General features: G+C 64.3%; 64 protein-coding genes and 5 pseudogenes (1 of these 69 cut by a window edge). 11 read left to right on the forward strand and 58 right to left on the reverse strand.

Annotated elements, in window-relative coordinates:
- On the reverse strand, positions 1 to 277 hold a 277-nt coding region (locus F572_RS0102345), incomplete at its 3' end, for a transposase (RefSeq protein WP_196800609.1).
- A 655-nt stretch (positions 278 to 932) separates the two neighbouring features.
- On the opposite strand from F572_RS0102345, the pseudogene F572_RS14695 reads away from it, so the two are divergent.
- From F572_RS14695 to F572_RS14955, 4 genes and pseudogenes are all read left to right on the forward strand, one after another.
- Positions 933 to 1166, forward strand: a pseudogene (locus F572_RS14695) (hypothetical protein); the annotation flags it as partial.
- 244 nt (positions 1167 to 1410) lie between these two features.
- Positions 1411 to 2103: a hypothetical protein gene (locus F572_RS0102355; RefSeq protein WP_018158340.1), complete on the forward strand. Its 693-nt coding sequence runs from the start codon at positions 1411 to 1413 to the stop codon at positions 2101 to 2103.
- Positions 2104 to 2193: 90 nt separating this feature from the next.
- Positions 2194 to 3036: a DUF2971 domain-containing protein gene (locus tag F572_RS15605; RefSeq protein ID WP_196800610.1), complete on the forward strand. Its 843-nt coding sequence runs from the start codon at positions 2194 to 2196 to the stop codon at positions 3034 to 3036.
- A 141-nt stretch (positions 3037 to 3177) separates the two neighbouring features.
- Positions 3178 to 5067, forward strand: a complete 1890-nt coding sequence (locus F572_RS14955; protein WP_018158341.1) for an ATP-dependent endonuclease — start codon at positions 3178 to 3180, stop codon at positions 5065 to 5067.
- Positions 5068 to 5293: 226 nt separating this feature from the next.
- Here F572_RS14955 and F572_RS15880 read toward each other — a convergent pair.
- Together F572_RS15880 and F572_RS0102365 are read right to left on the reverse strand one after the other, a co-directional pair.
- Positions 5294 to 5413, reverse strand: a pseudogene (locus F572_RS15880) (WGR domain-containing protein); the annotation flags it as partial.
- A 79-nt stretch (positions 5414 to 5492) separates the two neighbouring features.
- On the reverse strand, positions 5493 to 6074 hold the full coding sequence (locus F572_RS0102365; RefSeq protein ID WP_018158342.1) for a recombinase family protein: 582 nt from the start codon (positions 6072 to 6074) through the stop codon (positions 5493 to 5495).
- Between the two features lie 151 nt (positions 6075 to 6225).
- Between F572_RS0102365 and F572_RS14705 the strand changes: the two are divergent.
- Positions 6226 to 6507, forward strand: a pseudogene (locus tag F572_RS14705) (IS5/IS1182 family transposase); the annotation flags it as partial.
- Positions 6508 to 6653: 146 nt separating this feature from the next.
- Here F572_RS14705 and F572_RS15610 read toward each other — a convergent pair.
- From F572_RS15610 to F572_RS0102500, 25 genes are all read right to left on the reverse strand, one after another.
- Positions 6654 to 7130 carry a hypothetical protein gene (locus F572_RS15610; RefSeq protein ID WP_155984566.1) on the reverse strand — a complete coding sequence of 159 codons (477 nt, stop codon included), beginning with the start codon at positions 7128 to 7130 and terminating at the stop codon, positions 6654 to 6656.
- A 128-nt stretch (positions 7131 to 7258) separates the two neighbouring features.
- Positions 7259 to 8032, reverse strand: coding sequence for an AcaB family transcriptional regulator (locus F572_RS0102375; RefSeq protein WP_018158344.1), 774 nt, complete (start codon positions 8030 to 8032; stop codon positions 7259 to 7261).
- An 897-nt stretch (positions 8033 to 8929) separates the two neighbouring features.
- Positions 8930 to 10456, reverse strand: a complete 1527-nt coding sequence (locus F572_RS0102390) for a conjugal transfer protein TraG N-terminal domain-containing protein (RefSeq protein WP_018158346.1) — start codon at positions 10454 to 10456, stop codon at positions 8930 to 8932.
- Entirely contained in the window at positions 10453 to 10791 is a 339-nt protein-coding gene (locus F572_RS0102395) for a hypothetical protein (RefSeq protein ID WP_018158347.1), read from the reverse strand. The genes F572_RS0102390 and F572_RS0102395 overlap by 4 nt, the downstream gene beginning before the upstream one ends.
- A complete protein-coding gene (locus F572_RS0102400; RefSeq protein ID WP_231410885.1) occupies positions 10788 to 12131 on the reverse strand; it encodes an integrating conjugative element protein in 1344 nt (447 codons plus the stop codon). Before F572_RS0102400 ends, F572_RS0102395 begins: the two co-directional genes overlap by 4 nt.
- 10 nt (positions 12132 to 12141) lie before the next feature.
- Positions 12142 to 13164, reverse strand: a complete 1023-nt coding sequence (locus tag F572_RS0102405; RefSeq protein ID WP_018158349.1) for a TIGR03756 family integrating conjugative element protein — start codon at positions 13162 to 13164, stop codon at positions 12142 to 12144.
- 11 nt (positions 13165 to 13175) lie between these two features.
- Positions 13176 to 13571: a TIGR03757 family integrating conjugative element protein gene (locus F572_RS0102410; RefSeq protein WP_018158350.1), complete on the reverse strand. Its 396-nt coding sequence runs from the start codon at positions 13569 to 13571 to the stop codon at positions 13176 to 13178.
- Positions 13568 to 13993: a hypothetical protein gene (locus F572_RS0102415; protein WP_018158351.1), complete on the reverse strand. Its 426-nt coding sequence runs from the start codon at positions 13991 to 13993 to the stop codon at positions 13568 to 13570. The genes F572_RS0102410 and F572_RS0102415 overlap by 4 nt, the downstream gene beginning before the upstream one ends.
- Complete coding sequence (locus tag F572_RS0102420) at positions 13990 to 16755, reverse strand: conjugative transfer ATPase (RefSeq protein WP_018158352.1); 2766 nt, start codon at positions 16753 to 16755, stop codon at positions 13990 to 13992. The genes F572_RS0102415 and F572_RS0102420 overlap by 4 nt, the downstream gene beginning before the upstream one ends.
- Positions 16755 to 17138, reverse strand: coding sequence for a TIGR03751 family conjugal transfer lipoprotein (locus F572_RS0102425; RefSeq protein ID WP_017941432.1), 384 nt, complete (start codon positions 17136 to 17138; stop codon positions 16755 to 16757). The genes F572_RS0102420 and F572_RS0102425 overlap by 1 nt, the downstream gene beginning before the upstream one ends.
- Positions 17131 to 18537: a TIGR03752 family integrating conjugative element protein gene (locus F572_RS0102430; RefSeq protein ID WP_018158354.1), complete on the reverse strand. Its 1407-nt coding sequence runs from the start codon at positions 18535 to 18537 to the stop codon at positions 17131 to 17133. Before F572_RS0102430 ends, F572_RS0102425 begins: the two co-directional genes overlap by 8 nt.
- A complete protein-coding gene (locus tag F572_RS0102435; protein ID WP_018158355.1) occupies positions 18522 to 19304 on the reverse strand; it encodes a TIGR03749 family integrating conjugative element protein in 783 nt (260 codons plus the stop codon). The genes F572_RS0102430 and F572_RS0102435 overlap by 16 nt, the downstream gene beginning before the upstream one ends.
- Positions 19304 to 19930: a PFL_4703 family integrating conjugative element protein gene (locus tag F572_RS0102440; protein WP_018158356.1), complete on the reverse strand. Its 627-nt coding sequence runs from the start codon at positions 19928 to 19930 to the stop codon at positions 19304 to 19306. Before F572_RS0102440 ends, F572_RS0102435 begins: the two co-directional genes overlap by 1 nt.
- The gene (locus F572_RS0102445; RefSeq protein ID WP_018158357.1) at positions 19927 to 20259 is read right to left on the reverse strand and encodes a TIGR03750 family conjugal transfer protein; all 333 of its coding nucleotides are present in this window, start codon (positions 20257 to 20259) and stop codon (positions 19927 to 19929) included. Before F572_RS0102445 ends, F572_RS0102440 begins: the two co-directional genes overlap by 4 nt.
- Before the next feature lie 38 nt (positions 20260 to 20297).
- A complete protein-coding gene (locus F572_RS0102450) occupies positions 20298 to 20672 on the reverse strand; it encodes a TIGR03745 family integrating conjugative element membrane protein (protein ID WP_018879198.1) in 375 nt (124 codons plus the stop codon).
- A gap of 12 nt (positions 20673 to 20684) precedes the next feature.
- Complete coding sequence (locus tag F572_RS0102455; RefSeq protein ID WP_018158359.1) at positions 20685 to 20918, reverse strand: DUF3262 family protein; 234 nt, start codon at positions 20916 to 20918, stop codon at positions 20685 to 20687.
- Entirely contained in the window at positions 20915 to 21217 is a 303-nt protein-coding gene (locus F572_RS0102460) for an RAQPRD family integrative conjugative element protein (RefSeq protein ID WP_038033978.1), read from the reverse strand. Before F572_RS0102460 ends, F572_RS0102455 begins: the two co-directional genes overlap by 4 nt.
- Before the next feature lie 309 nt (positions 21218 to 21526).
- A complete protein-coding gene (locus F572_RS0102465; protein ID WP_018158361.1) occupies positions 21527 to 22270 on the reverse strand; it encodes a TIGR03747 family integrating conjugative element membrane protein in 744 nt (247 codons plus the stop codon).
- Entirely contained in the window at positions 22270 to 24351 is a 2082-nt protein-coding gene (gene traD / locus F572_RS0102470) for a type IV conjugative transfer system coupling protein TraD (RefSeq protein ID WP_018158362.1), read from the reverse strand. Before traD ends, F572_RS0102465 begins: the two co-directional genes overlap by 1 nt.
- Entirely contained in the window at positions 24348 to 24878 is a 531-nt protein-coding gene (locus F572_RS0102475; RefSeq protein WP_018158363.1) for a PFL_4695 family integrating conjugative element protein, read from the reverse strand. Before F572_RS0102475 ends, traD begins: the two co-directional genes overlap by 4 nt.
- Complete coding sequence (locus F572_RS14965) at positions 24875 to 25375, reverse strand: transglycosylase SLT domain-containing protein (protein WP_081611938.1); 501 nt, start codon at positions 25373 to 25375, stop codon at positions 24875 to 24877. Before F572_RS14965 ends, F572_RS0102475 begins: the two co-directional genes overlap by 4 nt.
- Entirely contained in the window at positions 25354 to 26124 is a 771-nt protein-coding gene (locus F572_RS0102485; protein WP_018158365.1) for a TIGR03759 family integrating conjugative element protein, read from the reverse strand. Before F572_RS0102485 ends, F572_RS14965 begins: the two co-directional genes overlap by 22 nt.
- Positions 26121 to 26360, reverse strand: a complete 240-nt coding sequence (locus F572_RS0102490) for a hypothetical protein (RefSeq protein WP_018158366.1) — start codon at positions 26358 to 26360, stop codon at positions 26121 to 26123. Before F572_RS0102490 ends, F572_RS0102485 begins: the two co-directional genes overlap by 4 nt.
- Before the next feature lie 15 nt (positions 26361 to 26375).
- Positions 26376 to 27083 carry a hypothetical protein gene (locus F572_RS0102495; RefSeq protein ID WP_018158367.1) on the reverse strand — a complete coding sequence of 236 codons (708 nt, stop codon included), beginning with the start codon at positions 27081 to 27083 and terminating at the stop codon, positions 26376 to 26378.
- Positions 27080 to 27784, reverse strand: coding sequence for a hypothetical protein (locus F572_RS0102500; protein WP_018158368.1), 705 nt, complete (start codon positions 27782 to 27784; stop codon positions 27080 to 27082). The genes F572_RS0102495 and F572_RS0102500 overlap by 4 nt, the downstream gene beginning before the upstream one ends.
- A 1309-nt stretch (positions 27785 to 29093) precedes the next feature.
- Here F572_RS0102500 and F572_RS0102505 point away from each other — a divergent pair.
- Positions 29094 to 29438 (forward strand): annotated as a pseudogene (locus F572_RS0102505) (integrase core domain-containing protein); the annotation flags it as partial.
- A 180-nt stretch (positions 29439 to 29618) separates the two neighbouring features.
- On the opposite strand, the gene F572_RS0102510 reads toward F572_RS0102505, so the two are convergent.
- A complete protein-coding gene (locus tag F572_RS0102510; RefSeq protein ID WP_018158370.1) occupies positions 29619 to 30062 on the reverse strand; it encodes a prepilin-type N-terminal cleavage/methylation domain-containing protein in 444 nt (147 codons plus the stop codon).
- A gap of 263 nt (positions 30063 to 30325) precedes the next feature.
- On the opposite strand from F572_RS0102510, the gene F572_RS0102515 reads away from it, so the two are divergent.
- Entirely contained in the window at positions 30326 to 30787 is a 462-nt protein-coding gene (locus F572_RS0102515) for a tetratricopeptide repeat protein (protein ID WP_018158371.1), read from the forward strand.
- 56 nt (positions 30788 to 30843) lie between these two features.
- Here the strand turns inward: F572_RS0102515 and F572_RS16045 are convergent.
- The 24 genes and pseudogenes from F572_RS16045 to F572_RS0102640 form a co-directional block, all read right to left on the reverse strand.
- Positions 30844 to 31068, reverse strand: a pseudogene (locus F572_RS16045) (DNA cytosine methyltransferase); the annotation flags it as partial.
- Between the two features lie 71 nt (positions 31069 to 31139).
- The gene (locus F572_RS0102520) at positions 31140 to 31400 is read right to left on the reverse strand and encodes a hypothetical protein (RefSeq protein ID WP_018158372.1); all 261 of its coding nucleotides are present in this window, start codon (positions 31398 to 31400) and stop codon (positions 31140 to 31142) included.
- 74 nt (positions 31401 to 31474) lie between these two features.
- Positions 31475 to 31897 (reverse strand): antirestriction protein, encoded by a 423-nt coding sequence (locus tag F572_RS0102525; protein WP_018158373.1) that lies wholly within the window; start codon positions 31895 to 31897, stop codon positions 31475 to 31477.
- Between the two features lie 223 nt (positions 31898 to 32120).
- Positions 32121 to 33062, reverse strand: coding sequence for an ArdC family protein (locus tag F572_RS0102530; RefSeq protein WP_018158374.1), 942 nt, complete (start codon positions 33060 to 33062; stop codon positions 32121 to 32123).
- A gap of 215 nt (positions 33063 to 33277) precedes the next feature.
- Positions 33278 to 33493, reverse strand: a complete 216-nt coding sequence (locus F572_RS0102535; protein WP_018158375.1) for a hypothetical protein — start codon at positions 33491 to 33493, stop codon at positions 33278 to 33280.
- A 629-nt stretch (positions 33494 to 34122) separates the two neighbouring features.
- Entirely contained in the window at positions 34123 to 34296 is a 174-nt protein-coding gene (locus F572_RS15750) for a hypothetical protein (RefSeq protein ID WP_018158376.1), read from the reverse strand.
- Positions 34297 to 34424: 128 nt separating this feature from the next.
- Positions 34425 to 34844, reverse strand: coding sequence for an STY4534 family ICE replication protein (locus F572_RS0102545; RefSeq protein ID WP_018158377.1), 420 nt, complete (start codon positions 34842 to 34844; stop codon positions 34425 to 34427).
- Positions 34845 to 35029: 185 nt separating this feature from the next.
- A complete protein-coding gene (locus F572_RS15615; RefSeq protein WP_026181389.1) occupies positions 35030 to 35221 on the reverse strand; it encodes a hypothetical protein in 192 nt (63 codons plus the stop codon).
- A 187-nt stretch (positions 35222 to 35408) separates the two neighbouring features.
- Positions 35409 to 35645, reverse strand: a complete 237-nt coding sequence (locus tag F572_RS0102560; RefSeq protein ID WP_018158380.1) for a hypothetical protein — start codon at positions 35643 to 35645, stop codon at positions 35409 to 35411.
- Positions 35646 to 35669: 24 nt separating this feature from the next.
- Complete coding sequence (locus F572_RS0102565; protein WP_081611937.1) at positions 35670 to 37904, reverse strand: DNA topoisomerase III; 2235 nt, start codon at positions 37902 to 37904, stop codon at positions 35670 to 35672.
- A gap of 8 nt (positions 37905 to 37912) precedes the next feature.
- Complete coding sequence (locus F572_RS0102570) at positions 37913 to 38425, reverse strand: hypothetical protein (protein ID WP_018158382.1); 513 nt, start codon at positions 38423 to 38425, stop codon at positions 37913 to 37915.
- Positions 38422 to 38646: a hypothetical protein gene (locus F572_RS0102575; RefSeq protein WP_018158383.1), complete on the reverse strand. Its 225-nt coding sequence runs from the start codon at positions 38644 to 38646 to the stop codon at positions 38422 to 38424. The genes F572_RS0102570 and F572_RS0102575 overlap by 4 nt, the downstream gene beginning before the upstream one ends.
- Positions 38647 to 38649: 3 nt before the next feature.
- Positions 38650 to 38844: a hypothetical protein gene (locus tag F572_RS0102580; protein WP_018158384.1), complete on the reverse strand. Its 195-nt coding sequence runs from the start codon at positions 38842 to 38844 to the stop codon at positions 38650 to 38652.
- Positions 38837 to 39232 (reverse strand): single-stranded DNA-binding protein, encoded by a 396-nt coding sequence (ssb, locus tag F572_RS0102585; protein WP_018158385.1) that lies wholly within the window; start codon positions 39230 to 39232, stop codon positions 38837 to 38839. Before ssb ends, F572_RS0102580 begins: the two co-directional genes overlap by 8 nt.
- Positions 39233 to 39418: 186 nt before the next feature.
- Positions 39419 to 39769, reverse strand: a complete 351-nt coding sequence (locus tag F572_RS0102590) for a hypothetical protein (RefSeq protein ID WP_018158386.1) — start codon at positions 39767 to 39769, stop codon at positions 39419 to 39421.
- Complete coding sequence (locus tag F572_RS0102595; RefSeq protein ID WP_026148254.1) at positions 39759 to 40166, reverse strand: hypothetical protein; 408 nt, start codon at positions 40164 to 40166, stop codon at positions 39759 to 39761. Before F572_RS0102595 ends, F572_RS0102590 begins: the two co-directional genes overlap by 11 nt.
- 153 nt (positions 40167 to 40319) lie before the next feature.
- Positions 40320 to 41147, reverse strand: coding sequence for a PFL_4669 family integrating conjugative element protein (locus F572_RS0102600; protein ID WP_018158387.1), 828 nt, complete (start codon positions 41145 to 41147; stop codon positions 40320 to 40322).
- A 51-nt stretch (positions 41148 to 41198) separates the two neighbouring features.
- Positions 41199 to 41492: a hypothetical protein gene (locus F572_RS14715; protein ID WP_018158388.1), complete on the reverse strand. Its 294-nt coding sequence runs from the start codon at positions 41490 to 41492 to the stop codon at positions 41199 to 41201.
- Positions 41493 to 41552: 60 nt separating this feature from the next.
- Positions 41553 to 42371: a PH domain-containing protein gene (locus tag F572_RS0102610; RefSeq protein ID WP_018158389.1), complete on the reverse strand. Its 819-nt coding sequence runs from the start codon at positions 42369 to 42371 to the stop codon at positions 41553 to 41555.
- Positions 42368 to 43660, reverse strand: coding sequence for an STY4528 family pathogenicity island replication protein (locus F572_RS0102615; protein WP_018158390.1), 1293 nt, complete (start codon positions 43658 to 43660; stop codon positions 42368 to 42370). The genes F572_RS0102610 and F572_RS0102615 overlap by 4 nt, the downstream gene beginning before the upstream one ends.
- Complete coding sequence (locus F572_RS0102620) at positions 43657 to 44295, reverse strand: DUF2857 domain-containing protein (RefSeq protein WP_018158391.1); 639 nt, start codon at positions 44293 to 44295, stop codon at positions 43657 to 43659. The genes F572_RS0102615 and F572_RS0102620 overlap by 4 nt, the downstream gene beginning before the upstream one ends.
- 3 nt (positions 44296 to 44298) lie before the next feature.
- Positions 44299 to 45882: a ParB family protein gene (locus F572_RS0102625; RefSeq protein WP_026181390.1), complete on the reverse strand. Its 1584-nt coding sequence runs from the start codon at positions 45880 to 45882 to the stop codon at positions 44299 to 44301.
- Positions 45875 to 46720 carry a ParA family protein gene (locus F572_RS0102630; protein ID WP_018158392.1) on the reverse strand — a complete coding sequence of 282 codons (846 nt, stop codon included), beginning with the start codon at positions 46718 to 46720 and terminating at the stop codon, positions 45875 to 45877. The genes F572_RS0102625 and F572_RS0102630 overlap by 8 nt, the downstream gene beginning before the upstream one ends.
- Positions 46721 to 46872: 152 nt before the next feature.
- Positions 46873 to 48180 (reverse strand): DEAD/DEAH box helicase, encoded by a 1308-nt coding sequence (locus F572_RS0102640; RefSeq protein WP_017941467.1) that lies wholly within the window; start codon positions 48178 to 48180, stop codon positions 46873 to 46875.
- A 115-nt stretch (positions 48181 to 48295) separates the two neighbouring features.
- Between F572_RS0102640 and trxA the strand changes: the two genes are divergently transcribed.
- Together trxA and rho are read left to right on the forward strand one after the other, a co-directional pair.
- Entirely contained in the window at positions 48296 to 48622 is a 327-nt protein-coding gene (gene trxA / locus F572_RS0102645; protein WP_017941468.1) for a thioredoxin TrxA, read from the forward strand.
- 189 nt (positions 48623 to 48811) lie between these two features.
- Positions 48812 to 50071, forward strand: a complete 1260-nt coding sequence (gene rho, locus F572_RS0102650; RefSeq protein WP_017941469.1) for a transcription termination factor Rho — start codon at positions 48812 to 48814, stop codon at positions 50069 to 50071.
- Between the two features lie 194 nt (positions 50072 to 50265).
- Here rho and F572_RS0102655 read toward each other — a convergent pair whose 3' ends face one another.
- From F572_RS0102655 to rph, 5 genes are all read right to left on the reverse strand, one after another.
- Positions 50266 to 50514: a transcriptional antiterminator, Rof gene (locus tag F572_RS0102655; protein ID WP_017941470.1), complete on the reverse strand. Its 249-nt coding sequence runs from the start codon at positions 50512 to 50514 to the stop codon at positions 50266 to 50268.
- Positions 50511 to 50705 carry a CPXCG motif-containing cysteine-rich protein gene (locus tag F572_RS0102660; RefSeq protein WP_026142959.1) on the reverse strand — a complete coding sequence of 65 codons (195 nt, stop codon included), beginning with the start codon at positions 50703 to 50705 and terminating at the stop codon, positions 50511 to 50513. The genes F572_RS0102655 and F572_RS0102660 overlap by 4 nt, the downstream gene beginning before the upstream one ends.
- On the reverse strand, positions 50705 to 51973 hold the full coding sequence (gene hemW, locus F572_RS0102665; protein ID WP_026142960.1) for a radical SAM family heme chaperone HemW: 1269 nt from the start codon (positions 51971 to 51973) through the stop codon (positions 50705 to 50707). Before hemW ends, F572_RS0102660 begins: the two co-directional genes overlap by 1 nt.
- A 147-nt stretch (positions 51974 to 52120) precedes the next feature.
- Complete coding sequence (gene rdgB, locus F572_RS0102670; RefSeq protein ID WP_017941473.1) at positions 52121 to 52741, reverse strand: RdgB/HAM1 family non-canonical purine NTP pyrophosphatase; 621 nt, start codon at positions 52739 to 52741, stop codon at positions 52121 to 52123.
- 3 nt (positions 52742 to 52744) lie between these two features.
- Positions 52745 to 53464 carry a ribonuclease PH gene (gene rph / locus F572_RS0102675; protein ID WP_017941474.1) on the reverse strand — a complete coding sequence of 240 codons (720 nt, stop codon included), beginning with the start codon at positions 53462 to 53464 and terminating at the stop codon, positions 52745 to 52747.
- An 84-nt stretch (positions 53465 to 53548) separates the two neighbouring features.
- Here rph and F572_RS0102680 point away from each other — a divergent pair, with 84 nt between their 5' ends.
- Positions 53549 to 54412 (forward strand): YicC/YloC family endoribonuclease, encoded by an 864-nt coding sequence (locus F572_RS0102680; protein ID WP_026142961.1) that lies wholly within the window; start codon positions 53549 to 53551, stop codon positions 54410 to 54412.
- A gap of 3 nt (positions 54413 to 54415) precedes the next feature.
- Positions 54416 to 54502 carry the 5' portion of a DUF2835 family protein gene (locus F572_RS0102685; RefSeq protein ID WP_017941476.1) on the forward strand. It continues 135 nt past the right edge of the window, so only the first 87 of its 222 coding nucleotides appear in the window; its start codon is at positions 54416 to 54418; its stop codon lies off the right edge, out of view.

Raw genomic sequence — 54502 nt, forward strand, 5'->3', positions numbered from 1 at the left:
CGGAGGTGAAGTGCCGGCCGCCGCCGGACCGATCCCGGGTCTTCGGCACCTGAACCGGCACATCGCCGATGCCGGTCTGGACCCGGCGCTCCGGCTGATAGCCATTGCGCACCACTGCCCGGCGCCCGTCCGGCAAGCGGTCCTCCGCGTAGCGCTCCATGAACGTCTGCAACTCGGCCTCCACCGCTTGCTTGATCAGATCCCGCGCCCCGCGGCGCAGCAGATCGGTCAACGGGTCCTCTGGTCCGTTCGGGATGTCTGTCGTATCGTGAGCCATGGTGGCGTATCTCCTCTGGCTGGCTGGTTGGTCGCACTTCCATTCCAGCCGGATACGCCGCCTTCCTCAATCCCCCCGTACACCACTTTCGACAGTAACTCTGTGGAAGCTCCTATGGATAACACTTTTTCTATGGCCACTGAGCGGTGCCGCTTCTAATGTGGATAAAGCGACCATGGTGAGCCAGTTGTCTCAAGAGCAATTGGATCGGATAAACAGAGGGGCGATGGCCCGACCCCGCTCCGAAGAAACTCCGCGCACATACATATCCAACGATCTTTGGAAGTGCTATCTAGATAGGCTACCGGGCGCAGCCAATGACACCGTAGCTAGGCAACTACAACGCCGATGCGATTTGGAGAATCCAAGGGTCGAAGAACGCCAGGAGCCTATTCGCGGTGGCATATTTCGTCAGATGACCCCGGATCGTTGTTTGGAGAAAAACGCAAAAAGAACTGTGAGTGATGTTGCGGTACGCCAAATACGGATTGCTTGCCGGAACCTTTACGAAGACGGGTAGTCGTCCGCTTGGGCGGACAGTTTCCAGCAAAGCGACCAGTCCATAAGTTCCAATACCGGAACCAACGGACGGTCTGGCTGGGTTGGTGAGCACAAAAAACCCCGACGGCGCCTGGTAAACACTACCGGGGTCTGGCCCGAGGCCGCCGCCGACACCCCGACCGAACCGACCAAAAAGCCCAACTGGCCCAAATCCATGCCCGACCAGGTCGAAGCCGTCCGCCGCCTCCTCGCCATCGGCCCCCAAACCCCGGAAGCCCTGGCCAGCCACTTCAAGCGCAAACCAACGAAGTCCATCACCCAGGTCCTCGCCGCCCTCCAAATCCTCGGCCAGGCCACCACCGACAACGACCACTGGCGCCTGACATGACAAACGACCAGAAGCCCAAAGGGTTCACGGCCCGACAATGGCCTTCAACCGCATCCACCCTCGCGCGAGATAACACGGTGCTCAAAACCGCCCCCGCGAAACATCTGATTGATTCACAGCCGCTTTCTGATCCCACGCGCCCGGCTCAATATCCAGTTGAACACGCGCGCACGTTCATCCGATATCCGCGCGCGCTATCCAATCACTGTTAGACGCTACCGATGACAAAATCTGAGGTGAACTCGTGAAACATAAGCTCTCGTTTCTTGTAGACCAAGTGTTCCCTGGTTTTTTTGCGGACGTTCAGAGGGTGCAATCCTCAGAAGCCAACTATGCCGCTCTGCTGTATCACCACTTGATGATCAACAAGTACTTGCCAACCCAGGTGTGCACCGAGATGTACACCGCTAACCTCTTGAAGGACGGCATCCGGCCGGACTTGGTTATATTTGATGAAGAGATAGAAGGTCGCTTTAACTACTTTAAGGATTGCGACCGGTCTCAAAGCAATACTCCGGTAAAGCAGGCGCACCTTCGCTGCGTCATTGAAATTAAGGGAGGCTCTCAGCAGACAGAGAGCGGGCTTGCTAAATACTTCAAGCATGACCCGCTGTGCGAGGACCTCAAGAGCGAACCTGAAAAACGGAAGAAGACACAGAACTGCGCGCTGGCGATAGATATAGAAAAACTCGCCATGTGGGCGGATGTGTTCGGGACTGTTGAGACTGGGCGCGACCACATATTCCTCGCACTCGACATGAAGAGTCCAAAAGGGCCGTGGCCAAAGCATATCCGTGATGCTTTTGGCCAGTACTGTGCGGAGCACAGGGTGAACATGGTTTATTTTGCGCAAGGTGAGGACGCCCTCTGGCATTATGCGCCCGGTCGAAAACCGAGAATCATTGAGGTAGCGCGGCGTCAGAAAGCCCGCGTCTAACCAGGAGCTCGAGCCGACCGGGTAAAGCCGCCTCGCGGCGCCTTCACCCGGCGGCTCAGCTCTCGCGTTATGCATTCGGAGGTTAGGTCCGTGTCCGTTCAGGATGAAATCGCTCAATTTCACAGAAACCACCCGCATCCGGACGCGGCTGGACAGGACTCCCTGTTTCGATTTGGACGCGCTACGCAGCCCGAGGAATTTCTTAGAACTCTCTTTGTCGACGCTAAGTTGTACCATTCTCTTCCTGATCAATTTAATGACCCCTTCGAAGCCAAGCCTCATTTCCGCTGGCCTGATAGCGGTAAAGAAGTGCGACAGATCCGCAAGCACTTAGTCAGGGTAGCTCAGGAATCCGGCGCGTCGAGAAGAGAAGCTGAGGCTAGAATCTCGAGAGCTTTCTCGAAGCCAGGGTTAGTTAAGAGAGCGATACGTAGTGCTGTTCTGAGAACACTAGGGAAAGCTAGGGTTTGTAGTTTTACGAATTCTAAAGACAATCTACTGTTTTGGGCACATTACGCCGATTCACACCGAGGGTTCTGCGTTGAGTACGACGCAACTTTTTTGCCAATTTCATATGCCTTTAAGGTTCAATACACGCGAAAGTATCCGGAAGTGCAATATCCTGCTCCGGAAGATGCCAGAAACTTAGAGTGGCTGTTAATAAAATCTAAGGAATGGGAATACGAACAAGAATTCCGGACACTGTTTGTGCCCTCGGCGCAAAAGCAACCCAAGAATGATGGCGAATCCCTCCTGCTTTCAGGTGAGGAAATAAAAAGTGTCTACTTTGGTGCACTAATGGATGACGACCATAAGAACCAGATAAAAGAGCTGGTGCAAAAGGGCCCCTTCAATCCGTCATTTTGGCAAGCTAGTTTATCTGAATCGGAATTCAAACTAAATTTCGAGCGCCTCGAAGCGGACGATGCATAACAAGGCGCTCAAGTTCGTTCCGGGCCTGTCGGCCCTCCACCGGACGCAGCAAAGCTGCGCCGCTTAGCTCAGACGTTAGGCTCTCAGCCCGTGCTGTGGCACCCTCGATCAAGTCCTTCCAAATACTAACCTTGGTGGCTAATGAAAATAACCGGGTTCGACATCAAGAACTTCAAGGGAGTGAACGCGGCTACCGTCAAGTTCCGCGACAGTGATGCCGCGCGCGTGCACACCCTGGTTGGCTTAAACGAGAGTGGCAAGACGACGCTCCTTGAAGCCATGCACAGTTTCTCCCCCGATGGTGAAACCGAACTGGTCGTCAAAAGTGCGGGGAACCTCGAGGAGCAGCGGGAACAGTGGGTGCCGCGCGACAAGATCTCTATCTTCACCGGAGAAGTGAGCGTTGCCGCTCACGTCGCCGCGACGGCGCAGGACTGGCTGGAATTCGAAGAACAGTTTAAAGCAGCCAGTGGTCTCGATTGTGACCCCGAAGGATTTAGAAGCGAGTTTACGGTCCGCCTCGTCCATAAGTACCGGAACGGAGACTACCGAGAGACCGTGACCAACGTTAACCTCCCGGAGTTCAGAGTCAAGACGCCCCGAGCAAGGAAGTTCCGCACGCCGGCCAGTGACGAGACAAAGACCATTGGCCGAACGCTCCGTTCAATGTTGCCGACCGTTGCCTACTATCCCACGTTCGTGTTCGACTTCCCGAAGAAGATTTATCTGACCGGGAGAGACACTTCCGCGCGAAACCGATTCTACCGCCAACTGTTCCAAGACATCCTCGACTACGACCAAAGCGGGTATACAATCGAAGAAAGCATTCTTGCAAGGCTCCACAAGAAAGAAACCCAAGGTGTCTGGGAGAACTGGTTCAGCAGCTTCGTCGGGACAACTGAGGAAGACAAGGTAAAGCAGGTTATAGCACGCGCGGAACAAGCCGTCACGAGACTTGTGTTTTCCAAGTGGAACGAAGTTTTTGGCGAAAAGGTTGGCGCCAAGGAAATCGCTATCGACCTGCAATACGAAAAGGGGCGGCCGGTAGAAACCCCGGAAGGCGGCGAGGAAGAGCCGACCGTGCATGATGCATATATCCGCTTCAGGGTGAAAGACGGCGCCAGTTTGTTCTCTGTGGAAGACCGTTCTCTCGGTTTTCGGTGGTTTTTCTCTTTCTTGCTGTTTACTCAATTCCGCATTCATAGGGACGCAAAGCGGCCGACACTATTTCTTTTCGATGAGCCTGCATCGAATCTTCATGCCGCTGCGCAGAAGAAGTTACTGGAGAGCTTTCCTGCGATTGCGCGTCCGCCACATCGCCTTATCTACTCTACACACAGCCACTATATGGTAGAGCCTCGGTGGCTGGAACAGGCCTACATTGTCTTCGACAAGAACTCTGTCCCTGACCACGAGATAATTGACGACAGTGTCAGGGCGGACTCGAGCGTAGACATCCAGGCAGTTCCGTACCGGAAATTCGTAAATGAGAGGCCTCAGCAAACGAGCTATTTTCAGCCGATCCTGGATACCCTAGAAGTTCAGCCCTCTCACTTTGACTATCGCACTGGTGGTCTAATCGTAGAAGGGAAGTCTGACTACTACGTCCTTCGGCTATGTTGCATTGTGTTAGGCGAAGATATTGGCCCAATTTTTCCGGCAAACGGTTCCGGAGCAATGGGAGCGCTTGTAGCGCTGCATCGGGGTTGGGCGCTACCCGTTCGTGTGCTGTTCGATGGCGATCAAGGCGGAAAGGATGGGAAGCGGAAGCTGGCACAGGACTTCGCTGTTGCGGAGGAAGAATCGATAACCCTAAGCGACCTAGACCCTCGGCTGATGGCGATCGAGAGTATTTTTTCAGAGAATGATAAAGACCAGATGGTCGCTGGTGCAACGGGTAATCCGAAAACTGTGATGCTCCGGCGCGTGCAGGGGATGATCGCATCGGGTGAGGTGCCGGCCTTTACAGAAGAAACACGCGGCAGAATGCGAGCTGCGGTTGACGGGCTAAAGCAATTTATTGCGGAGTAGGAACATCGTTTTTAGTGGCGCCTAAAAAGGCCTTCGATCCGACCGTCTAAAAGCCGCTCTTCGGCTTTTAGACGGTCGGATCGAAGCAGGCTTGGGGATGGTCGGAACCTATACCGTTTGTGCCTATTGGCTCGACTTATCGAAATCCCTTTTCGGGTAAGCCCCTTGCCCTTCTTCGTGCCATTCCCTTCCCGAGCCTTTCCCTTTTGCCCTACGCGTCGTTCGGTCAGCCCGTGTAGCTGCGGCGGCCTTTGGCTGCGGCCCTTTGGGTGAGCATCACCTTCGCCTGGTCCAGGGTGCTGCACCAGTCTTCGCGAGTGGTTCCTGGGCGCCCGATACGACCCCATTCGCGACAGACGGCTTACCCACCGCAAAGGCCTCGCTGAATGAACATCCAGCGGACATCGATGCTGACAGAGGGGGCCTCATTCATCGCTATTGTCACGGAGCGCGGCTCGACCGCCGGGAAAGTGGCGATAGAGCGTGGCGGGCGAAACATCCAGTTGCTTGGCGAGTTCGCGCACGGGAGCATCGGAGTGGGAGAGGACGGTCCACGCAAAGGCCAGCTGTTCGTCTGTAAGCGCTGGGGGCCGTCCGCCGGTGCGGCCACGCTGGCGTGCGGCGTCCAGGCCCGCACGGGTCCGCTCCTGCATGATGGAGCGCTCGAACTCGGCCACAGCGCCGAATACGTGAAAGACCAGCTTCCCGCCTGACGTCGTCGTGTCGATGGACTCGGTGAGGGACTGGAACTCGATCCCGCGCTCCTCCAGATCCCCAACCGTTGTAATGAGCTGCCGCATGGATCGGGCAAGCCTATCCAGTCTCCAGACCACCAGGACGTCGCCCTGCCGCATGTAGTCCAGGGCCTCCCGAAGCTGCGGGCGATCGCGCTGGGCTCCCGATGCGCGGTCCTCGTAGATCCGGTCGCACCCGGCCTGCCGCAGGGCATCGGTCTGGAGCGATGGGTCTTGGTCACGGGTTGAAACGCGCGCGTACCCGACTTTCATGGGTCTTCTCTCTCGAAACTCATCTCTATGCTAGGTTTTGCGACACAAGGTTTCAAGAGACAGTTTTGAGACACTTAGGCGGGGGTGATCGGGCGGCGTCGCGGTGTCCGGCTCAATTCTCTCGAAAACGATCGTTTTTGAGAGCCGCCGCTTAGTAATCGCACAGGTGGACTCGGGGCCGGATGCCGCGGCAAACGCCTCGGGCGCGTTGCAGGTGCCGGAGTTGCTCCACGGCGCGGAACAGAGCCTGCATGACGATGCCGGCTACATCGGCGTGGAGAGCCCGCACATCGCGCGCAATGCCGGGAGGCCCCGAGCGCGATCAGACCCACGCTACTGGGGCATTAAGAAGAACACCGCGCAGCTCCACAGCCTGGTCGCCCTGGAGAACCTGTACCGCGCGCGACGATGGGGGCTCCTGCCGCAGGGGTAGTGTGCGCACAGGACCGGAAATTGCCCCTGTAGCCACCCAAAACAGCGGTTACAGGGGATAAAACAGGCCCGTCGTGGCCCAATGCCCTCTCAAAAACACGGTAGCGGGACATGGAGCCGGATGTAGGGCCATTGATCATTGTTTCCTTAGTAGCCCGCTGCCTTTAGTTGATCGATCATTTCTGGTCCTTCTTCGCGGTCTGTATGCCGTAGCAGAACCTTTGCATTGTGGGCCATAACGTGAGCTTCTCGTGTCGCGTGAAAGCGAGCTGAATAAATTGCTGATACCGCCATGAAATCCCCTGCTACAAAAATCCAATGTTCCGCCCCTCCGTCGGACCGGTCAGTTATTGCACAGGTAGCAGCAACCTGCGCCGCCAGTTTAGCTGACGCGGCAGCGGCCAACGGCCTGCCTTGTCGCCCCTCTCGAGCCGCGCTATCGTCGTGGAACTCAAGCGTCGATACGTCGCATCGCCGATTGCTTGATTTTCTGCTCGCATGAAGATCCTGAATAATTTGATTAACTTTAGCATCCGAAGAGACGGGGGTGTCAGCCTGCAGGGTGACGCTAAAGAAGCCAGTCAAGAACGCAACCCCAATGCCGACGTAAATAATATTTCTCATCATGCTCTCCCTTGAAAAGGCAAGAAAAATAACAACATTTGTCCTGATTAGAAACTTGAGTCAGTCACTCCCGGCCGCGAAACAGGGGTACCTTCTCGGGCGGTAAAGAATCATCCGTTACCCAACAACTAGACCGATGCGACGTCGCCCTGCGTGTTGGGCGCGTTCTGTTTGGGCCTCATCTCCGTTGAATCGATCACGATCGGGCCCGTCCAGCATGCATCGCCCGAAACGGAAAAGATCGCTTCGGGGACAGGGCCCATGCGCTTCTCCGCCTCTAGGGCGTCCGGAGTACGGTCCCGAATATCGTCAACAGTAAGTGGGAAGTGGTGATACCGGATCGAAGCCCTCAGGGCCGTTCGCATGTGCTGTCGGTACACCTTGAACCGCTGCTGGAATTCTTCGTTGGGCATCTCCCCCAGCGACCGCAGAAAAAGCATTGAGGCTTCGAGAAAGTCTCCGTCCTTGATGAGGTCACGAGCAAGGAGCCCGAGTCCGGTTTTGATACGGATCTGGAGGGTATCCTTGGGGTCCGTAATCGGAAAGGTGTCAAGATTGAAGCCTTTCCCCAGCAAGCGGCGATCCATTTCATCGAGGGCCTCGTCAATCGGACCGCGCGCTTGCTCCATGGCGAGACGCGCCCGCTGCACCCACCACGCGCCAAATGGGTTGCCGCGAGCGGCATCCCGCCAAGGGTCTCGCATCTTCCGCTCGTAGAGGTAGAAGCCCACGATGATGTGCTGAGTGATGCGACCGTCTCCGTCTTTTACGACGGGCCGGCCGTTCATCATCATCAGGCCGGTGTTCGTGTAGAGCGGGAGGTCCTGGGTCAGGGCAATGCTGGGTCGCCCGGTCGGTACGTCGTAGCCCGGGACATCAAAATCGTTCGTTTCTTCAGTCATGAAGGGTTCCTTCCCATGCGGGTAAAAGATCGAAAAATCGAACGTGGAACGTCGAAGCGAAACCCTGTGAACAGGATCACCCTCAAGGAAGGGTACCAGTAGAAAGGTACGCCGACAAAAGCCATGTTCTGGGGTTGCGATCCGGCGAACCCGATGCAGATTGGAGGAAACGTCCGAGGTGGTGCGGGCGCTCCTCCGGCTCGGTCGGTTCGAGGTCGAATACCGCGCCGAAACCGTGCAGTAACTCAAGCGGACAATCCCGTCGTCGTGACCTGCAACCACACCCGAGACTGGACACCGGTCGATCACGTCTTGCTCAACCTACCGAAGGTGTTGCATCGATCAATTGAACTCACCGCACCTATCTTGACAAATACCGAAGGCTAACTCACCTATGCCGCCCGTTTGGCCCCATTTCGGGCGGGCGTCACGAATTGACCGGTGACGTGGGGCGTGACGGTTGCAGCTATGGGGCACCTGCGCTAATAGTGTGGCTATATCCGTTGAAACGTCGTGGGTAGCGGAATGGGTCTTCTTCTAACTCTGATTCTTCTGTTCCTGGTCGCAGGTGTAGGCGCTGCCGTGCGCCAACATGGCTGGGCTCAAGGTGTACGCCGCTATGGGGCAGGCTTGGCCGGCTTAGGTGCGGGCGCGGCGAACGCGGTTGGGTTTGGTGGCGAGACCGCCGAATCCGAAAGTTCAGACGCCCCTCTCCCGACGGCCCTAGACCACGATGACGCGTTGGAAACGTCCCAGCTGCCTGGTGACGCGAAGATCCCGGGGTCCTACACCTACGAGGAAACCAGGGATCTTTGGGAGCATCCAAGCAACCTCTGGCATGACTGGCACTTCGGCGAAGACGATTGAAAGGGCCTTCGTATGACGCGGTCGCCGAACCTACCGTCGGCGGCTGCCTTCCATGAGCTTGTTGCCGGCGCGAGATCCCGCACTGCCCCCTGCATCGTGCATCTTGCCGGTAGTTTGACTGCCCGCGTTCAAGCTGTCTTTGACCTTGAACCCAGCCCATCCCACGATCATGCTGAACACCAAGGGAAGACCGATGTGCAGGAGCCCGGTCGCCATGGTGATCATGCTGTCCTTCATGCCCAGGTCTGGTGAAAATAACGAACCGAACGGCACATTCAGATAACCTGCGCCGCCCGGATACAGAGCGGCCGCCATGTTGTCCTCCAGCCAACGACTGACGGCCCACAGATAGCTCCAGAACGTGATTGTCAGGATCGCCATGGTCGCCATGAATACGGGACCCCAGGAGTACAGCGACACCACGAGCAGGATCGGGAGCAGCATGTAGATCCCCATCAGGAGGAAGCTCTGCACGATCGGGGCCGCTTCGCGGATCGTAAGCATCATGGGACCGTGCGAGAACATTTCCTGCTGAGCGATTCCGAACGAAGCCGTCAGGCGGGAGAATAGGCCGGCGTTGGTGTCGGAATTGACCAGGCCACTCGTCACATGCGGTGCGCTGACCGCGGACTCCTCGACCAGCCTCCGGATCATACGGTCCTCAAGTTCCTCGTCCGGCGTGCCGAACCAGCCGGACATGCTATCCCGAGCGCCCTCCCAAAACGTCGTCTCCATTTCGCCCAGGATCTGTTGCCGAAGCCCGGGTCCTCCGTTCCCGCTCCACCAGTCCGCGCAGTGCGGGCGTCCGAAATCCGGTTCCGCACCCTCGTTGTAATCTGGATCGTCGCGGTCCGGTACATAGTCGAAACCGTGTACGGGGCTATCGGCCCTGTAGCGGTCATAGAATCCTTCGGTTTGCAGGTAGACCCGGGAACCGATGAACTCCGGATCGTCCTGGCCGTGCTGCTCCAGAAGGGCCGAGACGTCCGGGCGGTCTTTCTGGAAGCGGGACCGAGCCGGGACAAAACATTCGTTCATAAAGCGCTGTACGTTCTGCGCCACCTCCGGATCCGAAATCCGTTGGAGGTCCAGCTCGATTCGGGTTCGCACCATATCCTCGGGGCAGCCGATCCCCGCGATCGCCGCGCCCGTGATCCCCTTCGAGATCGCCATGGTCGCGTACCACCAGACCGGCACCGAGGCATTCGTGAGATTGAAGGTGTCCGAGTACGTGGTGTCCTCGATGTCGGAAACGCCGGGTGTCTGATTGCAGGCGTCCTCAAACTCCAGCTCACTGAGCGAGAGGGGCCAGATCGGCTGTGCAGCCAGCACGACGACCGAGAGCGCCTTTACGATCTCGACCTCCATCATGTGGACGGACTTCCGGCTCCCGGCCTTGGCCTCCTGTCCCGTGTAGTTGTCCACGAAGGCCCGGATCACGATGATCAGGAAGGGGATGAACGCAATCCCCGAGAACACGAGGATGTCCCACAGGTTCTGAAACTGCATCCACCCAAAAATGGTGGTGAATGCTTCGAGGGGATGGCCAACGTTCATACCACTAGCTCCACGGCACGGCCCAGCAGGTTCTGTCCCAGCAGGATTTCCAGGATCACAAGCCAGGCCGCGACTCTCCAGCGCGCGTCCACCAGGCGCCGTTGCGACTCCGGCGGCAGGTGCCCGCCGAGCCAGGTCACCCAGTACCGCCAACCCAGCACGACCGCCGCGATCAGCAGCCAGCGCCACCCGGCCAACAGCCATTCAGCCCGGTTCAGTCGGGCGCGTACCGCCTCTGCCCCTTCGATCATGTGCCACCCGATACCGGCGACGATGACGATCGCAAAGGCGGCGACGACCCCAATCAGGAGGTGGCGCGGGATCCGCGAAATCATGGCGTTGGCACCACGCCGCCGCGCATGGGGGCGGTCTCAAGCGGGTGAGGGGACGGTGTCCCGATGGATGCGTTGGTCCGGCGTTGTGCTTCACGCAGGATCGACCCGGCCGTATTCGACACCACGGCCTGACGCGCCTCGATCTCCATCATCAGGGTGTCGATCTCGGCGGTGATCTCCTCGACGCCGTCCCGGATGTCTTCGCGGGCGACGCCGGCCGCGTCGATCTCCGGTGCCTTCCGCCCGCTCAGCAGCATGCGACGGGTCAGAAGGGCCTGCTCCATCGTGCGCGCGGTCGCGACTTCCTGTGCCAGCCGTCCCGCCGCCACCATCCGGTCGGATTCCGGGAGTTCACGCAGTGCCTCGATCAGGCCGCGCGACACCCCCACGCCGGGTGCCGAAACGTCGCGCAGATTGCTCCGTGTCGGATTGGTCGCGCCCGAAACGAGCTGCATCAGGTCCTCGCGGACCTGCTGGTTGGTTTCTTCGAGGATGGGCAGGAGGCCCACGCCGGGGGTGGTCTCGCTCTCGCATCCCTGGCAGGTGCGGATGTGCTTGTCCCCGAGCACCCGGGTTGCCCATTCCTGTGCCTCCTGCGGGCTGCTCCAGGTCCGCGCGAGGAGGGGCGTGTCTCCGCCCCCTGCATAGGGTGTTCCGGCGTTCGGGGGCCGATCCAGGGTGATATTGTAGCCCGCTTTGACGGTATCGCTGATCACATCAATCGGTTCTTGGCCCTGTCCACCCCGCCGACCTCCGATCCATTCGGCCCCGTCGTTCCCGGCGTTCTGATCAATGTCCTCCTGGACCTGCACGATGTCGCCCCCGGAGCCCATGGCCGCACGCCAGTCATCGCCCTTCGAGAGCGTGACCCACTCCTGGTAGGGGTTGCGGCCGTCCGCGATGGCGGCCTCCATTTCCTCGCAGCTCTGCGTGGCGAGCGACAGCTCCTCCTCGGCCCGCAGCAGGTTGTTCTGGAACAGGTCGTACAGTCCCGGATTGGACCGCTGGAGCACCATGGCCGGCAGGGAGGCGATCGCATTCGTGGCGGCCTGGACCATCTGATCGACCATGTCTTCCATGCCCTGAGCGACTTCGTTCAGCGTGTTCTCGATGCTCAGCAGGGGGTCGAAGCTGCCACAGCTATACCCCGCGCTGGCCTCCGCTCCGAAGGCCAGCCGGGTCGTGGTAACCGTGGGATTCGGGGCATTGGAAATGGGTTCCGCGCCGCCCACCTCGTAGTACCAGATCCCGTCTTCGGACGGAACGAGGGCATGGCCGGCGGTAGGTCCCCAAAGCGCCGCGCAGGCTGTAGCAGCGATCAGTGTTTTCCGCATCCGCATGATCCGTCTCCTAGAACGTGACAGAGCCGAGGTAGACCTGGCCCCCGATTTCGCAGCAGTTGTACGGTCGCCAGAGCGTCCAGACGTAGTTGCCCTTGAGGTTGGTCTTGTCACTAGACCAGCCCTCCGAGTCCTCGGTGTCATCTTCCCCGAACACCTCGCAGGCGTTGGTGTCCGTGGGCATGTGCATCTGGAACGTGCCGGTCTCTTCGTCCCGTTCCACCAGTTCGGGGGGAAGCCACACGCGGTAACCGTCCTCATGCACCACGTCGTCGCCCGGGAGCTGCTCGTAGACATGCCCCGACTGGTCTTCCCGAGTGGTAATGTCGCCCGCCCGCTGCGCGACGATCGCGGCCGCCTTGGCATCCTCCGGCTGGGAGACATAACCCGACCGGGGGTACACCGCACCCCAGGTGTAGTCGTCCCACTCTCCGATCTCCCGTTCACCCTCCTGGAGGGATTCGAGGTAGAACATTTCGGGCACCGCGTAGCGCCAGGCGAGTACGCTGGTCGCGGACTGGTAGTAGGGGTGGAAGGCTTCGGCCGTGGCCGCGCCCGGACAAATGTACGGGACGTCGATGTACTCCAGGATCTCCATGAAGGGGTGCCCGACTACATCCGCTTCCTTGAATCGAAGCTGACGGGCATCGCGGGAATGGCGCCCCTCCAGCGTGTTCCCGCCGCCCACGAAAGCGTCGAAGGACAGGATCGATTCGGCGGCGGATTCCTGTGCGGACCCTAGCGCTCCCCGGATCTCGGCCCACGGGTTTTCGCCGGTGTTCTGGTAGGCCGAAATGACGGCATCCGGGACGTAATGCCGGATCCGCTCGGTGGTGACTACGCTGCAGCCGGTAATGGTGCAGCGCAGCCACAGACAGATTCCGATGATTTCCCAATTCAGGCAGGACGAGAGGGCGCTGCTCGTCTGCGAAGTGATCTGGGCGGTACTGATCGTGTCCGGGTCCTCGGCCTTCGCGGGGCTTCCAACCAGCAGGCAGAGCGCGGCCACCATCCCGGCGCCGGTGCTGCGCATGGACCCCCGGATCATTGCCGCCACCGTTCATACTCGCGCAGGCCGCGCGCGAGATCCGTTGTGCCATACACCACGGCCTGGCCGTCGAAGACGATGGCCGGTACTTGTTCAATGTTCAGACGATAGGCGCGCAGCAGCGGATCGTAGGCGGCTTCGAGATCCCGATGCGCCCGGGCGTCCAGGCGCTCCTGAGCGATCGCGGCCGCGGCCTCGGGGTCGGCTGGAAGCCCCTGACTCAGGGCCTCCGTGGCTCGGTCCACGGCGTCCACATGATGGATCTCGATGGGGATCCCCCGGCGGTCGGCCGGCGTGGTGGATACGGTCGTACCGGTGGTCACGAAGACCTCGATCTGCCCCGGGTCGGCGCTGACGGGGCTGATCCCCACCAGGAGTAGAACGGCCATCATTCGTCGCATGAGCGGCCTCCTGCGCTGGATTTCGAGGGAAGTTGCAGCTGCGCCCGGAAGCGCCGTTGGGGTTCGTTCAGCATGCGCTCGCACACCCGGCCTTCTGCCTCAGCCAGACGGATCGCCAGATCCCGAAGCGGACCCTTGAGCGTCTCGGCCTGCTCGAACTCCCGGGCCAGTGTCACGGGCGAATGCCCGTGCAGTGTCAGTTCCATCAGCACGCCGTCGCGTTGGGCATCGGTAAGCCAACCGCCCTTGTGGATCAGCTGGCCCTCGCCCTGCAGCGGGAGGGTGTGGATCTCCAGGTGCTCCGGGATGCCGTCGTGGCCGGGCATCAGGAACAGGCCCTTGCGACCCCCGGCGACCAACAGCCATTCGGTCCAGGCGAAGTCGGTGGCCCAAAGGGTGTGTTGATTGATCACGGCGCGTCTCCTCCGATCCGGCGCGCGACTTCTTCGGCGGCTTCGACTTCCGAGCATCCCAGCTCGTCCATGATCTTTCGGCGTTCTGATTTCTCGTGCTTCTCGGTCATCGCCAGGGCCAGGGCGATCGGGGGTGGGACGTTGCGGAACAGGGTTTCGACCTGGTCGGCCAGGACCACGCCCTCGACGTACTTGCCGGGTTCCTTGCGGGCTCCGAGCAGCAGGCTCTTCTGTTCGCTGGTGAGGTCCTTGAAGCGGGCGATCTGCTCGATCTCCTCCTTCGGCATCACCAGGCACATCCACCACTCCATCATGTTGAGCATCTTCCGGGACGCATCCGGGAAGTCCTCCAGGTTCTGCGTGGCGATCCAGAACCAGGCCCCGAGCTTTCGCCACATCTTCGTGATCTTGACGACGTAGGGGGCGAGCAACGGATTGGTCGTGATCATGTGGCCCTCGTCGGTGAGCACGAGGGTCGGGCGTTCGGAGTGCTGGTGTTGCTCGACCAGGTCGTTGATATGGTTCATCAGGCCGACATAGGCCACCGTGAGCTGATCCTCGTAGCCCTCGCGCGCCATGATCCCCATATCGACGATCGTGACGTCGGCCTCCGGCCAACGCTCGCCGGCCCGGTTGAAGACCTTGCCGGCGAACCCGTGACAGAACACCTCCATCGACTGCGCCATTTCGCTGACGCGCTTGCGGCGTTCGGGGGAATCTTCCTCCTTCGCGACCTCGTGCAACCCGGCGACCACGTCCTCGGTCAGGACCTGTTCGCGCCCTGCGGCGCGAACGTTCTTGGCGGCACGGAGGATGCCGTTGGCGATGGCGGTGTTGTCCGGGCGGCGCATGTGCGCCTCCTCGCGAGGATCGCCACCGGTGATCATAATTTTGGCCGCGATCTGCATTTCGCCGAGCAGGTCGCGTCCCTCCTCGATGTCGTCCTCCTCGTCCTCGTCGGGGGCGTCTTCCTCGTCCTCGTCGGGGGCGTCTTCCTCGATCTTCTTGTCTACCTGGGGGTCATCGAGGAGCTGGGTCGCCGCCGCGAACGGCGGCAGGCTGACCCGCTCCTTGGGGGTAAGGGAGACCTGATTGACCGAGACGCCCCGGTGGTCCAGGTACTGTCCCAGCAGACCGAACGAGTTGCCGGCCTCGATGATGAAGATCCGGGGCCGATAGACCGCCACCATCTGGAGGATCAGATAGGTGAGCAGGGCGGATTTGCCGGCCCCGGTGGGGCCGAGGATCAACGCGTGGGCGTTCTTCTTCCGGTCCGAGGGATGCAGCGGATCGAACATGAGGGGCTCGGCGCCCCGGTTGTAGAACAGAAACCCGGCGTGGTCCGTCCCCTTCGTGCGGCCGTAGAGGGGGAGCAGGGCGGCGAGGTGGTCGGCATACACGTAGCGGCTCCGGCGCGTGACGCGCTCCAGGGCCGGGTCATAGGCCATCGGGAGCGCGCGCAGATAGGTGTCCAGCGGGAGCAGCTCGGCCTCTCGGGTGATGATCTGCAGGCCATTCGCCACCAGACGCGAGGCCAGCTCGTTGCGCCGACGCACCAGCTGCGTGTCGTCCTCCGCGCGGATATAGAAAGCGATTTGGGTGGGGTAGAGCTTGTTGCCGCGCGCGAGTTCTTCCTGCGCGGTCTCCACCTCCTCCAGTGCCAGCCGGGATTCGATGTTGTCCCCACGGGACGCGGCGTGGATCTGCCCGATATGGTTGGAGACCTGGTCCTGCGGCTGGATGGTGATCGTGACCGAGAGGATCGTGCCTTCGGGGGCACGGTCGAACAGCGCATAGATGTTCTCGCCGGCCTGGCGTTCCGCCGTGAAATGCCCGGTCTTGGGGGCTTGCCGCAGACTCTGGACGTTCAGCACCGCATGGGGCATCCCGTCGAAGCGCCAGACGCCGGCCTCGGCATCCGACACCGGCATCGAATAGGTGAACAGTTCGGCCAGGTCGCGGCCGAACGGGAGATCCTCGTCCCCCGGATAGGGGGCGACGTTCAGCAGCTTCTCCGGGTCGCCATCGGCCACCTCGGGGCGGGGGTTGAACCACGGGACGAGCCATTCGTACAGGTCCTGCGCCTTGCAACGCTTCACGCCGACTCCAACGGCCTCCAGGGAGGTCGCCCATTGGGCGGCCACCTGGTTGAGGGTCTCCTCGGGGGACAGATCACCCGCGATCGAGCGGCGGTACAGGCACGCGCGCACGCGCCGTTTCTGCCCGCGCCACGCGCCGCCGGTGACCTGCTGATCGACGAAGAGACCGCCCTCCTGCGAGATCCGGTGCAGATGGTCGTCCACCTCCGCGAGGTAGGCGTCCCGAAACGGATTGTCTTCGGACCGCTCGCGGGAGTAGGACCGGATATGGTCGGTGACCCCGCCCAGCGCGGGATCGTCCTGCACGAACACCTGCAGCACCCACGGGGACCCGTCCACTTCGGGAACCGAATCGGTCAGCGCGCCCTGGATCTGTTGGCGCAGGTCCTCCATGTACTCGGGCGTGCGCGCCTCGGAGCTGGCCGGGATCAGCTCGAACAGCGCACCAACGCTGTTTTGGTCCTCCAGGAGGAACACCTGAGTCGTCGGGTCGTAGTCCGTCCACGGGAGCAGGTCCGTGAACGAGTTGGGCCGGCGGTAGAGGTCCTTGACCTCGGCCTGCGTTACCGGCCGCGACCCACCCAGGTTCGGGTCGGGCCCCTGATTCTCGTCTTCATCCCTGGCCGAACGGCCGGGGAGGAGCGAGGTGAGCATTTTCAGCATCATCGGGCTCCCGCCTCTCCGGGGAGTGCATAGTGGTGGCGGTCGTACATCGGGAACGACGTCGAATACCCGGGCACGGGCACCTCGTCGCGACCGGCCAGGTGCGGGTAGACGAACATCACGAGCGTCGGATTGGGCACCCGACTGAATCGCGTCTCGATTTCGTCCTGGGCGGATCGGGTGTAGCCCGCGAGATCCGCCGTGCCCTCCTGGACGTCTCGGCCGATCGGCTGTTGCAGCGCCTGACGCGCGGCATCGACATCGGTGCGCCCCATGGACTCGAAGTGTCCTTCGTACACCTCGTCCATGGTGGGCCCGTCCTTCGGGATCACCTTGTCCGCCGAAGTGGAGGCGCAACCGGCGGTCAGGACCGCACTAATCAAGAGTGCGATAGGTAGAGCGGCGCTCGAACGCTTCATGGGAGACCCTTCTGCCTTCAAGTTCATAATCGATCCTCAGTTCCCGGTCGAGGTGGACGGCGACCGTCTCGCCGGCGGGGGCGAAGACCGCGTCGAAGTGGCTTTCCTGGCGCTCCCGCAGCCACTGCGCGACTTCGCGGGCGGCACCGGAAGCCGCGCGGCCGGCAATGAACTCCCCGGTGTCGCCGGTGACGATGTTCTGTGTGAACCCCTCCTGACCCACGATCTGCGTGGTCTGAGCGGCAGCGGCGGCGTCCGCAGCGGCTTGTGCCGTCACGATGCCGGTGGCCTGCGCCAGGTAGGCCGGTGCATTGGAAATGCGATCGCCCGGGATGCAGGGAACGCCCTGCTCGTTGGAGATCCAGCCGAGGGTGTCACCGGAATCCCCATCGGGATCCGGCAGAGTGCGAACGGTGCCGTCCTGAAAGACGAAGGTGACCGACTCCACCGAGCCCCGGACACAGGACAGTGTCCAGTCGCCCATCGCGGTCCCGGAGAAGATCATCCCCTCGATATTGGGGATGTCGATGTCGTTGGCGGCCAGGTTGCGTTCGCCGACGATCACCTTGAACGGCACCGGGTCTTCGACCGTCCCGCTGTGCGGTACACGCCCGATCAGGGCCGTCATGGCAGTGGAGCCCATCAGGGTCGAATTGCGCGGCACCGTGTACCGGGGATCTTCCTCCGGCGTATCCGTGCCGGTGGCGCGCGCCGCCGTGTCGCGGGCGTGCTCCACGCCGGCGGCGCCGCGATCCCGGATGGTGCCGGCCACCGACCGGCTGCGATCGAGGAGTCCGCCCCCTTCTTCTTCTGGGTCATAGCCCACGGGATTCGTCCAACGCAGGGTGTCGGCGGACTCGGGTTCGGCCGTGCGCGTGCGGTCCTGAATGACCGGGGCCTCGTCTTCCCGAATGCCTAGACCGATCGGAATGTCGCTCCCGGGCACCAGGTCGGGGTCCTCTTCTTCCCGCTGCTCCAGCTGCTGGCCCATGTCCTGTACGCGGGAGCTGAGCTGGTCCATGCGCCCGAGGAGTCCCTCCAGGTGGCTCTGGCGCTCGGGGTCCGGCTCCTGCCGTGCTTCCTCGGCCAGCTGCTCGCGCATCCGCTGGTTGTCTTCGCGCAGTTCGCGCAGCTGTCGGCGCGTCTCGCGCTGCTCGGCCGTCAGGGTGCGGATGGTGTCGGTGGCCGTGTCCGCGTCCGGTTGCGCCGCCGCCTGCCGCTGGTCCAACGAGTCCGGTGCCTCGGCCGTCGGCTCGGTGCCGCAGGAGCGAAGCATCACCAGGATCATCAATGCGCCAACGGCCAGGCCGATGATCGGCAGAAGTCGATTGCCCTTGGTGGAAACCATCAGCGCACCCCCCAAAAGCTCTCGTCAAAGGGGCGATCCGACACGACATACACGGCGGTCGTGTCGGCTTCGTGGCCGGCCGGGTGCAGCCGTGCATGCTGAAAGGTGGCCGTCAGCCAGTCGCCCCGCAGGTCGCGGGGGTCGAGCGTCACCGGGGATTCCGTGGCGTTGCGCAGCTTGACGGCGGTGACATACCAGCGCCCGCCACGCCAGGCCGCGAGCGGTTCGGCGGTGACGGCCGCGCCCCGGACCAGGCGGACCGGTTCCTGGTTCAGCGAAACCTGGCGCACGCCAGGCATCTGCGGGGCGAGACGGCTGGGGCCGTACAGGGATTGGGACGCGAATCGCGTCAGCGCCACGTAGTCCAGGTTCTGGTGGTCGGGTTCGGCGTCGGGGACGTCCGTCGCGCGGTCCCGCCGGCTCCCCGGCCGATGAATGACGACCTCATTGGCGCGCGCCCCGTCTTCGGCCGAAAGGTCGAGCATGAACGTCGCCCCGGACTCGACATCGGCAATGACGGCGCGGGCGGGGCCGAACGAGGATTGCGCCTTGAGGTACACGATCCCATCGTTCGAGAACACGCGGACCTGATCATCAATGTGAGGTGGAAGCCCCACGCGGACGTGCCCGGCCGGGAAGCGGATCAGCCGCTCCTGCCCGACGGGCAGGGTGACCTGGACGGGCGTACCGTCCCACGTAATGCGGTCGGGGCTGTCGCCGGCGGTGGCCGACACCGGCCCCGCGAGGGCCGCGATTAGGGCAATGGCGAGGATCGGTCGCATTACTGCTCCTCCTCCGGGTCGATGCGATAGGGATCTTGGACGAAGCCCGCGAGGGCGAGCCCCCAGGGGTTCGCTTCAGGGTCGATGTCGTAGGCGACCACCCGCAGGGGGTAGCGGATGAACACCTGCTTGACGCGCTCGCCGTCGATGCGCTCCTCGACCTCCACGTCCAGCCATACGGTCCACGTACCGTCGCCCGTGGCTTGCACGCGATCCGGGGTGTAACGCAGGCCGTCGATCTCCCGGATGAACCGACTGCGATGCCGCAGCTCGCCGCTGCGCGCGCGTTGCTCCCGGTCCGCTTCGAGGGTTTGCTGAAAGCGCGGCGTCAGGAACGCCTGCAGCGACCAGAGATTGTCCGAGTAGTCCTCGCGGCCGTCCTTGGGCCAGCGATGGACCTGCTGCCAGATATAGAACGCGAAGGTGTACACCGACGCGGGATGCACCTCTCCGGCTTCCAGAACCCCGCCGGTCCGAAGATCCGGGGGGATGTGCACGGTCAGGCGGTCGGGGGCCTGCTGCCATCCAAACCACAGGCCGAGGGCCACGACTGCCATGACGGCAATGACGCCCCGGAGGGTGTTGATGTGCGATCGGGCACTGTCGAGTTCCTTGCGGTATCTCACGAACGTCTCCCCAGGTCCCAGGTCCCGCTGCGCAGCGTCACCGGGACCTTGCGCAGGCCGCTCCGGTGCAGAGCGAGCATGGCGCGTTGTTGGTAGTAGCCGGTGGGGCGGCCCCGCTTGATCTTCTGGAAGACCGTGGCGGTGATGAACACGGTTCCCAGCACGGCGACTGCCGCGATGCCGACGCCCATCATCGGAGCGCCGACCACGAAACCGAGCAGGATCCCGACGGGCAGCCAGCCGATCACGGCGAGCACGAGAATGGCGAGCAGCTCACTGGAGGAGCAGCCACGAAAGATGAGCGGCTCCTCGTTGAGCCGTTCGGCCATTCGGTTTTCGAGTCCGGGTGTCGCCATGACGAAGAAGCTCAGGACTCCATGATCGACATGGCTTGAGTGACGAAGAAGCTCAGGACGAGGAGGATCACAGCACCCACCACGCCGAGCAGACCGACTTCGCCCCATTCGGCCTTTCCTTGGCGGGCCTCATTGAACTTGGTCAGCGCGGTCCAGGACACCCACAGGAAGGAAGCGATGGCGATCAGCGTCCCGAGGAGGGTCGCTCCCTCGTAGAGGTAGCCGCGCATGAGGTCGATCCAGTTGCCGGCCGTGAACCCTCCGTCGGGCTCGGGGGCCGTGGGCAGGTTCTGCGCCCAGGCGGGTGTCGTGTGCAGGGCGACCACCACGCCACTCAGGAACATGGTGCGGGCGCGAGCCCAATAGCGTTTACAGGTACTCAACATCGTTGTGTCCTCCTATGGACGGATGAAATAACCCACGAGCATCACCACCACGGCAGCTCGAATGGCGACCCACAACAGGTCCAACATCGGTATTTCGCGGTCACTCCAGGCGCGGAACTGGCCCATCACGACCCACATGAGCCAGATTAGGTAGGTGACCGCGACAATCGCCGCGATCGCGAGCCCGAGATCGGCGCCACTCGCGCCGGCCCACTGCTCGAACTGACTGGAGGCATCGCCGCTCACCGGCGGTAATCACCACTGAGGGGCTCGACCCGGCGCGGTTGGGCGCGCGGTGCCCGGAGGTGCTCCTCGATGCCGGCCTGAACCCGATCCAGGTCGTGGCGCAGCCAGTCGTACTGGAAGCGGATCCGTGCGTCGGGGTCGGCATGGGCTTCGGCCTGATCAACCAGTGCGTGCAGGGCCTGAATCTCGTGAGCGAGTCGGCTCAGGCTCTCGCGTTCCGCATCGCGGTCGGCCAGGGCAGCCGGTGTGAGGGTGATCATCACCACGCCCGTAGCGAGCGCGACAAGGGTCCTGTGCATAGCGTGTGACTCCGAGACGTTAGCGTGAGCCACAGTCTTCTGATTCCCGGCCGTGGCGACTACGAAAAATCCTCAAACCGATCGCGAGGGTTTTTCGGGCGCCAGGGTTGAGCCCCTGCGCCGTGCGATTCGAGCCTTCGGAAAGGGCGGGTTTGGCGAGGGTGAAACGTGGGTGGGCCGAGCAGACTGCATCGCAAGCCCGAGCGGGAGTGCGGCGTCGAACGTCGGTGGTAAGGGGTTTGGCGTCCGGCCGTCCGGGGGTGGAGAAACGCTATGCGCTCGTGACACTCGCAGCGGCGGGTGGGGTTCTCAGAGGTATTTCTTGAAGCTCGAAGCGGTAATGGCGATGGTGATCGCATTGAGCAGGGCGAACGGGAGAATGACCCAATTCGGGTGGACCGAAAACGGCAGTGCGAGGTAGACCACCCAGGCCATGGCGATCGAGGGCGCCATCAGCCGTTTCGCGTGGTGGTAGACGAACGACGATTCGCGGCCACCCCCCCAGCGGCGCAGATCGCGCTGCACGAGTCCATCGACCAGGGCGACCATGGCGAACAGGACGAACACCGGCATGGCGAGGGTCAGCACCCCCAGGCGGAGGGCGAAGACCTGCGTGATCGCCATGCCGGCCAGGACATAAGGCTCAATGGAGTGATACCCGTTGCGCAGAGAGTGCACGATCCGGCCATCCTCGGGGTGCGCGGGAATCGACAGCCACTCCACGAGCGAGTGGATCCCCGTGTACTCAAACAGGAAGCGATAGGACACCTCCGCGAAGCTGCGCGCGTAGCTCCCTGGATCCGCGGTCAACATGGACTGACGAAAGTCCTCGTTGAGGTAGCCGATCTCGCGTTCGAGCATCTGCTGGCTGTGCTGGATGCCTTGCTCCGGCCAGATCCACGTCATGCCGACCCATTCCGCCACCAGGGAAAACAGCAACGCCGCGAGCAACCACAGGACGAGCTGCCCCGCGAGGTTCAACGTTCGCCCGATCAGCCCCGGGTCGCGCTGCTGCGCGGGGTGGCTCGATGTCTGCCGGCGCGCGCTCGCCATCAGGCGGGTTCCTGCGGGGCGACCGGCATGGCGGTGTCCTGCCACCAATGCTCGGCGGTGGTGTAATCGCGCTGCATGCGCTCGGCGATGTCGGCGAGCGACCCGGGCATCACCGGATCCGCTTTACTGTCCGGAAGCGGCATCCGGATCTTCCAGAGCTGTCCCCCCTCGATCAGGGCGAACGCCTGACCCTTGGGCAGGGTGACGATGTCGGACGGCGTGAGCAGCGGGACCTCGGTTACCGTGATGCGGTCTTCGTTGCGGCTGGAGAAGTGCTGGTCGGATTCGGGATCGGCCGAATCGTTGGTGCCGGACACCTGCATGAGCGTGTTGATCTCGACCTGCGGAAGTTGCTCCGTGAGCATTTCGGCGGTCGCGTACTCCTTCACCCGCAGCATGACCAGCGTGTTGAAGTTACCGGCCACCTGGCCGGCCTTGGACTTGGATCCGATCCGGGCCTCGACGTCGGACCAGGTCTGCGTATAGGCCGTGACCTGGAACCCCGCGCCACCGGCCTTGTTCAGCAGGGGGATGAACTCGTCGCCGATCAGCTCGTTGAACTCGTCGGCATGCACGTTGACGGTCGGTAGCCCCGACCGACCACCATCCGGCAGGCCGTCGTCCTGCCCATGCTTGTACAGCTGACCCGCGACGGAGCAGAGATCCGCGAACATCGAGTTGCCCACGGCCGCCGCGACGTCGGCATCCGAGAGCGCGTCGAGGCCCACGTAGACGATGCCGCCGGTGCGGATGATCTCCCGCCAGGAGAAGATCGGGCGAGGGTCGTCGGTGTCGAGATAGTCGGGGGCGATCAGCTCCGCCGTCTTGCCGGTGGTCAGCTTTTCCATCAGGGGGAGCAGCGAAGCCACGATCTTGTCGAAATAGGTCTTGTCGTACTCGAAGGCGCTGCGCAGGCCGTCGGCGACCGGATCGAACAGCCCCTGCTCCTTGGCGTAGAGCATCAGGGCGACGGCACGCTTGTCCCGACCCTGCAGGTTGCGCGGTAGCTGGCGTTCGTTGGTGTTGGCCTCGCGCCGCCCCACTTCCTCCTTCCAGCCTTCGGGGGCCACGCTGGGGAGCCAGTGCTCGTAGTATTCGATCAGTAGCGGCTCGATGTAGGTGATGTGCCGGAGGATCTGTTGGTAATCCGGGCGTCGGCCCAGCGCCACGATCGCCTGAGACACGATGTTCACGAATCGCCACGCGAACTCCTTGAAGGCGGCACTGTTGCCTTCGCTCGGGAGCTGGTTCGAGACACGGGTGGCGACCTCGGTAATGCGGCTGAACGACCCGACGGCGTTGTAGCGTGCCGAGTGGTCGGGGTAGCCCAGGTGAAACATATAGAACTGGTCTTCGCGCCCCGCGCGCCGGGCCTCCGCATACATCCGCTTGAGCAGCTCGGCATCCCCCTTGGGGTCGATCACGATGGTGACGTCGCCGCGCCGGATGTCCTGAGTGATCAGGACTTCGGCCAGCCGCGTCTTGCCCACTCGGGTCGTACCCAGGACGAGGGTGTGCCCCACGCGCTCACCGAGATCCGTCCAGGCATCTTCCTCGTCCGGTTCAACGGCGTGCAGCGCGGGTTTTCCCCCCACGGGAGGCAGAGGGGCCAGGGGGTTCCACCAGGCCCGCTTCCCGAGTGCGCGCGCAATGCCGCGCAGCCCGGGCGTGGACTCCCACTGAACTTCCTTGCGACGGGCCCAGCGGTACAGGGGGCCGGGATCCACGTAATGCTGGACCTCCGGCCGGATCGTGTCCCGCAGGCGCTGCGTGTGCTTCTGCGTCCAGCGGAACCCCCGTCCGAGGTAGAGCTTCCGGCGCGAGACGGGGATTTGTTTCGCGCTCATGGAAAACTCGGGCAGCTGTCGGAGGTGGCGGTGATACCGCACGATCCGCCACCCCTGCCGCGCCCGGTGCACGGCCAGTGCCCCGAGCATCAAAGCCGCGACCCAGGCGATCGAGGGGGTCATCATCAGGGCCCAGGGCGCGGCGATCGCGATGACGGCGGCGGCGCCGGCCACAAAGGCGGAGTAGAACTCGACCGGCGGTCGTAGCAGGGCCTCGACGGGCAGCTGGCTCACTGTTCGATCCCCTCGCGCGAGATCAGGACCGGGTAGACGTCGAGCTGCAACCGCTCGGCGAGATCATCGCCGTGCGAGAGCTGGACCGGGATCCCGTGCGCGGTGTCGCGCACCCGTTCGAGGTCCTCGGGGGTCTCCGCCTGAACGAGCATGCACACGGCCCCCGCCTGCATGAGAGCGACCCGGTGGTGTTCCAGCCAGGCGAGCGATTGCGGATCCGAGCCCACCAAACAGAGTGGCCGCGGCATGTGCTGAAGCGTCTCGCGGACATGCGCCGGCGGCTGTCCCTGCAGCGGTGCCACGCGCAAGCGGGACGGCTCGATGGGCAACATGCGCTCGGCCGCGTCGTTCAACGGGGGGAGTGCGGCCGTGTTGCGGGGCGTGGGCTCCTCGGCACCCTCCAGGCGCTCCAGGTAGGGGGCCGCCGGACGGCCCTCGCCCGTATCGAGGATCACCTCCAGGGCCTGCGCAGAGGCAGAGACGAAGAGAAGGGGCAGCAGGGCGGCCAGGGGGGACTTCACGATCACGGCAGAGCCTCCAGATGGTGTTGGACGCGGGCCCGGTGGCGGGCGGCGTTGGTGGTGTTCGAGGGCGCGTGATAGAGGCCGCTGGCTTCCAGCCAGTGGCCGCTGCGTTCGTACTGCTCGCGCAGGATGGCGGCACCGATGCGGAGGTTGCGATAAGGGTCGAGGGCCCGCGCCGGGTCCTGGAGACGCGCCTCGTGCCAGCGCCAGTTGACCTGCATGAGCCCTATATCGATGTTCCGCTTCCCGGCCGCGAGGTGGCTTTCCAGGGCGTCCAGCGCTTCCCGGTACGTGCGGTATCGCTCCGGCCGCCCACCGACGTTGAGGGTCCAGGGCCACGGCCGCGCCGCACCCGTGGACAGCCGTGCGCCGGACTCGGCGGCGGCGAGGGCGTACAGGACATTGGCCGGAACACCCTCGGCCTGAGCGACGCGGTGGTAGCCTTCAGGAACGCCCGCTGCCGCCCGGGTCGCAAGCGCTAGGGCAAGACCGGCTGCCAGCGCTGCCCGGAATGCCGCAACAGCGAGGGCGTGTCGTGATCGGCCAGCGTGCCGTCGTCGTGATTGAGGGTGATACGACCGGCTCGCACCAGGTCGATCGGGACCGCGTTCTCCGCCGCCCATCGGCGCACCTCCTGATCCGCATCGGTATCCGTCAGAAAGACGTCCAGCCGCCATTGGGCCCCGTCCTGCAAGCGCTCCACGGCGCGTTCCAGGATGTCCCCGCAGCGGTTGCAGTCGCGGGCGGCGACCAGGACCACGCGATCATCCGCACGGAGGTCATCCAGGGTGGGCGTACTCGGCTCACTCATGCGGGGCGTGGCACCCGTCGCGGAGCCGGACCGGTCACGCGGCTCGATCAGCACCCTGTCCGGGTAGAGGCGATCCCACGCGGCATCGTAGGCATGCTGGAAGGCCAGTTCTCCGGTGACGCGATCCCGCTCCTGCTCCACGGCCAGCTCGGCGTAGTACCGACGTTCGCGCTCGGTCTCTGCATGAATCCCCAGGACCCATATCGGGTCCAGATCCGGCGACCAGAGTCCCCGTGGACCCTCCATGATGGCGTCGTAGCGTTCCCACTCGGCGTCGGAGAGATCCCAATGCTGTGTCCGGGCCGGTGCCGTTTCGACGCCTTCGGACGCTCGGGCCTCGGCGCGGGTCGCGTCGGACTCGACCGAACTGGCCTGAACGGTGCCGGACAGTCCGGCCGTCACCAGCAACGCGATCACGGAGTAGCGAGGCCGGGTCATGGGTACCCCCGCATGCAGGGTCGCCCATCAATGAAATAGACCCGCTGTTCCCATTTGGACGAAAGATCGGCTTCGACCCGGGTCCGCTCGGCGACCTGGTCAAGGCAGGTCGGCGGCGGCTCGGGAATCGCGACGGGCTCGACGGGGGGCGGATCGGGTGTCACCTCGGGTTCCGGTTCGTGCGTGGCCGCGATGACGCCGACTCCAATCAACAGCAAAACGACAGCTCCACCCATGATGGTCTCCTGCTCCTACTCGTCGTGGATGGCGAGGGCGTGCATGAACCCGCGTGGGTGCCGGAGGACCGCGACACCTGCATCCGGATCGAGGCTTTCCAGCGTCCATTGCCCGTAGCGCCCGCCCACGCGGATACGCTCGCGGCCACTCGCGCCTTCCAGGATGGCGAAGTGGCGAGCCCCCCAGTGTTCGATACCCGTCAGGGTGGCGTTCGGTTCCGGCGTTTCAGGCGTTTCCTCCAGGCGGGCGACGCGGCGCTGCGTGGCATTCAGATCGCCCCTCAGCGCCTCGATGGGCTCCAGGGCCTCCGAGGATTCCACCTCGGCGCGCAGGTCCATGAGTTCACCCTGCAGGGCCTCCAGTCGGTCGATCACGGCCTGATCCGGTCCCTGGTGGTCGATCGCGGACTCCAGCCCGTCGAGCTTCTCGCGAAAGTCGCGTTGCTCGGAGCGCAGCGCGCGCAGATCCTCGTCCTGACTGGCGACCCGTGCCTCCAGGGAGGCGAGCAGCATTTCCAGTTCGTTGAGGTTCCCTTGATCGACCTCGGCGACCGGTTCGGCCGGCACGGGTTCGGGTTCCTCGGTTTCGGCCTTTCCGCCGCCGATGAACATCAGGAGCAACCCCGTTACGACGGCGAGGCCGACGACCGGCCCCGCGATCTTGAGCCAGCGCGGGATGGGCTGAGGCGCTGGACGATTGTCCGACTTCTCGTTCTTGCTCATTGATCACCTCGCAGAATCGACCGGGCGCGGGACGGGGCATACCGGGCGGCCACCTCGTCGCTGGGGATCTCCAGTTCGGCGCCGGTGCGGAGCTGATTCGGGTTCGGCGTATTGGCCGGGAAGAACGCGTGCGGGTTGGCCTCGAACAGCGCGGCAGCCATGCGCGCCGGTTGCTCCGGCGAAATCGCCTCGGCGATGGAACCGAGGGTCTCTCCGCGCTGAACCGGACCATACAGGCGGGCTGTTGGGGGCTGGGGCGCGAGCACGTCGCGCACGGTGTCGGCTTTGATCGCGTGACCTCGCGCCCGTGCGGACTCGGCGTAAGGCGCACGCGGTTCGTAGGAGATTTCCCGCATGGCGGGATCGACGACCAGGCGCCAGGTGGGGCCGGCGAGGGTGGTAAGCGCATTCTCAAGGCTCAGGGGCCCCAGCTCTCGATGCACCTCGGGAAGCGGTCGGGTCAGGAGCACCCGCATGGCCGGGTCCGCCTTGGCCGGCTCCTCCAGCTGATACCCGCTATGTGTCAGGAGGTAGGTGAGCGCGGAGCCGACGTGCTGGACGTCCGACGGGAAATCCATCTGGACCGTGACCTGCAGGGGCTGCACCTGCTCGGGCGCGGGCGCATCGGTGGCGGTGAGGTATCGACCCACCTGGATGTCACTGGCCGCGGCGGTTCCCCAGGAGGTGAACGTCAGCGCCACAAGGAGTGCGGGTAACCGTGTTCGCATGTCTTGCCTCGCCTGCTTGGAATAAAGACCCGCGCCAACGGAGGCGCGGGCACCAGCCCTAAGGGGTATGGGCTGCCCGCCGCCAAGGCAGCGGACGTCGCCAATTCTCCGGGTCCCGCGTGTGGCGACTACGAAAAATCCTGAAGCGAGCGCGAAGGGTTTTTGAGTTATCCACAAAAACTGGGGATAACTGCATGGGAAGGAGGGGGAAGAAAGCGAGGGAACAAGGACTTGCCAGGCGTGGGCAAAACGTAACCAGCCACCCCGGTTGGGTCGGGGGTGGCTGATCCGCGCGTTGACTTCGATTGAGGTGCTTCAGGACCGGGCGCGTCGATTGTGCGATGGCCCGGTCGAGTAGGAGTCGTCCCCAGGGCGGATCGATCTCACCCTCCTGCAGTAGCGAGTCGTATTCCGGCGATCCATGGTTTTGGGGGGATGGATCTATCTCGAATGGCGCGGCAGTACCGCACAAAGGGACCCACGCTGCACCTGGCGGTGGGCGGCCAGTGATTTGAATCACGGAGACCAGAGTCTCCCCACGGCGGGCGCTACGCACCGACCGTGGGGAGACCCCCCTAAACCATTCGAGAAGAACTCGTGCCGGGCCCGGAGGGCCCAACGAGTTGACTTGTGAACCTCCACCGAGGATCGGTATTGATCGACTGACCCGAGCCAGGGACAAAATTGGATCAGCCGACAGCGCCGCGCCGCAAAGGGGCAAATGCGGCGCCCCCACTCTCGGCGCGTAGGGGCTTTTGCCGACGGGCGTCGGCAAGGGGCCTGATACGCTCAGGCGGGCGGTGTAATACTCATTGGACCTCATGATGGCACTTCCGGGCAATACACCGGAATCGTCGTGATGTAGAAGCGCGCTCCACTACGTGACACCGGCCCAGCGACACTCGGGCGAAGCGACCCACGTCCTCGCCCGCAGGCGAGCCACCTATGAGCGCGCCCGTCAGGCACGTCCCGAACGCTGGGCCGGTAACGTCCGGGACTTCGGCCTGCCCGAGCAGGTCCATCTGAACCCCGAACAAGCCGCGAGCGGTTAACCAACCCCTGCACCCCGTTCAGGTGACATCCACCTTGACAGATACCGGGGTCGGCCCAAGCCAACCTGTTGATCAACAGAAATTAGGCTGGATTTTGGCCGGTTTCCGTCTTGAACCGGCGTTTTTGCGGTCGAAAACAGGATTCCTAATGGCTCAAATCAGCCAACAAAGATTTGTAGTGGTTATGAAACGGAGGTTTGTGTTGGTCCAACTCCGTTGGGCGGGCGCTCCAACCGGAGCCGGGACTGCTGCTGCACTCCGACCAGGGCTGCCAATACACCAGCGCCGCCTGGCGGCGGCTGCTGGCCTGGCACCAGATCCAGGCGAGCATGAGTCGCCGGGGTAACTGCTGGGACAATGCCGTCGTCGAGCGCTTCTTCCTGAGCCTCAAGACGGAACGCGTCTGGCAGCGCCGCTACGCGAACCACGGCGAGGCGCGGCGGGATATCGCGGACTACATCGCTCGGTTCTACAACACCGTTCGCATCTACTCGACGCTGGGCTACCTGCCTCCCAGCGTCTACGAGCAACCAATGGCAGCCAATCCACCTAACGCGGTGTCCGAAATCACTTGACCACCACAGTTGGGTTGCGAGGGCCAGGGGTAGGGCCTATTCTCGGAGGTGCGCGGGTGCTCCCTCACTCGCGTGTGATGAAAGCGGCCCCGGTCAGCCACAACTGGTCGGGGCTTTTTCGTGGGCATAAAAGAGCCCCGGACTGGCCGGGGCTCTTGGAACTTCGCAGCGCCTGACGGATCAGTCGTCAACGCAGCCAGTCGGAAGATGACGCTCGATCATGTCGCCACCAGCCGCGCAGACCCAGCCGGCGATATTACCGTCATCCGCGAAGCTGTCGTTGCGCGGAGAAAGGGTCATGTTCCCGTCGAGGCTCGACTCATCAGCGTCCCAGGTGATGGTGATGACAGCGTCATCGTCGTCAAAAGCCACCTCATCAATGTATCGGGACTCATCGATGTTGTAGTCGTCGATAGTGATCCCACTAAGCGGGCGGCCGACAGCAATCCGTTCGCCAATGTCGGTACGCAAGCCGGCAGTGGCGGACAGACCTTCGGAAGCCTGCGCACGGGCGGTGTAGTCGTTGTAAGCCGGCAGGGCGATGGCGGCGAGGATGCCGATGATCGCGACGACGATCATCAGTTCGATGAGGGTGAAGCCCTGTTGGGCGGTTTTCTTCTGCATGGTAGGTCCCCTAGTGTTCAAGTTGGGCGTCCTTGCGGAGCGCATTGGTGTGTATGCAGGTGGCGTGCCAACGCCGTGGAATCGCGGTGTGGTGCGGCTCTTTACTGTGGACTGTAGACCAGGCCGGGAGCGTGGCACAGGTTGGGCCGCAAACGGCACGGGGTAACCTGTGCCAACCGATCTACTCGGCACAGGCCGAACCTGTGACACAGGTCTCGCCTGCGGTGTTGTACGCTTGAGGGCCACGAACGGAGGGAGTGGATATGCACTGGGTCACGTTGGGCACGGCGATGGCCGTCACGGGGCTGGCGAAGCGCACGGTTTGGCGGCGTGTGGCCGGGCACCCGGAGTGGAAAAAGAACATGGAAGAGCCCCTGCAGCGGGCGCAGGTGGCGCTGGAGGCGCTGCGCCATGATCTGTTGCTGCGCGTAGAGGGCGAAGACGATCTCGCGATGGTCGTGCGAGCCGACAAGGGCGATGCGGACGCGATGACGGATCTGGCGTTGATGCTGCGGGAGGCCGCTAACGCCGCCGCCGCCCTGCCCTGGCTGCAAGCGGCGGCCGAGACCGGGCACCCAGACGCGATGCACTGGATCGGGCGGGCGTTGGTAGCGGGTGACGGCATCCCCACCGATCAAGCGGCCGGGCTTGATTGGATCCGCAGAAGCGCGGCGGCCGGGCACGTCATCTCGCAGCAGCAGATGGACGCCATCTCTACACGGTGATGCTGTCGGTTGGGGGCGGGACCCTTAAAACCTTCTCCATCTATACTCCAATGATGCGGCAGTTCCTGGTCGCCCCGCTTGCGACGGGACACTTTCCGATCACCGGCTGGGGTGAATCGCAGGGTAATCCCGCGGTGCGGACCATTCTCGCGAACAAGACTTTTAAGCTCGAATTGCTGACCCGGGCTGATTCCGGCCCGTGCCAGCCGTCGGCCTTCCAACCACAACCGCTTGGTCCCCTTGCGTTCTCCCAGGGTCGTGTAAATCACTGTCGTTGCCATAGGCCTATCTCCTGCATGGAGGGGACAGACCGCCCCCCCACGGGGAGCGGTGTCCCCGAAGGGGCGTGTGGTCAAGCGGCTTGCTTGCCGGTCGCAACCGCCAAAGCCAGCGATTCGATCGGCTCGATTTCGGCGAGAAACGCCAGGTGTTCGAGTGCCTGAGCACGTAGGGCGCCGGGTGACGTGTCCATCGGCTCCAGTGCGTGCGAGTTGAGAAGGAATACGCCCGGGCCATGGCAGACCATGATCCGGGTCGCGTCCGAGCCAAGGGCGTACAGCCCTCGGTCTATGGGAACCAGGTCCCCAAGAATGGAGTGATGTCGAGATTCCACGGTCAGTCTCCTGTGTCGAGGGACGACCGCCCCCAAAGGGTCGGTCGTCCCTTTGGGGAATGGAATACCGTCGGCTAGTCGATCGCGCGAAGGATCTCGCCGGACTCGTCGTGGTCCAGGGCGTAATCCCTCAACCAGTGGTACAGGTTGATGTGCCGATCTTCGCGAAAGCGCCAGGCCATCGCGTTGAAGGCGAACAGACAGGCAACAACGCCCGCCGCGTCCGGACTTAACTCGCCCTCGTAGCCGTTGCCGGGCACGACGATCCGCAGGTTCCGTTCCTGTTCGGGAGCCATATAGAAACCGCCGTTGGAAAGCTCATAGAACTCCCAAAAGCCGCCTCTGTAGGCGTCCGCCAGGGTTCCCAGCGAATCGAAGACGCAATTTTCAAACGCCAGGGCATGTGCCCCGAGATACCTCGGCAGGATCCGGATCCGTTCGAGGTCCGGGACACGGTGGCGATGAATCGCAAGATCCGTTTCAGTGCAAAACGTCATGGTCTATCTCCTGCAAGGAGGGGACAGACCGCCCCCACGGGGAGCGGTGTCCCCGTGGTGGGTAAAGGAATGGATCGACCGGGGAAGCCGGCGCACCCCTGCCCGATCCGGGGGTGCTTCAGGGGCCTGATACGCTCAGGCGGGCGGTAAAGCCGTCATTCCCCAGGGCCGCGCGCGACCCTCGGGAATGACGGCCCGAAGGCCGTCAAGGTTGAGAGTGGATTCATCCGGTTGCTTCGGACTGTGCCTCGGCCTCCGGCCGCAGGTGTTCAGCGGCTTTCCGGGCTTGGCTTGCGGCCCGGAAAATGGCCCGCTTGTCCTCCTTGAGCTTCCGGACCCAGGAGCCGATGTAGCCCTCGTGGCGAAGATCCCCCTGGATACCGATCTCGGCACACAGGAAGGCAGCGCCCAACTCGGCGACCAGCTCCTCGAACGCATAGCGTTCGGACCCGAAGTGATCAAACTCCACGATCCCCTCGCGCGCGAGGCGGGACTCGTGCCCCGTCCAGTGCGTGAGTTCGTGGAGCGCCGTGGCGTAATAACCGGCCTCCTCCCGAAACGACGCCTTCGGGGGCAACTGGATGTAGTCCGGACCGGGCGAATAGAACGCCCGGTCGCCCCCATGTCGGATCAGAGCCCCGGAGGACTCCAGCACCGATTCCGCCGCCTCAATGGGCGTGAAGCTCGGTTCCGGAGCATCCCCGGTGGGACCCACGCGATACCGGTCCCCCAGATCATCGATCTGGTCCACGTTAAAGAGCTTGAAGGCCCGAAGGATCGGCACGGTTTTCATCACCGGCTCGCCCTTCTCGTCCGTCACCGGCTTGCCATCCCGGTCGGTCTTCGGCCGCTGGATCGGCTTGAAGAACACGGCCAGCGTGCTTTTCTCGCCCTTGCGCACCGATCCGCCGGCATCCTTCGCCTGCTTGAAGGTCATCCACCGACTGGTGGAATACCCGTGTGCCACCTCCCGCATCCACAGGAGCATGACGTTGACCCCGTGGTAGGGGCGATTGGTCGCGGCATTGACGGGCATTCCACTCGCCAGCGCCGCCTTGTCGCCATCCCAGGGCTTGACCCAGGGCACGACACCGTTTTCCAGGGCCGTAACGATCTGATCGGTCACTTCCTGGTACAGGTCCTTGGAGGCTTCTTTCTTGGACATGGTCTGTCTCCTGCGCATGAAAATGGGGACAGACCGATCCCCGTGGGATCCGACTGCCCCACGGGGGTTGAAATGGTATGTTGACCTTTGGCACCCGAGCAGCGAGGCGCCGGTGATGAAGGTCATTGAAGGTCAACGTTCCACCCTGGAACAGGCGCTGACACGCGCCTTGTTCAGGGGTGAAACCGAGCGGTTCGAGCAGATCAACGATCAACTCAAACCGCGCGCGGTAACGCTCCGTACGATTGCGACTTCAGATCGAGACGTGCCAGCAGCTCCTCGTCGATCAGACGAAGCGCAAGATTGATGTCGGCACGGCCCTCCCGAGTGCTCACCTGAGCGTTCAATGCTTGCTGACGCCGCTCCAGGATTTCCTGTTCGGTCGCCGCTTCCAGCCAGGCGATAAACGCCTTGATGGTTTCCTTGTCCATCGATGCTCTCCTGTCTGTGAACGGAGAGCGCCCCACCGGGGAGTGCTCTCCCCGTGGTGGGTGAAGGAAATGGATCGACCGGCGAGCCGGCGCACCCCTGCCCGATCCGGGGGTGCTTCAGGGGCCTGATGCGCTCAGGCGGGCGGTAAAGCCGTCATTCCCCAGGGCCGCGCGCGACCCTCGGGAATGACGCCCCGAAAGACAGCCGAACCCCAGGGCAATGTCCCGGGGTTCGACGCGCTACAGCGGTCAGCAGGGTGCTTCAAGGCACCAGTGACGCGGAGGTGGAGTCACCACCCGAGGTGGGCGGCGTTTGTTGATGTCGGGCTGAGTGAACCGAAGGTCCACGCGCTTGCCCGCGCGCTTGAATGCCATGCCTTCGTGTTTCCGGCTGATGTGAAGTCCTCGCATGAGTCTGTCTCCGAGTGTTGGGGACAGACCGCCCCCACGGGGGACGGTGTCCCCGTGGTGGGTGAAGGAAATGGATCGACCGGCAGTGCCGGCACCCTTCTCCCCGATCCGGAAGGGTTTTAAGGGGCCTGATACGCTCAGGCGGGCGGTAAAGCCGTCATTCCCCAGGATCGCGCGCGACCCTCGGGAATGACGCCCCCGAAGGGGCGCCGGCTCGATCAACCGATCCGCATTTCCAGATGGTGAAGATCGGACGTGGAAAGCTGTTCCAGATCGGCATCCGTAATGGGCTCCAGGGTGCGGCTATCCAGTACCTGGAAACCGCACTTGAGGGCCTCGGAAACCGAGTCGAGCGAACGAAATAGCTTGGTGATGGTGGTGCGAGCTTTCATGGGGTTTCTCCGTCAGTTGTGGGACACCCCGATCCCTCCTGCCGCAGCAAGAGGGATCGGTGGTGTCCCACAACGGAGACACCCTGCAGCCAAGGGGGGAGGACCCCCTGGCGAACGGTCGGTCGGATTCAGGCGGCCGCGCTTTCCGGTTCCTGAGTCGAGTCCGCAGATGCGGTGTAGACGGTTTCGCCGTCCACCTTGACCCAGGCGATCCGGAGCAGCCGAGCCTTCAGCGAAACGCCGGTCTGACCGGCTTTCTCGCCTTTCTGATACTCGAACAGATCCGGGTACAGATCACCCAGCTTGAATCCGATGAGGACCTTTCGATCTTCATCGATGTAGGTCTTGGCGGCCTTGATCAGCCGCTCGGCTTCCGCCCCGCTGACCCGGCAATCGAACCGGGTCTTGTCGGGGGCGTCGGCGGATCCATGCAGCGCGACGATGTCGCACGCATAGAAGGACGCCCCCTTCTTGGGGCTCACCTCGCGTACCCGATTCAGGTAGCCAAGGCCGGTGATGTGCAGATCGAAGTATTTGTTCTCAGACATGGTGGTTCTCCTGTTTCAGTGAAATCCGGAGAAACCATGCCCGTCCGGGGATTGGTTTCCCCGGGAGGGTGAAGGTAGCGCGAGGCGCTACTTTTTCTTGCTGCGACGTTCCTGACGCCAGCCAATGACGTTCAGGATGACGAAGACGATGAAAATCAGAGTGGCGATCAGCGCGAACGGCTCCATCACGACTCCTCCTCGTTGATCTGGATGTTTCCGATGACCAGGAGCATCACTCCGAGCGTGATCACGTAGAGCACGCTGGCCAGCGGCACCGCCTCCAGGAACAACGCGACGATACTGGCGACGATCATGCCGACGCCCATTTTCCGCGAATCTTCCTTGACGGTCTGGATGTTGATAAGGGGTCTTTTCACAAAGGCGCCTCCTTCGAGAATAGCCGAAAGAGACGCGCCCAACCGGGGGGAGGCTCTCCCCGGCGTGGGTGGATGGAATACAGCAGGACCGACTGGCTGGGCCAGCGCACCGCTACCCGGTCCGGGCGGTGCTTTCAGGGGCCTGATGCGCTCAGGCGGGCGGTAAAGCCGTGTGACGCTTCTAGTTTTATCCTTCCCAATAATCGTCTGTCAATTCATGCGGTTCGAGAGGGCGCTCGATCTGGCGCAGCTCCCGCACATCGGCCTCAATCCACGCATGGTCCCGCTCCCGATAGAGCAGCCGCCGCATGGGGTTCTCGTCCGGAATATCCAGGACTTCGCAGACCCCGTGCTCGGGGTGTTCCACGGTCGCGCCGGCGGCGCAGTGATCGCGGCGCTCGATGGGGAATCGGATGATCGCCATGGGCTCTCCTGTAGTCTGGCGCAGTCAGTCGAACTGCAGCTGCACCTTGCCTTCCGTTAGTTTCGCACCGGCATCAAAGGTTTTGCCAGTCCGTTTGCTCTTGAGACCCTTGAGCTGTACCAGGTCCCCCGCGAACAGCGTGAGCGCCTGGGTCTCGGTCAGCTTCTTGCCACTGAGCTGCTTCCAGACAATGGCGTTGCACGCTTCGCACTGCCAGGCCTTGGGTGATTCCTTGATGTTGCCCTGCTGGGCGCAGCCGCACTGCCCGACCGGCCCCTGTTTTGGGGCCTTGCCGGGTTTTCCGCCCTGGTCGGGCAGCGTGGTCGTGCAGTCCGGATAGCGGGTACAACCCCAAAACGCCCCGGACCCGCCCTTGCGGCGCCGCATGGGCGAACCGCATGCGGGGCAGGCGTGCTGGGCCTGCGCCTCGACCTGAACCGCGTCGGCGCCCTGCTGTTGAACGTTCTGCACCAGTCGCTTGACCCATTCGGACTGCCGTTGCAGGAACCCGTCGATCTCGCCTTCGCCCTTGGCGATCTGGTCCAGAGCCTGTTCCCACAGGGCCGTGGTGGACGGGTCCTTCACCGGATCCGGCAGCGCATCGATCAGCGACCGGGCGGCGGCCGTGGAGGTGAGTTTCTTCTTGCGCTCCTCCAGGTAGCCGCGATCCATGAGGGTCTGGATGATCCCGGCGCGCGTCGCCTCCGTGCCGATGCCCGTGTTCTCTTTCAGGACGCGCCGCAGCCGCTCGTCCGCGATCTCGCGGGCGATGTTCTTCATGGCGGCGAGCAGCGTGCCCTGGGTAAAGCGTTCCGGCGGGGTGGTTTCCTTGTCGCGGATCTGCGCGCCGGCCAGTGAGACGGGGTCGCCTTTCTGCACGTTGGGAAGGGCCTGGTCGCTTTCGGCGCGCTCCTCGGCCGAAGCGTCCGTCTGGATCAGTACACGCCAACCGGTTCGGCGATTGACGCGCCCCTGCGTGCGGAACGTTTCGCCTTCGGCCGCGACTTCCAGCCGCGTCTGGTCGTACTCGTAGGCGGGATAGAACTGTGCAATGAAACGGCGTCGGATCAGGTCGTAGACCGCCTGTTCCCGCGACGACATCGCGTGGACATCCGCGACGGCGGTGGTCGGGATGATGGCGTGGTGTGCCGTGATCTTCGCGTCATTCCAGCAGCGTCCCTGTACGGCGGCATCCGCGCCTTCGACCAGGTGTTCGATGGTCGAGTCGCTCTGCATCAGTCCCTGCAGGACGTCGCGTGCCTCGCCGTGCTGGCTGACGGGCAGGTAGCGGCAGTCGGTCCGGGGATAGGAGGTGGCTTTGTGCTTCTCGTACAACGACTGTGCGGTATCGAGGACCTCCTGCGCCCCCATCCCCAGCCGTTTCGATGCCTCCTGTTGCAGCGTCGAGAGATCGTAGGGCAGCGGCGCGTTCTCGCGCTTGCGCTCGGTCTGCGCCAGGGTCACGGTGCCTTGCACCCCCTGTACACGCTGCGCCACAGAGGCGGCCGCCTGTTGACTGGTACAGCGGCCTTCGGAGTCACTCACTCCCTCGGGTGGCACCCATCGGGCCTCCCACGCGCCGTTCGTATGGCCGCAGCGGACCGATACCTCGTAGTACGGGACTGGCTTGAACTGTTCGATCGCGCGGTCACGATCGACCACGAGCTTGAGGGTGGGCGTCTGGACGCGCCCGACCGAGAGCACGCCGTCATACCCGCGTGCCTGCGCCGCGAGGGTGTAGGCCCGCGTGAGGTTCATGCCCACAAGCCAATCGGCGCGGGCGCGTGCCACGCCGGCGCGGTACAAGGGGAAGGTTTGATCCCCCGGTAGCAGGTTGGCGAGGGCCTTGCGCACGCTGGCCTCGTCCAGCGCGGCGAGCCAGAGGCGCTGGATCGGCCCCCGGTAGCCGCACAGATCCAGCACCTCGCGCGCGATCGTCTCGCCTTCCCGGTCGGCGTCCGTCGCGACGACGACTTCGGAGGCCTGTTTCAGCAGGGACCGGATGCTGGAAAAGTGCCCCTTCACCTTGGGTCGCACGTTCATCCGCCACTGGTCCGGCAGGATGGGAAGCGTCTCCACGCGCCACTGCTTGAGCGCCGGGTCATAGTCTTGTGGCGGGGCCATTTCCAGCAGGTGCCCGAAGCACCAGGTGACTGTCACCCCATCCCCGCGAATACACGCATTTTCCTTGCGCGAAGCGCCGAGTACGCGCGCAATATCGCGGGCTTGTGAGGGCTTTTCCGCAAGAAACAGTCGCACGACCGGACCTACTCGACCGTGGAGCGCACTTTCGCGCGGAAGCGGTCCATGAACGCGTCCGTGGCGGGGAAGCCGTCTACCTGGTCCGTACCTTCGTAATACTCCACGGCGATGTGACTGCCGTTTCCTTCACGGGAAATGTCCATCTGAACCACGCCGGCGTGACCGAGGATTTCGCGGTAGTCCCGCACGGAGTAGAAGGAGCCGGGGTTTTCATGGAAATGGTAGGCGTCCGAGGCCTCCAGGTACGGCTGTCCGGCGGGATTGGTGCGCTGTTCCAGCGGCAGATACCCGAACTCGCGGCGGATGCGATTGAAGGTAGTATCAACGTCGGTCGCGGTGGTGACCTCGAAGTTGAGGACCTCGTTCGCGTACTGCTGTTGGCCGCCGCCCTGGTTGTTGGACCCAGCCGTGGAGCTGCTGGATGTCGTCGGGCGCGTCTCCTCAATCACGATGCAGCCGGACAGGGCCGCGATTGCGGCACCGGCAAGGAGGGTGCGGGTGATCGTGCCGTTCATCATGGAGTGTCTCCTTCTTCCTTGGTTGGGTCATCGTCGGCGACGCGCGAGGCGATCGTGGGTTCTGGCTTCGTGGGGACACGGGTGACCGCGGCCCATTGCCCTCTGCGCCAGTCGGCGCTTTCGTCGGCTTCCTTCCCGGCCGCCTGGTCGCTGTGCGCCTCGAAACGGGTCGTGGCGACCACGCGACCGAGTTCCACCAGTTGGGCCTGGTACACGGGCATGCCTCAGCGGGCCTCGTCGGGATGCGTCCACTCGCCGCACCAGTGGATGGCGTTCGTGATGGGAAACGGTCCGTCGCTCGCGCCTGCGGGCTGCAGCAGTCCCGGAGGGTGGCGCCGGCAGGAGCCTTCATTGGTGCCCAGACGGTGCCAGTAGATGCAGGCATCGCAGCGCGCACGGGCGAACTTGGTCTCAGGCATCCGTCCCTCCCGCGCTCTCGTCACGTCGCCGGAACGTCACGTCCTCGACGCGCGCAAGATCGAGATCGACGGCGGACGCGCGGACTTCGAGGCGGGATCGTTCCTCGCCGGTCTCGCGGTCACTCCATGTGGACTCGAACAGTTCGCCCTCGACGTGGACCCGAGCGCCCTTCGGCAGCAGGCGCGCGGCCTGCTCGGCACGGGGGCCCCACAGGGCTACGTCCAGCCAGAACCCGCCCTTGTCTTCAAAGCCGCCGTTGCCGTCGGGCTTCGGTCGATCAAAGAAGATGCGGAGGTTGGTGACGGGGGTTGATTCGCCGCCGCGCTCGGCATGGCGGAGCGTGGGCGCCGCGCCAAGGTTGCCGCGACCGGAAAAGGCATTGGACATTGATTCGCACCGGACATGGGTTCGATTTCAGCGTGCGCGGCGCCCCATCCGGAAGCTAGGCGAAATCCTGAAGTGAAGCGGGGTGGTTTTGGCCGAAAGATGCCGACTCGTCCTACTACTGGCTCAGGGTGGAACGGGGTTCCACCCCCTCTGGTCTGGCTCAGGGTTCCACTATCGGCATAGCGGTTACGCGGCGGCTCTCGCCGTCTCGATTTTCGCGATCGTCACGAGCTGGAACCGTTGCCGATCACCCAGGCGGTGATGGCGAATCTGCTCCAACGCGTGGTCTGGTCCTGTGACGTCGATGCCGAACTCCGTTCGTGCCCGCCAAATGACACGCAGTGCCCGCGCCTGATCGAGCCCGTCGAAAAGCTCGTCGAGTTGCACTAGGTCAAGACCATTCCAGCCGTCCAGCGGCACGATATGCCCCGCCCTGGCTGCCTCTTCCATGGTCATGCTGCCGATTGACCGGCGCATCGCCCGGGCAGACTTACGGATACCCTCTCGCAGTTTCTGACCCATGGCGTCATTCAGCATGGCTCCCTCCACCGCTCCATTGGTCTTCCAGCGCGTTCAAGCCCTGGAGCTGGGTGACCAGGTCCTTGAGGCGCAGCCGCTCGTAGTTCCTCCTGCGGTGCTCGAACGTGAGGATCCGCCCTCGACGTTCGATCTTCAGCCACGCCAGACGCGTTCGCAGGGGTACGCCCTCGCGGGAAAGTGCCTCCTGCAGCATGTCCGACGTAAACATCAGCCAGGACTGGCCGATGCCGTCGAATCCACGTAGACGCCACCGGAACACGGACCCGCCTTCCCGCCGGGAGCGATGGATCGCGGGATGTGCGACCCAGGGCCGCTGGTACGTGTTCTTGAACTCCTGCACCAGCTGGTCCATCTGATCATCGATCTGCCGTAGCTCGGTTTCGAGAACCTGCATTCGCTTACGTGCGTCAGCGAGTTTCATGTATCCCTCTCCAGTGGCCCCGCGCCCCCCTTACCCTTAAAGGGCCCTTTAGGGCATAACTACATGGCAGGCCTTCGGCTATAACTACTCTCCGTGCATCTGAGCCTGGCGATCCATCAAGGTCCATCACGTTCCGGTTTCCTGAGCCACGGGCGAGTCGTAGGACTCGGCGCGCTCGCCTGCAGGGGCATCAGTTTCATCGTCCTCGTCGTCATAAAGCCCCGGGGGCGGCTCGCTGCGCGCCTTCGGGTCCCGAATGTCGGGTGCCACCGGCGCCCGCAGTTTCCCCTCCAGGACTTCCTTCGGCGGCATGCCGAGGTTCTCGATCGCCTGTCGGGCTTTCGCTGTGCCAGCGGCCACGTCGTCCCGGGTCACGCCCTGATACTGGAATCCCTGCGGAGCGTTGAACGCACTGCGGACCAGTCGGCCACCCTGATACAGCATCCTCTCGCTCTCGTCCCGGCCCATGAGCCCGACGTGGCGTGCGGTCAGGATGGCGCGTGCGGTTCGATCGAAGTCGGCGACCAGGTAGGCCCCCATGAAACCGTAGGGGTTCGAGAACTCCAATGGGACGGTGCACGGGCTTTGGCTCTGAGCCACGTCGATCTCGATTCCGGGCATCGAGGCCAGGAGTCGCTCGGTCTGTTCCCGGAGGGCATTGATGCCCTCGCGGTTCTCCGTGAGGGATTCATAGGTCTGGAGCAGTTTCCAATCCGCCCACGGATCATCCAGGGCGGCGGCTCGCCAGATCCGCCGCATCGTGGTCGCGAAGCGCACGAGTCCGATGATGGGCGCCTTCTTGTCGGTGGCTCCGCGTCCGTGCACCAGCCGCTGCGCCTGGCGCGTCTGGATCTCCATCGCGGCGGACCCGCGCAGGCCTCCGGGTGATGAACTGGCGGTACGCCAGTCCACGATGGGGTCGGCCTCGTTGGGCATGGGTTTCGTGTCGGCCATGGTCGCCTCCTAATGTCGTGAGTGCCGGGAGATCCCGGTCAGCGTGTTCTATCACTGCCCCCCAGCTTCCCGGCAGGCCAAATCCCAAATGGCCTGCCAGGGAGCTTCCGGGCGGTGATCATAAAGATCGGAACCTTCGATAAAGAGCCTGATGGCCGTGAGCGCGGACGCCTGGAGATCCGGATCGAGTCCGCGCAGGTCGGACAGGTCGAGCGGCCATTCCGGCGCGTTGTAGCAGGCCAGCAGCACGCGACGGACGGAGCGCGACTGCCCGCTGCGGTTCAGCGCCACGTCCAGCAGTCGATCCAGGGCCTGATCTGCGTCTACTGTGGCAATCCTCGGCACAGCCGTTCTCCTGTTGGTCTGGCTCAGGGTGTGAGCCCCTCACACCCCCTCTGGTCTGGCTCAGCGATCCCAAACCGCGTCCACGCGGCGTTGGATCTCCTCCTTCACCTCCAGGGGTCGTCGGATCCCGTGCAGCCGGATCTCGCCAGTTTCGCCACCGCCCGCCGAGGACACCCGGACCTCGCCGATTCCGATCAGACGATCAATGACTCCCTGTTCCAGGGTCGGGATCCGGGCATTGGCATAGCGCAACGTGCGCCGGTGGCGCGCGATGATCCCGGTCTGCACCGTCACGCGGTCGGGGTCGAGGGTGAATCGGTAGTAGTAGATCGCGAACACGATGCGGATCGCGGTGAGCACCATCCAGATACCGAGGACCATCGACAGTGCTGCCTGCACGATGGGCAGCTCGCCGATGCCCGGGATGGTCATGCGCCACTCGGCAATGCTCGCGCCTACTGGATCGGGCAACTGCCCCAGCCAGGCCACGATCTCCGGCGTCCAGGCCAGTACGGCGAAGAGCAGCACAAACTTGAGCACCGTGGGCCATACGCTGCGCAACGCCGGCCGCAAGGTATAGGTCGGCACCTCGGCGTCCGCGTTGGCGGACTGGTCTCGGGGTGGCTCCCCGTCTGACTCCGGGCGGTGTTCCCGTGCGGCCTGTCGCAGTGACTCGCTTGGTTCCTCGTCGTCTGCTGGCCGAGGCGGGGGCTCGGGTGGTGAATCGGGATCGACCTGTTCCACGCCATACCCCGCGTGATGGTCGCCCCAATACACTTCGACCAACTCGTACCGCTGTTCGGTCTCGCGATTCAGCGCATCCCGGACCACGCGAGCCCGGCCGTGGCTGAACGGCATGTCATGTTCATCGAGGATCATGCCCCTGGCTCCTTGGATCGGTGGGTGCTGCGGCTACGGGCCTTCTCCAGCCGCTGCACCAGTTCGTTGTTCGCGTCGGGCTCGACCGTGACGACCTGGGCCTCGGCTTGCTGGACGCTTGCCTGATCGATTCGCCGTTCGCGCTCCGCCTGCTCGGCCTTGCGTCGCCGTCGTTCGGCCGCATCCACGGCGTAGCTCGGCAGGAACTCGCCGCTGCGCGCCCGCTTGGCGACGGCACTCAGGTAGCGCAAGGGGTTGCGGATCGGATCCGTCTGAGCGCGATCCCGGATGGCACCGGCGACCTCGTCCAGGACCTGCTGGGCCTGGTCGGCGGGTAATCCCTGCAGACATCGGTCTGCGAGCTTGCGGTGATCGGCGCCGAAGCTCTCGGGATAGTGCAGCTCAGCGGCGGTCTCCTCGCTGTCGCGCGCGCCCGGTGGTTCCAATACCTCAGAGGTAGGTTTTGTAGTAGTAGGTTTATATAAACTACTACTACCCCCGCGCGCGCGAGCCGAGTTAAGATTCTTAACTCGGTACGAAGTGGCTGTTTTTGAGGGATTTTCGTCGGGCTGGTCCACCGAGTTAAGATTCTTTACTTGGCTCTCACCCGAGTTAGCCTCCTTAACTTGGCCACTTCCGGCGAGACCCCCGGGACTCGCGGCGGCCCGCACTGCCGGGTCGGGGTTATGGGTGGCGAGGCGGCGCTCAAAGCGACCGCCGGTGTCCACGGGATCCGTAAGGTCACGGTCGGCATCGAGGCGCTGATGGATCGTGGACAGCACCTGCCGGGCGGCCTCGCGCACCCGTCGATGGCCGTGATCGGTCAGGCTCTCCAGATAGGTGATGTACTCCGGATCGAGGTACATCGCCTCGGTGACCGATACCGCCTCGTCGTGGATCGCGTAGACGCTCCCCCGGTATCGGCCCTGACCGTCACGGACGCGATCGCACAGCGAGATCCAACGCGTGATGCGCAGCATGGCGATCGCGGCGGCGATGGTGGGCCGGGACCCAAGCCCCGCACGCGTGAACTCGTCATACGACGGGAATCCGGCGGGGGCCTTGGGGTCGGAGTTCGCCTGGATCACCATCCAGGCGAGCTTGTCCGTCGGCCCCAGCTCGTCCGCGTATAGCAGTGCCCGGGGGTGGGAGTCATGCCAGTTCCCGAAATACAGGACTGCGCCTTCCTCCTCCCCGCCGGGGTCCGGCGGTCGATCCCGTAGCTGGCGCGCGGCGTCCTCCAGGTACGCCTTGAGCCCTCGGATGCGGGGTGTGATCTCCTCAGTCATGACGAGCCCCCGGCGGAATAGAGGTGGGTCCCGAACTGGTGATGCACCAGGTCGACCACGGGCCGCGCCGTCTTGGCGGGATACGTTGGGGCCCGATCAGCGAGCGTGTGCTGACACTCCGCGACGAGCCGGTAGACCGCAGAGGCCGAGGCGCCCGTGCTGCGCGCGACGTGGAGATAGCGATCCGGATCGGGTAGGTCCTTCGGGGCGGCCCGCCATGCGTCCCACATCGCCTGAGCCTGTTCGGGCGTGGGTGATCGCGGCCGACCGGGCTGCGAGGGCAGCCCGAGCACTCGCCGACGTCGGGCCACATCCGTCGTGGTCATCCCGAATAGCGCCTCCATCATCCGGGCGTCCGCCTGGTGCCGCAGCAGCTCGTCCTGGACCTGGCGGGACTGGACCTCGCCCCGCGCTCGTTCGATCAGCTGATCGAACCGATCGGCGTCGATCTGCAGATCAATGAACAGATGCCCGAGCCGCGAAATCTCGACCAGCTCGTCGAACGTCATGTCGGCGAGGGTCGAGGCTTGGTCCGGTGTGAGGCCCAATACGCTGAGGGCGTTCACGTCGGCTTCCTGCAGCCGGGACATGGCGTAGCGCAGGACATGGAGGGTGAGATCCGTTGTGCTGCTCATGGCTCAGCCCTCCCACGGATCGAGGTCGTCCGCGTCCGCCTGGTGCTGCAGGTCCCGGCAGGCCTGGACGAGGGCGACGAAGTCGGCGAAATCGCGCTCGCGAAGGCACGAACTGACCATCCAGCCCAGTGCGCGCCAGGGTGGCTCGGGGATGTGCCGCGCGATGACCTCCTCCTCGTCGCCTCGGTGAATGGCTGAGGCCAGGCGATGGGTGGGGGCTGTCTGCAGGACGCGGTCCGGGTGCAGGCCGATCTGCGACCAGCTGACCAGCAGCCACCAGGTCCAGAGGCGGTAGTCGTTCTCCACCCCGTTCATCCTGGCCGCCGCCTCCTCGACCGTCTCGCTCGGCAGGTCGATGAAGTAGCCATAGCCGATGTCTACGGGCTGGATCTGATCGGCGTAGTGGTAGCGGGTGGCGATCTGCCGGGCCAACGTGTAGATCCGATCCCGAAGCTCCGCCACGGTTGGCGCGGGTCCGGGTCCGGGTCCGGGCGCGGGCTCAGTCGGTGCCGCCGTGGCCGGTGGGCTGGAAGGAGGCGGGTCACCCGCACCGGCCCCATCTCCGATCACTGGATCGGTTGCAGCCCCGGAACGTCCGGGGGACGCTCCGGGCGCCCCGCCGGGTGCGGCATCCTGGACGGGCGGTGTCGGTTGGCCCATTGCGCCGGGATCGGCGTCCGAGGGCATGTCGGCTGGGTCCGTCGTCCCCTCGGGGTCCTGCGTCGGCGGCGTATCGAGTTCCATCCGCACGGTGCGCAGATCGAGGGACAGTTCTTCGGCCAGACGCCGCTCCAGTTCCTGGCGCGCTGCACCGGGGTCCCAATCGGGCGCATCGGTGACGGCGAGCGCTTCCTCGAACACCATGTCCACTGCATCCTGGGCATGGCCGTGGGACTCGCCTACGGCATGAGCTGACTTGTGGAGCTTGCGGAGCTTCTCGACTCCGTCGCTGCCGAGGCCTCCGTAGAGGGCCTGCGGGATGCAAGGCAGGAGGGTCTTCGCAGCGTAGTCGAACCAAATGAGTAGCCGCCGCGAGGCGGTATAGCCGATCTCCTGTAGCCGCCGCTGGAGTTCGCTGCGGCTCAGACTCTCGCCGGCCTCCGCCTCGAACATCTCGCGCAGCCGATCGACCGCGAGGGCGCGATCGATCAGCGTCATCGTGCCGCGCATTTCGTTCTCGATCAGGTGTGCACCCAACACATCCTGGTCCGAGGTCCAGGGATGGAACAGCACATGGACCTTGCGGTACGCCTCGTCGCCGGTCTCTTCGTACAGCTCCTGCAGGATCTGCAGCCGCGTGTTCCCGCCGGCGCGCACCATATAGAGATCGTCGTCCGGACGACGCGTGACCTCGATGGCGTTGTTCAGACGCTTCTGCGCCCGGATGGAGGCCTTGATCTCGTCGTATTGCGGGTTGCGCTGCCGCCGGGGGTTTCCGTCATACGGCCGGATCCGGTCGATCTCAAGCACCATCTGCGTGACGGTCAGGGGGTCGCCTGGCGGCAGCTCCTGCGCCGCCGCATCGCCAAAATGGCCGACGGTCAGGCGGCTGCGCAGCTCCTCGGAACTCAGCTGTTTCTTAGCCATGTTGCGCACCCCCCCGGATCAGGTGAGGCAGCAGCTCCTCGGTGAGGCGGCGCATGGTCTCGGCACCGGACAGGGTAGGGCCTTGCCGGTGGGGCTCCCATCGATGGACGGGCACCTGCTGGGTGGCCGCCTCTCGGTAGGCCACGGCGGAGGGGATGAACGTATCGAGGATGGTGATCTGGCCTCGGCTTTCGCCGCAGGCCTCGCGCCGGAGTTCGTCCGCGATCGCGCGGCCGTCTCCGGTTCGGTCTACCCGATAGAGGAGGCCGCGAAGTGGACCGACCGGTGCGCCCATGGCCGCCATCGGTCGCAGCCGATCAAGCATCGACACGGTCCCGCGCGCGAACTCGCGGGCGGAGAGGATTTCAGGGGGAATAGGGGAGAGCAGGAAGTCTGCCGCCAGGACGGCGGCATCCTGCAGGGGGCCGACAGCCCCCTGGGTATCCAGCAGGACGACGTCATAGAGGTCGTCGTAATCCGCGAGGATGTGTTTGAGTCGCACGCGGCCGTCCGGCGTGTGCAGGATCCATTGCTGCAGCCGACCCTGGGGGTCGTTGGACAGCACAATGTCGAGTGCCCCGTCGTGCTCGCCGTCGAGCGGGATGTCGATCGGAGTGACCGTGCCGTCGGTGTCGCCAGCGGTAATGAGTTCGGTGAGTCCCCCGGCGGCGATCAGGGCCGGGTCCACCGGGAAGTAGCTGGACAGGGTGGGCTGGATGTCGGCGTCGATCAGCAGGACCTTGTAGCCGAGGTCCGCGAGGTAGGCGCCGAGGTTGGCCGTGACGGTGGTCTTGCCGACACCGCCCTTGGTTGATGTGGTCGTGATTCGGACTGTCATAATGGTGCCCCTTGGTACTGGTGTGTTTACCAGTCCTCACGGGTCACCTGACGTAACGCCCTCTACATTGTTTGGTCACCGGCACCGATTCGTAATCGATAGGTCGGAGGTTCGACTCCTCTCGCCGGCACCATCTTTCTCTGCCTCTGTTCTCAGCTGCGGTTGCCGCCCGGTCGGCCGCCGCGCTGCGGGCGGCCGCCGCCCGAACGTCCTCCACTACCCGATCGCGGCCCGCCGCGGCGGTCGTCACGCGGTTTGCGCGGGCGCGGCTTCGGCTTCACCGCATCCTGGAACAGCCCAGCCGGGTCCACGCTCGCGGTGGGGATGCGCTCGCCCAGGTAGCTCTCGATATCCGGCAGGTAGAAGGCCGAGTCCTCGCAGCCGAAGCTGATCGCGTCGCCCTCGGCGCCGGCACGGGCAGTACGCCCGATGCGGTGCACGTAGTCCTCGCCGGACTGCGGCAGGTCGAAGTTGAAGACATGGGAGACCGCCGGGATGTGCAGTCCGCGCGCGGCCACGTCGGTGGCCACCAGAAACCGGTATTCCCCCGTCGAGAAATGCTCCAGCAGTGTCTGGCGCTTGTTCTGGGGCACGTCGCCCGACAGCAGTGCGGCCTTCTGGTCGTTCGCGTTCAGCCAGTCGCAGACCTTCTCGGCACCGTGCTTGGTGTTCACGAACACGATCGCGCGCTCGGGCTCCAGGTCGCGTGCGAGTCCCAGCAACAGCGGGATCTTCTCGTCGTTGGCCGGGTAGTAGATCACCTGGCGCACGCGGTCGGCGGTCAGGGTCTCGGCCTCGACCTGGACCTTCTCCGGGTTGTTCATGTGCTCGAAGGCCAGTTCCATCACGCGGTAGGACAGCGTGGCGGAGAACAGCATGGACAGGCGCTCGTGGGCTGGCGCGCAGCGGCGCATCAGGAAGCGCACGTCCTTGATGAAGCCGAGATCAAACATGCGGTCGGCCTCGTCCAGCACCACGACCTCCGTGTGCTTCAGGCCGAAGACCTTCTGCTTGAAGTAGTCGATGATGCGTCCCGGCGTGCCGATCAGGATGTCGGCCCCGGCCTCCAGCTGTTCGCGTTGGGTGTCGTAGCCGGTGCCGCCGTAGGCGAGCGCGAGCTTGAGCCCGGTCTCGGCCCCCAGCGACTCGGCATCCTTGTGGATCTGGATCGCCAGCTCGCGGGTCGGGGCCAGGATCAGGGCGCGCACGTCGGTGGGCCGCCGGTCCGGCGACGGTTGCTGGCGCAGCAGGCGGTTGAAGGTCGCGATCAGGAAGGCCGCGGTCTTGCCGGTCCCGGTCTGCGCCTGGCCGGCGACGTCGCGCCCGGCGAGGGCGATCGGCAGGGTCTGCGCCTGAATCGGGGTGCAGGTTTCGAAGCCGGTCGCGCGGATGCCCGCCTGGACGGGTTCGGGCAGATCGAGCTGGTCGAAGCGGGTCGTGTCCTGCGCGGTCTCGGTCATGGGGTTCCTCGGGTCCTGCTTGTTACTTGAACTGTCCGGCGTTGATCGTCGATAGTAAGGGCCGTGCAGCCGGCGGTGCGGGCTGCTCCCCCAACCCAAGTCATGAGGGCTCGGAGTGAGCGACAAAATTGTGTACACATCGGACGCCGGTTTCGACGAGGACGTCCTGAAGGCCGATCAGCCCGTCCTGGTGGACTACTGGGCCGAATGGTGCGGCCCCTGCAAGATGATCGCGCCCATTCTGGACGAAATCGCCGAAGAATACGCCGGCAAGGTGAAGGTCGCCAAGCTGAACATCGACGAGAACCCGTCCACGCCGCCGAAGTACGGCATCCGCGGGATCCCGACGCTCATGCTGTTCAAGGGCGGCGATGTCGAGGCCACCAAGGTCGGTGCCCTGTCCAAGTCGCAGCTGACGGCGTTCCTGGACCAGCACCTGTAACACCCGGGCCTGGCGGGCGACCGCCAGGCCCCGCAGGCGCGTGGCTTCTCCGGGCTTGCCCCGGGCCGCCGCCTCGCTTACCATCGAACGAGTTCGAGTGGCCGCCAGGTCATTCCCTGCCTCCTTCCAGTCAATCCGTGCGACCACCCCCGGTCGCCGATCATCCACGTTGAACACAGCATCCCACGCATGAATCTGACCGAATTGAAGCGGATGTCCGCTGCCGATCTCGTGGCCTTCGCCGAAGAAAAGGGCATCGAGAACATGTCCCGCGCGCGCAAGCAGGAGATCATCTTTGCCCTGCTCAAGGCCCACGCCAAGAGCGGCGAGGCTATCTACGGCGACGGCGTTCTCGAGATCCTCTCCGACGGCTTCGGCTTTCTCCGCAGTGCCGACAGCTCCTACCAGGCGGGCCCGGACGATGTGTATGTCTCGCCCAGCCAGATCCGCCGCTTTGGCCTGCGCACTGGCGACACCATCTCCGGCAAGATCCGCCCGCCCAAGGACAACGAGCGCTACTTCGCGCTGCTGAAGGTCTCGGAGATCAACTTCGAGCCACCGGAGAACGCCAAGCACAAGGTGCTGTTCGAGAACCTCACCCCGCTGCATGCCAACGAGCGCATGCGCATGGAGCGCGGCAACGGCTCCACCGAGGACATCACCGCCCGCGTCATCGACATCGTCGCGCCCTTCGGGAAAGGCCAGCGTGGCCTGATCGTCTCCCCGCCCAAGGCGGGCAAGACGCTGATGCTGCAGAACATCGCGCAGAGCATCGCCGGCAACTATCCCGAGTGCTACCTGATCGTGCTGCTGATCGACGAACGCCCGGAAGAGGTCACCGAGATGGACCGGATGGTCCAGGGCGAGGTCGTTTCCTCCACCTTCGACGAGCCGGCCCAGCGCCATGTGCAGGTCGCCGAGATGGTGATCGAAAAGGCCAAGCGCCTGGTCGAGCACAAGCGCGACGTGGTTATCCTGCTGGACTCCATCACCCGCCTGGCGCGCGCCTACAACACCGTTGCCCCCAGTTCCGGCAAGGTGCTGACCGGCGGTGTCGACGCCAACGCCCTGCACCGCCCCAAGCGCTTCTTCGGCGCCGCGCGCAACGTGGAAGAGGGCGGCAGCCTGACCATTCTCGCCACCGCGCTGGTCGAGACCGGCTCCAAAATGGACGAGGTGATCTACGAGGAGTTCAAGGGCACGGGCAACATGGAGATCCACCTGGAGCGGCGCATCGCGGAGAAGCGTATCTATCCGGCGATCAACGTGAACCGCTCGGGCACCCGTCGCGAAGAACTGCTGACCGCGCCGGACGAGCTGCAAAAGCTCTGGATCCTGCGCAAGTTCCTGCACGGCATGGACGACATCGAGGCCATGGAATTCCTGCTCGGCCGCATGCAGTCGTCCAAGACCAATTCCGACTTCTTCGACCAGATGAAGCGCAGCTAGCTGAGACCCGCTGCGGCCGCCTCTGCCTCGAAAGGCAAGGGCGGTTTACAGGAAGGTTCGAAGTACGGAAGGTTTCAGGGCTATCCGGGTACGGCCGAGGCCTCGTGGGTCGGCCCATCGCCGGAGGCTGTTACAGGCCCGTTTTGATCCGTTCTTCCCGTCTTCATGCCTTCCTGTAGAGTGCCTTTTGGTGTTCAGCCCGAGACGGGTTCGAAGCTGATCAGCCGGTCCAGGCGCCACCATTGCCGGCGGCCCGCCGTATCACGCAGGATCAGGTACTCGGCGCCGCGCCGGGTGCGCAGGTCCAGCGGGCGCACGATCGCGATCCGGTCCATCGCCCCGCGCCGCCAGTGCGTGCGCAGGAACTGCCCGCGCACGATCGCGAGCTCCAGCTCGGAGTAGCGTTCGCAGGCAATCGGCGTGTAGGGCGGCGCGGCGCTCACTCGCCCTCCCGTCGGGCCTCGATGCGCGGGATCTCCTCGTCCCCGGTATCCTCGCGGCGGAACACGATGGGGGCACAGCACACCGCGCAGTCCTCGACCCACTCGCGGTCGTTGCTGACCATGTCCACCGTGATCTCGCCGGGCTCGCCGCACCAGGGGCAGGCAAAACCGACAAACTCCACGGGACGCATCATCGACTCTCCTCCCGGCCCGCGGGCCAGGCTATCGGCGTGGCGATCGACTCCTGCGGAGTCCCTTCCGGAAGAAACCGTTCCAGCACGTCATTGAGAAACGCCAGGCCCCTTTCCGTGGCCTGCAGGCGTTCCGTATCCCCTACCAGGAGCCCTTCGGCGCGCAGTTTGGCAAGCGCCGGTTCCAGCGCCGGCAGTGGCAGCCCGCAACGGGCCTCGAAGCTCGCAGCGGGAACGCCCTCCACCAGCCGCAGCGCATTCAGCATGAATTCGAACGGCCGTTCCGCCGGGGGCACCGCCTGATCCTTGTGCTGCTGCGGGGCGGCCAGATAGGCCTCCGGCTGGCGCAGCTTGATGCGGCGCAGGATCCGGCCCTCGTGCACCTGCGTCAGTTTGCCGTGGGCCCCGGCGCCGATGCCGAGGTAGTCGCCGAAGGTCCAGTAGTTGCGGTTGTGCCGACATGTCTGCCCCGCGCGTGCATAGGCGGATACCTCGTATCGAGTATAGCCAGCCGCCGCCAGATCGGACTGGCCGCGGGCAAACAATTCCTCGATCGTCGCGTCCTCCGGCAGCTCGGGCGGGCGGGCCGCGAACAGGGTGTTCGGCTCCAGGGTCAGCTGGTACCAGGAGATATGCCCCGGGTCCTGTTCGATCGCCGCCCGCAGGTCCGCGAGGCCCGCCGTGACCGACTGGTCCGGCAGGCCGAACATCAGGTCCAGGTTGATCGCCTCGAAGCCGGCGGCGCGGGCGTGCTCCACCGCGCTGCGCGCCTCGGCCGCCCCGTGGATGCGCCCGAGGCGCGCGAGCATCGCGTCGTCAAAGCTCTGGACGCCCAGCGACAGCCGGTTGACCCCGGCCTCGCGGTAGCCGCGAAAGTAGGCGCGATCGGCGGTGCCGGGGTTGGCCTCCAGCGTCACCTCGCAGTCCGGGCGCAGCGGCAGCCGGGCGCGCAGACCGGACATGAGTTCGTTCAGCGCCTCCGGCGGGAACAGGCTGGGGGTGCCGCCGCCGATGAATATGCTTTCCAGCCGTCGCCCCCAGACGTCCGGTAGCTGGCCTTCCAGGTCACGCAGCAGTGCTGCCACGTACGCGTCGAACGGCGCCTCCCCCCGTGGTTCGTGCGAGTTGAAGTCGCAATACGGGCACTTGCGCACGCACCAGGGCAGGTGCACGTACAACGCCAGCGGTGGCGGATGGGTCATCGCGGGGTTCATGTGCGGAGCATAGGCGAGGGGGCGGGTGGGGTCGAAAGCACGCAGTCCCGTCATTGCGGCCTCACGCGCCGGGGTTTCCCTGCCGATCGCCACGGCGCTGCGCGCCTCGCGATGACGGGGGGCAAGAAGCATCGTCATCGCGAGCGCCGCAGGCGCGTGGCGATCTCTCCGGGTGGCCCCGGTGCCGGACGGCGTGGGTTGTCAGGCCGGCGGGTTGCCCATGCGCGCGCGCAGGGCGGCCCCGAGCTCTTGCAGGGCCTGACCACGATGACTCAGGCGGTTCTTGGTCTCCGGGGGCAGCTCGGCCGAGGTGCAACCTTCCCGGGGCACGAAGAACAGCGGGTCGTAGCCAAAGCCCTCGGCGCCGCTGGCCTGTTCCGCGATGCGCCCGGGCCACACCCCCTGGGCGATGATCGGCGCCGGATCCTCGGCATGCTCCAGGTACACCACGACCGCGCGGAACCGTGCGCCGCGCTGTTCCGGCGGGACGCCGGCCAGTGCCTCCAGCAGCTTGGCGTTATTGGCCGCGTCGTCGCCATCGGGGCCGGCATAGCGGGCGGAGTAGATCCCCGGCTGGCCGTGCAGGGCATCGACCTCCAGCCCGGAGTCGTCGGCGATCGCCGGCAGCCCGGTGTGGCGGGCGGCGTTGCGCGCCTTGAGGATCGCGTTCTCCACGAACGTCAGGCCGGTCTCGTCGGCCTCGGGTACGGCGTGCTCGGACTGTGCCTCGACCGCCAGCCCCAGCGGTTCCAGCAGGGCGCGGATCTCGCGCAACTTGCCGGGGTTGCCGGTGGCAAGGACGACGCGGCGAGCCTCACTCATGGTTCAGCCCTCTGCGAGCACGGCGCGTTGGGCCTCGCAGATCTCCTGGATGCCCTTCTCGCCCAGGTCCAGCATCTGGTCCAGCTCGTCGCGGCGGAAGGCGTGGCCCTCAGCCGTGCCCTGGATCTCGATCACGCCGCCGGCCTCGTTCATCACCAGGTTGAGGTCGGTCTCGGCCTGCGAGTCCTCGTCGTAATCCAGGTCCAGCACCGGCTCGCCGCCGAAGATGCCCACCGAGATCGCCGCCACCTGACCGTGCAGCGGGTCCTTGCGGATCAGGCCCTGTTCGCGCGCCTTGCGGATGGCGTCGTACAGCGCGACATAGGCCCCGCTGATCGAGGCGGTACGGGTGCCGCCGTCGGCCTGGATCACGTCGCAGTCGACAATGATCTGGCGCTCGCCCAGGGCCTCGAGGTCCACGACCGCGCGTAGTGAACGGCCGATCAGGCGCTGGATCTCCATGGTGCGTCCGCCCAGCTTGCCGCGGGCGGCCTCGCGCACCATGCGGTCGTGGGTGGAGCGCGGAAGCATGCTGTATTCGGCCGTCACCCAGCCGCGGCCCTTGTTCTTCAGCCACGGCGGTACGCGCGATTCCACCGTGGCGTTGCACAGCACGCGCGTGTCCCCGAATTCCACCAGTACGGAACCCTCCGCGTGCCGGGTGAAATGGCGGGTAAAACGCACGGGGCGCATCGCGTCGGCTGCTCGGCCACTGGGTCGCATGCTGTGATCCTTGCTAGATTTGAGAGGGGCGCAGTATACGGGCCGCCACCGCCATACGCAGCAGGGACCGTAACGGGGGGAAGCATGATTACCAGCATGACCGGATTTGCCCGGCACGCGATGACACTGGACGCGGGCGTTTTCGACTGGGAGCTGAAAAGCGTCAATCACCGCTACCTGGAACTGCGCATCCATCTCCCCGACCCCCTGCGCTCGCTGGAGGCCGAGGTGCGCAATCGCCTGAAGGCCCGCCTCGCACGCGGCAAGGTGGATGCGGTTCTGCGCGATCGCGGCCAGGCCGACAGTGCCCCGGAGGCCTTCGATCAGGAGCGGGCCCAGGCGCTGATCGGTGCCTGCGCGTCGATCGAGCGCCTGATGCCCAACCCGGCGCCGGTGTCGCCGCTGGATGTGTTGCGCTGGCCGGGCGTATTGCAGGATACCGCGGATGTCGGGGAGGCCCTGGCGGCCCCGTTGCTCGCCGGCTTCGACCACGCGCTGGAGGCCCTGGTCGAGATGCGCATGACGGAGGGGGCGGCCCTGGCCGACGGCATGCGCTCGCGCCTGAACGCGCTGGCGGGGCATGCCCGGACGGTCCGCGCGCGGCGCGAGCCGATGCTGGACGAGCAGCGCAGCCGCATCCTCGCCCGCATCCACGAACTGGACCTGAACCTCGACCCGAAGCGTCTGGAACAGGAGGTGGCCCTGCTGGCCCAGCGCATGGATATCGCCGAGGAGCTGGACCGCATCGACGGCCATGTGGCCGCCGTGCACGAGATTCTGGACCAGGGTGGGCCCAGCGGGCGACGGCTCGACTTCCTGATGCAGGAGTTCAACCGCGAGGCTAATACCATCTCGTCCAAGTCGCATGACCTGGAGATCACCCGCGCGACGGTGGAGATGAAGGTCCTGATCGAGCAGCTGCGCGAGCAGGTGCAGAACCTGGAATAGCCGATGCGCCGGTTTCGCCTGCGCCTGGCGATCTCGCGCCAGGAGATGGAGGACTACTACACCGGTCGCGCCGCGGTGGTCTTCGCCCAG

Origin of the sequence: Thioalkalivibrio sp. ALE14 (assembly GCF_000376845.1) — a bacterium.
In the GTDB taxonomy this organism is placed as follows: domain Bacteria; phylum Pseudomonadota; class Gammaproteobacteria; order Ectothiorhodospirales; family Ectothiorhodospiraceae; genus Thioalkalivibrio.

What these genes read in the sequence shown, in the direction of transcription:
- F572_RS14955 (WP_018158341.1), top strand. Translation starts at nt 3,178, where the DNA reads ATGAAAATAACCGGGTTCGACATCAAGAACTTCAAGGGAGTGAACGCG.
- F572_RS0102365 (WP_018158342.1), bottom strand. Translation starts at nt 6,074, where the DNA reads ATGAAAGTCGGGTACGCGCGCGTTTCAACCCGTGACCAAGACCCATCG.
- F572_RS15610 (WP_155984566.1), bottom strand. Translation starts at nt 7,130, where the DNA reads ATGAGAAATATTATTTACGTCGGCATTGGGGTTGCGTTCTTGACTGGC.
- F572_RS0102375 (WP_018158344.1), bottom strand. Translation starts at nt 8,032, where the DNA reads ATGACTGAAGAAACGAACGATTTTGATGTCCCGGGCTACGACGTACCG.
- F572_RS0102390 (WP_018158346.1), bottom strand. Translation starts at nt 10,456, where the DNA reads ATGAACGTTGGCCATCCCCTCGAAGCATTCACCACCATTTTTGGGTGG.
- F572_RS0102395 (WP_018158347.1), bottom strand. Translation starts at nt 10,791, where the DNA reads ATGATTTCGCGGATCCCGCGCCACCTCCTGATTGGGGTCGTCGCCGCC.
- F572_RS0102400 (WP_231410885.1), bottom strand. Translation starts at nt 12,131, where the DNA reads ATGCGGATGCGGAAAACACTGATCGCTGCTACAGCCTGCGCGGCGCTT.
- F572_RS0102405 (WP_018158349.1), bottom strand. Translation starts at nt 13,164, where the DNA reads ATGCGCAGCACCGGCGCCGGGATGGTGGCCGCGCTCTGCCTGCTGGTT.
- F572_RS0102410 (WP_018158350.1), bottom strand. Translation starts at nt 13,571, where the DNA reads ATGATGGCCGTTCTACTCCTGGTGGGGATCAGCCCCGTCAGCGCCGAC.
- F572_RS0102420 (WP_018158352.1), bottom strand. Translation starts at nt 16,755, where the DNA reads ATGCTGAAAATGCTCACCTCGCTCCTCCCCGGCCGTTCGGCCAGGGAT.
- F572_RS0102435 (WP_018158355.1), bottom strand. Translation starts at nt 19,304, where the DNA reads ATGCGACCGATCCTCGCCATTGCCCTAATCGCGGCCCTCGCGGGGCCG.
- F572_RS0102445 (WP_018158357.1), bottom strand. Translation starts at nt 20,259, where the DNA reads ATGGCCGAACGGCTCAACGAGGAGCCGCTCATCTTTCGTGGCTGCTCC.
- F572_RS0102450 (WP_018879198.1), bottom strand. Translation starts at nt 20,672, where the DNA reads ATGTTGAGTACCTGTAAACGCTATTGGGCTCGCGCCCGCACCATGTTC.
- F572_RS0102460 (WP_038033978.1), bottom strand. Translation starts at nt 21,217, where the DNA reads ATGCACAGGACCCTTGTCGCGCTCGCTACGGGCGTGGTGATGATCACC.
- F572_RS0102465 (WP_018158361.1), bottom strand. Translation starts at nt 22,270, where the DNA reads ATGGCGAGCGCGCGCCGGCAGACATCGAGCCACCCCGCGCAGCAGCGC.
- F572_RS0102485 (WP_018158365.1), bottom strand. Translation starts at nt 26,124, where the DNA reads ATGACCCGGCCTCGCTACTCCGTGATCGCGTTGCTGGTGACGGCCGGA.
- F572_RS0102490 (WP_018158366.1), bottom strand. Translation starts at nt 26,360, where the DNA reads ATGGGTGGAGCTGTCGTTTTGCTGTTGATTGGAGTCGGCGTCATCGCG.
- F572_RS0102495 (WP_018158367.1), bottom strand. Translation starts at nt 27,083, where the DNA reads ATGAGCAAGAACGAGAAGTCGGACAATCGTCCAGCGCCTCAGCCCATC.
- F572_RS0102510 (WP_018158370.1), bottom strand. Translation starts at nt 30,062, where the DNA reads ATGCAGAAGAAAACCGCCCAACAGGGCTTCACCCTCATCGAACTGATG.
- F572_RS0102515 (WP_018158371.1), top strand. Translation starts at nt 30,326, where the DNA reads ATGCACTGGGTCACGTTGGGCACGGCGATGGCCGTCACGGGGCTGGCG.
- F572_RS0102525 (WP_018158373.1), bottom strand. Translation starts at nt 31,897, where the DNA reads ATGACGTTTTGCACTGAAACGGATCTTGCGATTCATCGCCACCGTGTC.
- F572_RS0102530 (WP_018158374.1), bottom strand. Translation starts at nt 33,062, where the DNA reads ATGTCCAAGAAAGAAGCCTCCAAGGACCTGTACCAGGAAGTGACCGAT.
- F572_RS0102535 (WP_018158375.1), bottom strand. Translation starts at nt 33,493, where the DNA reads ATGGACAAGGAAACCATCAAGGCGTTTATCGCCTGGCTGGAAGCGGCG.
- F572_RS15750 (WP_018158376.1), bottom strand. Translation starts at nt 34,296, where the DNA reads ATGAAAGCTCGCACCACCATCACCAAGCTATTTCGTTCGCTCGACTCG.
- F572_RS0102545 (WP_018158377.1), bottom strand. Translation starts at nt 34,844, where the DNA reads ATGTCTGAGAACAAATACTTCGATCTGCACATCACCGGCCTTGGCTAC.
- F572_RS0102560 (WP_018158380.1), bottom strand. Translation starts at nt 35,645, where the DNA reads ATGGCGATCATCCGATTCCCCATCGAGCGCCGCGATCACTGCGCCGCC.
- F572_RS0102570 (WP_018158382.1), bottom strand. Translation starts at nt 38,425, where the DNA reads ATGATGAACGGCACGATCACCCGCACCCTCCTTGCCGGTGCCGCAATC.
- F572_RS0102575 (WP_018158383.1), bottom strand. Translation starts at nt 38,646, where the DNA reads ATGCCCGTGTACCAGGCCCAACTGGTGGAACTCGGTCGCGTGGTCGCC.
- F572_RS0102580 (WP_018158384.1), bottom strand. Translation starts at nt 38,844, where the DNA reads ATGCCTGAGACCAAGTTCGCCCGTGCGCGCTGCGATGCCTGCATCTAC.
- ssb (WP_018158385.1), bottom strand. Translation starts at nt 39,232, where the DNA reads ATGTCCAATGCCTTTTCCGGTCGCGGCAACCTTGGCGCGGCGCCCACG.
- F572_RS0102590 (WP_018158386.1), bottom strand. Translation starts at nt 39,769, where the DNA reads ATGCTGAATGACGCCATGGGTCAGAAACTGCGAGAGGGTATCCGTAAG.
- F572_RS0102595 (WP_026148254.1), bottom strand. Translation starts at nt 40,166, where the DNA reads ATGCAGGTTCTCGAAACCGAGCTACGGCAGATCGATGATCAGATGGAC.
- F572_RS0102600 (WP_018158387.1), bottom strand. Translation starts at nt 41,147, where the DNA reads ATGGCCGACACGAAACCCATGCCCAACGAGGCCGACCCCATCGTGGAC.
- F572_RS0102610 (WP_018158389.1), bottom strand. Translation starts at nt 42,371, where the DNA reads ATGATCCTCGATGAACATGACATGCCGTTCAGCCACGGCCGGGCTCGC.
- F572_RS0102615 (WP_018158390.1), bottom strand. Translation starts at nt 43,660, where the DNA reads ATGACTGAGGAGATCACACCCCGCATCCGAGGGCTCAAGGCGTACCTG.
- F572_RS0102620 (WP_018158391.1), bottom strand. Translation starts at nt 44,295, where the DNA reads ATGAGCAGCACAACGGATCTCACCCTCCATGTCCTGCGCTACGCCATG.
- F572_RS0102625 (WP_026181390.1), bottom strand. Translation starts at nt 45,882, where the DNA reads ATGGCTAAGAAACAGCTGAGTTCCGAGGAGCTGCGCAGCCGCCTGACC.
- F572_RS0102630 (WP_018158392.1), bottom strand. Translation starts at nt 46,720, where the DNA reads ATGACAGTCCGAATCACGACCACATCAACCAAGGGCGGTGTCGGCAAG.
- F572_RS0102640 (WP_017941467.1), bottom strand. Translation starts at nt 48,180, where the DNA reads ATGACCGAGACCGCGCAGGACACGACCCGCTTCGACCAGCTCGATCTG.
- rho (WP_017941469.1), top strand. Translation starts at nt 48,812, where the DNA reads ATGAATCTGACCGAATTGAAGCGGATGTCCGCTGCCGATCTCGTGGCC.
- F572_RS0102660 (WP_026142959.1), bottom strand. Translation starts at nt 50,705, where the DNA reads ATGCGTCCCGTGGAGTTTGTCGGTTTTGCCTGCCCCTGGTGCGGCGAG.
- hemW (WP_026142960.1), bottom strand. Translation starts at nt 51,973, where the DNA reads ATGACGGGACTGCGTGCTTTCGACCCCACCCGCCCCCTCGCCTATGCT.
- rdgB (WP_017941473.1), bottom strand. Translation starts at nt 52,741, where the DNA reads ATGAGTGAGGCTCGCCGCGTCGTCCTTGCCACCGGCAACCCCGGCAAG.
- rph (WP_017941474.1), bottom strand. Translation starts at nt 53,464, where the DNA reads ATGCGACCCAGTGGCCGAGCAGCCGACGCGATGCGCCCCGTGCGTTTT.
- F572_RS0102680 (WP_026142961.1), top strand. Translation starts at nt 53,549, where the DNA reads ATGATTACCAGCATGACCGGATTTGCCCGGCACGCGATGACACTGGAC.